Annotated in this window: 51 protein-coding genes (1 of these 51 running past the window's edge); 18 read left to right on the top strand and 33 right to left on the bottom strand. The window is 44.9% G+C overall.

Annotated features, from left to right (window positions below; genetic code table 11):
• Positions 1–1,565 carry the 5' portion of a PTS ascorbate-specific subunit IIBC gene (locus AB6E85_RS16315; RefSeq protein WP_372143241.1) on the bottom strand. Its footprint begins 274 nt before the window's first position, so only the first 1,565 of its 1,839 coding nucleotides appear in the window; the start codon lies at positions 1,563–1,565; its stop codon lies off the left edge, out of view.
• A 339-nt stretch (positions 1,566–1,904) separates the two neighbouring features.
• On the opposite strand from AB6E85_RS16315, the gene ulaR reads away from it, so the two are divergent.
• The 4 genes from ulaR to AB6E85_RS16295 all read left to right on the top strand — a co-directional run bounded on the left by ulaR (position 1,905) and on the right by AB6E85_RS16295 (position 4,825).
• Complete coding sequence (gene ulaR / locus AB6E85_RS16310; RefSeq protein WP_017064005.1) at positions 1,905–2,660, top strand: HTH-type transcriptional regulator UlaR; 756 nt, start codon at positions 1,905–1,907, stop codon at positions 2,658–2,660.
• Between the two features lie 120 nt (positions 2,661–2,780).
• Positions 2,781–3,848 carry an L-ascorbate 6-phosphate lactonase gene (ulaG, locus tag AB6E85_RS16305; RefSeq protein ID WP_048609867.1) on the top strand — a complete coding sequence of 356 codons (1,068 nt, stop codon included), beginning with the start codon at positions 2,781–2,783 and terminating at the stop codon, positions 3,846–3,848.
• Between the two features lie 68 nt (positions 3,849–3,916).
• A complete protein-coding gene (locus tag AB6E85_RS16300) occupies positions 3,917–4,159 on the top strand; it encodes a hypothetical protein (protein WP_017064006.1) in 243 nt (80 codons plus the stop codon).
• A 204-nt stretch (positions 4,160–4,363) separates the two neighbouring features.
• Positions 4,364–4,825, top strand: coding sequence for a hypothetical protein (locus tag AB6E85_RS16295; protein WP_059017617.1), 462 nt, complete (start codon positions 4,364–4,366; stop codon positions 4,823–4,825).
• A gap of 43 nt (positions 4,826–4,868) precedes the next feature.
• Here AB6E85_RS16295 and AB6E85_RS16290 read toward each other — a convergent pair whose 3' ends face one another.
• Positions 4,869–7,100, bottom strand: a complete 2,232-nt coding sequence (locus AB6E85_RS16290; protein WP_372143240.1) for a hypothetical protein — start codon at positions 7,098–7,100, stop codon at positions 4,869–4,871.
• Positions 7,101–7,556: 456 nt separating this feature from the next.
• On the opposite strand from AB6E85_RS16290, the gene AB6E85_RS16285 reads away from it, so the two are divergent.
• The gene (locus AB6E85_RS16285) at positions 7,557–8,456 is read left to right on the top strand and encodes a GyrI-like domain-containing protein (RefSeq protein ID WP_048609870.1); all 900 of its coding nucleotides are present in this window, start codon (positions 7,557–7,559) and stop codon (positions 8,454–8,456) included.
• Between the two features lie 169 nt (positions 8,457–8,625).
• Here the strand turns inward: AB6E85_RS16285 and AB6E85_RS16280 are convergent, their stop codons facing one another.
• The 4 genes from AB6E85_RS16280 to AB6E85_RS16265 all read right to left on the bottom strand — a co-directional run bounded on the left by AB6E85_RS16280 (position 8,626) and on the right by AB6E85_RS16265 (position 10,820).
• Positions 8,626–8,928: a hypothetical protein gene (locus AB6E85_RS16280; protein WP_372143239.1), complete on the bottom strand. Its 303-nt coding sequence runs from the start codon at positions 8,926–8,928 to the stop codon at positions 8,626–8,628.
• A 53-nt stretch (positions 8,929–8,981) separates the two neighbouring features.
• Complete coding sequence (locus AB6E85_RS16275) at positions 8,982–9,320, bottom strand: hypothetical protein (protein ID WP_050632777.1); 339 nt, start codon at positions 9,318–9,320, stop codon at positions 8,982–8,984.
• 198 nt (positions 9,321–9,518) lie between these two features.
• Entirely contained in the window at positions 9,519–10,493 is a 975-nt protein-coding gene (locus AB6E85_RS16270) for a Gfo/Idh/MocA family protein (RefSeq protein WP_372143238.1), read from the bottom strand.
• A gap of 3 nt (positions 10,494–10,496) precedes the next feature.
• A complete protein-coding gene (locus AB6E85_RS16265; RefSeq protein WP_372143237.1) occupies positions 10,497–10,820 on the bottom strand; it encodes a putative quinol monooxygenase in 324 nt (107 codons plus the stop codon).
• 106 nt (positions 10,821–10,926) lie between these two features.
• Here AB6E85_RS16265 and AB6E85_RS16260 point away from each other — a divergent pair, with 106 nt between their 5' ends.
• Positions 10,927–11,784, top strand: coding sequence for a LysR substrate-binding domain-containing protein (locus AB6E85_RS16260; RefSeq protein ID WP_372143236.1), 858 nt, complete (start codon positions 10,927–10,929; stop codon positions 11,782–11,784).
• Between the two features lie 28 nt (positions 11,785–11,812).
• Here the strand turns inward: AB6E85_RS16260 and AB6E85_RS16255 are convergent, their stop codons facing one another.
• The 3 genes from AB6E85_RS16255 to AB6E85_RS16245 all read right to left on the bottom strand — a co-directional run bounded on the left by AB6E85_RS16255 (position 11,813) and on the right by AB6E85_RS16245 (position 14,681).
• Positions 11,813–13,021: a winged helix-turn-helix domain-containing protein gene (locus AB6E85_RS16255; protein WP_372143235.1), complete on the bottom strand. Its 1,209-nt coding sequence runs from the start codon at positions 13,019–13,021 to the stop codon at positions 11,813–11,815.
• Positions 13,022–13,055: 34 nt separating this feature from the next.
• A complete protein-coding gene (locus tag AB6E85_RS16250; RefSeq protein ID WP_372143234.1) occupies positions 13,056–13,703 on the bottom strand; it encodes a DsbA family oxidoreductase in 648 nt (215 codons plus the stop codon).
• A gap of 180 nt (positions 13,704–13,883) precedes the next feature.
• Entirely contained in the window at positions 13,884–14,681 is a 798-nt protein-coding gene (locus tag AB6E85_RS16245; RefSeq protein WP_372143233.1) for a Cof-type HAD-IIB family hydrolase, read from the bottom strand.
• 322 nt (positions 14,682–15,003) lie between these two features.
• Between AB6E85_RS16245 and AB6E85_RS16240 the strand changes: the two genes are divergently transcribed.
• Together AB6E85_RS16240 and arsB are read left to right on the top strand one after the other, a co-directional pair.
• Positions 15,004–15,345, top strand: coding sequence for a helix-turn-helix transcriptional regulator (locus tag AB6E85_RS16240; RefSeq protein WP_048610478.1), 342 nt, complete (start codon positions 15,004–15,006; stop codon positions 15,343–15,345).
• A 109-nt stretch (positions 15,346–15,454) separates the two neighbouring features.
• Positions 15,455–16,510 carry an ACR3 family arsenite efflux transporter gene (gene arsB / locus AB6E85_RS16235; protein ID WP_372143232.1) on the top strand — a complete coding sequence of 352 codons (1,056 nt, stop codon included), beginning with the start codon at positions 15,455–15,457 and terminating at the stop codon, positions 16,508–16,510.
• Between the two features lie 139 nt (positions 16,511–16,649).
• Here arsB and AB6E85_RS16230 read toward each other — a convergent pair whose 3' ends face one another.
• Complete coding sequence (locus tag AB6E85_RS16230) at positions 16,650–17,537, bottom strand: LysR family transcriptional regulator (protein ID WP_372143231.1); 888 nt, start codon at positions 17,535–17,537, stop codon at positions 16,650–16,652.
• Positions 17,538–17,667: 130 nt separating this feature from the next.
• Here AB6E85_RS16230 and AB6E85_RS16225 point away from each other — a divergent pair, with 130 nt between their 5' ends.
• Positions 17,668–18,099, top strand: coding sequence for a PACE efflux transporter (locus tag AB6E85_RS16225; protein ID WP_065679196.1), 432 nt, complete (start codon positions 17,668–17,670; stop codon positions 18,097–18,099).
• A 216-nt stretch (positions 18,100–18,315) separates the two neighbouring features.
• Here the strand turns inward: AB6E85_RS16225 and AB6E85_RS16220 are convergent, their stop codons facing one another.
• The 7 genes from AB6E85_RS16220 to AB6E85_RS16190 form a co-directional block, all read right to left on the bottom strand.
• Entirely contained in the window at positions 18,316–19,188 is an 873-nt protein-coding gene (locus AB6E85_RS16220) for a universal stress protein (RefSeq protein WP_372143230.1), read from the bottom strand.
• A 16-nt stretch (positions 19,189–19,204) separates the two neighbouring features.
• Complete coding sequence (locus tag AB6E85_RS16215) at positions 19,205–21,208, bottom strand: tripartite tricarboxylate transporter permease (RefSeq protein ID WP_059017639.1); 2,004 nt, start codon at positions 21,206–21,208, stop codon at positions 19,205–19,207.
• Between the two features lie 289 nt (positions 21,209–21,497).
• Positions 21,498–22,676 carry a Bug family tripartite tricarboxylate transporter substrate binding protein gene (locus tag AB6E85_RS16210; RefSeq protein WP_372143229.1) on the bottom strand — a complete coding sequence of 393 codons (1,179 nt, stop codon included), beginning with the start codon at positions 22,674–22,676 and terminating at the stop codon, positions 21,498–21,500.
• 302 nt (positions 22,677–22,978) lie between these two features.
• Positions 22,979–24,043 (bottom strand): 4-oxalomesaconate tautomerase, encoded by a 1,065-nt coding sequence (locus AB6E85_RS16205; RefSeq protein WP_372143228.1) that lies wholly within the window; start codon positions 24,041–24,043, stop codon positions 22,979–22,981.
• 241 nt (positions 24,044–24,284) lie between these two features.
• On the bottom strand, positions 24,285–25,424 hold the full coding sequence (locus AB6E85_RS16200; protein WP_372143227.1) for an ABC transporter substrate-binding protein: 1,140 nt from the start codon (positions 25,422–25,424) through the stop codon (positions 24,285–24,287).
• Positions 25,424–26,893: a sensor histidine kinase gene (locus AB6E85_RS16195; RefSeq protein WP_372143226.1), complete on the bottom strand. Its 1,470-nt coding sequence runs from the start codon at positions 26,891–26,893 to the stop codon at positions 25,424–25,426. The genes AB6E85_RS16200 and AB6E85_RS16195 overlap by 1 nt, the downstream gene beginning before the upstream one ends.
• A gap of 15 nt (positions 26,894–26,908) precedes the next feature.
• Positions 26,909–27,577, bottom strand: coding sequence for a response regulator transcription factor (locus AB6E85_RS16190; protein WP_016795398.1), 669 nt, complete (start codon positions 27,575–27,577; stop codon positions 26,909–26,911).
• Between the two features lie 449 nt (positions 27,578–28,026).
• Here AB6E85_RS16190 and AB6E85_RS16185 point away from each other — a divergent pair, with 449 nt between their 5' ends.
• The 5 genes from AB6E85_RS16185 to AB6E85_RS16165 all read left to right on the top strand — a co-directional run bounded on the left by AB6E85_RS16185 (position 28,027) and on the right by AB6E85_RS16165 (position 34,434).
• Positions 28,027–28,881 (top strand): MIP/aquaporin family protein, encoded by an 855-nt coding sequence (locus tag AB6E85_RS16185; protein ID WP_372143225.1) that lies wholly within the window; start codon positions 28,027–28,029, stop codon positions 28,879–28,881.
• A gap of 59 nt (positions 28,882–28,940) precedes the next feature.
• A complete protein-coding gene (gene glpK / locus AB6E85_RS16180; protein ID WP_017064019.1) occupies positions 28,941–30,461 on the top strand; it encodes a glycerol kinase GlpK in 1,521 nt (506 codons plus the stop codon).
• Between the two features lie 292 nt (positions 30,462–30,753).
• Complete coding sequence (locus tag AB6E85_RS16175) at positions 30,754–31,539, top strand: DeoR/GlpR family transcriptional regulator (RefSeq protein WP_017096306.1); 786 nt, start codon at positions 30,754–30,756, stop codon at positions 31,537–31,539.
• A 270-nt stretch (positions 31,540–31,809) separates the two neighbouring features.
• The gene (gene glpD, locus AB6E85_RS16170; RefSeq protein ID WP_050643413.1) at positions 31,810–33,369 is read left to right on the top strand and encodes a glycerol-3-phosphate dehydrogenase; all 1,560 of its coding nucleotides are present in this window, start codon (positions 31,810–31,812) and stop codon (positions 33,367–33,369) included.
• 255 nt (positions 33,370–33,624) lie between these two features.
• The gene (locus AB6E85_RS16165; RefSeq protein ID WP_372143224.1) at positions 33,625–34,434 is read left to right on the top strand and encodes an SDR family NAD(P)-dependent oxidoreductase; all 810 of its coding nucleotides are present in this window, start codon (positions 33,625–33,627) and stop codon (positions 34,432–34,434) included.
• 105 nt (positions 34,435–34,539) lie between these two features.
• Here AB6E85_RS16165 and AB6E85_RS16160 read toward each other — a convergent pair whose 3' ends face one another.
• The 10 genes from AB6E85_RS16160 to AB6E85_RS16115 all read right to left on the bottom strand — a co-directional run bounded on the left by AB6E85_RS16160 (position 34,540) and on the right by AB6E85_RS16115 (position 45,078).
• Positions 34,540–35,436 (bottom strand): LysR family transcriptional regulator, encoded by an 897-nt coding sequence (locus AB6E85_RS16160; protein ID WP_372143223.1) that lies wholly within the window; start codon positions 35,434–35,436, stop codon positions 34,540–34,542.
• A 192-nt stretch (positions 35,437–35,628) separates the two neighbouring features.
• Positions 35,629–35,865 (bottom strand): YdcH family protein, encoded by a 237-nt coding sequence (locus AB6E85_RS16155; protein WP_372143222.1) that lies wholly within the window; start codon positions 35,863–35,865, stop codon positions 35,629–35,631.
• 267 nt (positions 35,866–36,132) lie between these two features.
• A complete protein-coding gene (locus tag AB6E85_RS16150; protein WP_050651043.1) occupies positions 36,133–37,005 on the bottom strand; it encodes a radical SAM protein in 873 nt (290 codons plus the stop codon).
• 197 nt (positions 37,006–37,202) lie between these two features.
• Complete coding sequence (locus tag AB6E85_RS16145; protein ID WP_372143221.1) at positions 37,203–37,589, bottom strand: hypothetical protein; 387 nt, start codon at positions 37,587–37,589, stop codon at positions 37,203–37,205.
• Between the two features lie 263 nt (positions 37,590–37,852).
• Positions 37,853–38,548 carry an aspartate/glutamate racemase family protein gene (locus AB6E85_RS16140; RefSeq protein WP_372143220.1) on the bottom strand — a complete coding sequence of 232 codons (696 nt, stop codon included), beginning with the start codon at positions 38,546–38,548 and terminating at the stop codon, positions 37,853–37,855.
• Between the two features lie 163 nt (positions 38,549–38,711).
• Positions 38,712–39,695, bottom strand: coding sequence for an HAD family hydrolase (locus AB6E85_RS16135; protein ID WP_372143219.1), 984 nt, complete (start codon positions 39,693–39,695; stop codon positions 38,712–38,714).
• A 178-nt stretch (positions 39,696–39,873) separates the two neighbouring features.
• On the bottom strand, positions 39,874–41,139 hold the full coding sequence (locus tag AB6E85_RS16130; RefSeq protein WP_372143218.1) for a RidA family protein: 1,266 nt from the start codon (positions 41,137–41,139) through the stop codon (positions 39,874–39,876).
• 176 nt (positions 41,140–41,315) lie between these two features.
• On the bottom strand, positions 41,316–42,362 hold the full coding sequence (gene argF / locus AB6E85_RS16125) for an ornithine carbamoyltransferase (RefSeq protein WP_372143217.1): 1,047 nt from the start codon (positions 42,360–42,362) through the stop codon (positions 41,316–41,318).
• 171 nt (positions 42,363–42,533) lie between these two features.
• The gene (gene aguA / locus AB6E85_RS16120; RefSeq protein ID WP_061040106.1) at positions 42,534–43,625 is read right to left on the bottom strand and encodes an agmatine deiminase; all 1,092 of its coding nucleotides are present in this window, start codon (positions 43,623–43,625) and stop codon (positions 42,534–42,536) included.
• 16 nt (positions 43,626–43,641) lie between these two features.
• On the bottom strand, positions 43,642–45,078 hold the full coding sequence (locus AB6E85_RS16115; RefSeq protein ID WP_050620376.1) for an APC family permease: 1,437 nt from the start codon (positions 45,076–45,078) through the stop codon (positions 43,642–43,644).
• Between the two features lie 396 nt (positions 45,079–45,474).
• Between AB6E85_RS16115 and arcC the strand changes: the two genes are divergently transcribed.
• The gene (gene arcC / locus AB6E85_RS16110; RefSeq protein WP_122081292.1) at positions 45,475–46,383 is read left to right on the top strand and encodes a carbamate kinase; all 909 of its coding nucleotides are present in this window, start codon (positions 45,475–45,477) and stop codon (positions 46,381–46,383) included.
• 124 nt (positions 46,384–46,507) lie between these two features.
• Entirely contained in the window at positions 46,508–47,134 is a 627-nt protein-coding gene (locus tag AB6E85_RS16105) for a TetR/AcrR family transcriptional regulator (protein WP_050643423.1), read from the top strand.
• 127 nt (positions 47,135–47,261) lie between these two features.
• Here AB6E85_RS16105 and AB6E85_RS16100 read toward each other — a convergent pair whose 3' ends face one another.
• The 6 genes from AB6E85_RS16100 to AB6E85_RS16075 form a co-directional block, all read right to left on the bottom strand.
• Positions 47,262–48,506, bottom strand: coding sequence for an NADH:flavin oxidoreductase/NADH oxidase family protein (locus tag AB6E85_RS16100; RefSeq protein ID WP_193840931.1), 1,245 nt, complete (start codon positions 48,504–48,506; stop codon positions 47,262–47,264).
• Between the two features lie 176 nt (positions 48,507–48,682).
• The gene (locus AB6E85_RS16095; RefSeq protein ID WP_372143216.1) at positions 48,683–50,131 is read right to left on the bottom strand and encodes a DUF1254 domain-containing protein; all 1,449 of its coding nucleotides are present in this window, start codon (positions 50,129–50,131) and stop codon (positions 48,683–48,685) included.
• A gap of 12 nt (positions 50,132–50,143) precedes the next feature.
• A complete protein-coding gene (locus AB6E85_RS16090) occupies positions 50,144–50,821 on the bottom strand; it encodes a hypothetical protein (protein WP_372143215.1) in 678 nt (225 codons plus the stop codon).
• Positions 50,822–50,882: 61 nt separating this feature from the next.
• Complete coding sequence (locus tag AB6E85_RS16085) at positions 50,883–52,421, bottom strand: sulfatase-like hydrolase/transferase (RefSeq protein WP_048669076.1); 1,539 nt, start codon at positions 52,419–52,421, stop codon at positions 50,883–50,885.
• Between the two features lie 185 nt (positions 52,422–52,606).
• Positions 52,607–53,503 (bottom strand): LysR family transcriptional regulator, encoded by an 897-nt coding sequence (locus tag AB6E85_RS16080; protein ID WP_372143214.1) that lies wholly within the window; start codon positions 53,501–53,503, stop codon positions 52,607–52,609.
• A gap of 17 nt (positions 53,504–53,520) precedes the next feature.
• Positions 53,521–54,672, bottom strand: a complete 1,152-nt coding sequence (locus tag AB6E85_RS16075) for an anaerobic sulfatase maturase (RefSeq protein ID WP_050632751.1) — start codon at positions 54,670–54,672, stop codon at positions 53,521–53,523.
• A 242-nt stretch (positions 54,673–54,914) separates the two neighbouring features.
• Between AB6E85_RS16075 and AB6E85_RS16070 the strand changes: the two genes are divergently transcribed.
• The gene (locus AB6E85_RS16070) at positions 54,915–56,315 is read left to right on the top strand and encodes a DUF1254 domain-containing protein (protein WP_050643429.1); all 1,401 of its coding nucleotides are present in this window, start codon (positions 54,915–54,917) and stop codon (positions 56,313–56,315) included.
• Between the two features lie 167 nt (positions 56,316–56,482).
• Positions 56,483–57,595: an OmpP1/FadL family transporter gene (locus tag AB6E85_RS16065; protein WP_372143213.1), complete on the top strand. Its 1,113-nt coding sequence runs from the start codon at positions 56,483–56,485 to the stop codon at positions 57,593–57,595.
• The last annotated feature ends 76 nt before the right edge of the window (positions 57,596–57,671 follow it).

Genomic DNA, 57,671 nt, shown 5'->3' with positions numbered 1-57,671 from the left:
CAGCACACTAAGACGCGAACCGGTTTCTGATCAGCGGCTGGTGAGATTCGATTTTCTGATGTTGTAGAAGCTGCCGTTGTAGAAGCCGATGGTGCATCAGCAGTTGCTGTCGATTGTTGTGGTACCGCAACTTCAACCTCAATACCTTCAGGCGTTACTGCGGTCATTGTTTCAGCAGCAGCTTCTGCGTCTTCTTCAGCTCGTAGTTGCTTAGAAGCGAAGTACATGTAAACACCAGCCAGAGCCAAGATCACAAAGAAGAACATGCTAGAGCTAGAGATACCTTGCATGATTGGCGGGAACACAAGTGCCCAGTCAGCCATACCCATCCAGCCGTTAAACTCAGTACCAGATTGAGCAAAGATATGAATTGCCCAAGCCGAACCAACCACTTCGATGATGCCCATCACGAAACAGATCTTCATCACCGCTTTCCAACCACCAAAGTGGTTAGCAAACACACCAATAGTTGCGTTCGAGAAGAACATTGGGATAAAGCCAGGAATGATCATGATTGGTGCGTCAAACGCTAGCATTGCAAGAACAGCTGTGAATTGACCCACTGCGCCCCACATGAAACCAAATACCATTGCGTTCGGAGAGTAGGCGTAAATAGCCGCACAATCGATTGCTAAAACAGCGTTAGGAATAAGGCGTTGAGAAATACCGTTAAATGCCTCGGACAGTTCCGCAACGAACATGCGAACACCAGTAACGATGACTTGAATGGCAACAGCGAATTTCAAACCAGTTTCAAAAATGTAGATAAACCAGTGCGTTTTACCTGCCATGTCTTGAAGGTTATCAAGACCAAACGAAAGAAGGATGATGCCGAAGAACGCAGTCATTACAAGTGTGGTCGCTGCAATGCTGTCGTGGAAAATGTGTAACCATTTAGGCAGTTTGATGTGGTCAACACTGTCATTCTTGTCGCCAAGTTTCGGTGCAACTTTGGTCGCAACCCATGACGCAAACTGTTGCTGGTGACCAATTGAGAAACCCGCACCGCCAGTCACTTCTTGAGTCGGCTTGAACATGATGTTTGAGGAGATACCCCAGTACAACGCCATCAATATTGCTGAATAAATAATGGTTTCCCACATACCTGCACCAAGCACGAAGTAGAAAACAGCAATGAGGCCAGCTTGCTGGAACATGATATGCCCAGTCAGCATGATGGTTCTGATACCCGTAATACGTCGGAAGGCAACAAGTAGAATGTTTAGCCCAAGAGCCAGTAATACTGCATACCCAACCCAAGAGTAATTGTCGCCCATGGTTTCCATGGTGGACATCATGGAGGTGTACGGGTCAATTACCGATCCCGTTAATCCATGTATTTCACTCATTTTTTCAATAACCGGTTTAAAACCCGCTACCAATGTTCCTGCACCTACCTGCACTATCATGAAACCAACGATGGTTTTAATAGAGCCGGAGATAACAGTTGTTGCGTCACGTTTTAGAAGGATGTAGCCGAGACAAGTAACAAGACCGAGTAGCAACGGTGCTTTGGTCATTACCTGACTGTAAAAAATATAGAAAATATCATATAAGAATTCCATATCTTTACCCCTGATTGATTTTTAATTTTAATGATTTGTAGGATGTGATGATTCTAGTTTTGCTCACGAACTAGACTTTACCAATCAAAAGTAATCATTCAATGCTCACTTGTGATTACTTTGATTTATATCAATTAACCACACCCAGAATGTGCTTAATTGAGCTTTAGATCACATGTAAAAACAATAAATACAATAAAATCAATCACTTATAAAACATTGTGATTAATGTCTGGTTTTTATAGCGATGTGGTTTGACAATCATGATGGTGATTATTAGAATCAAAACAAATCAAAAGTAATCATTAAATTGTCACAACGACAAAAAGAGTGATAAATATGAATGAAGTACAAAGACATAACGGCATCTTGTCGCTGTTAGAAGATATGCAGACAATCAACGTCTCTCATATTATTGATAAATTTAGCGTTTCTCCTGCTACTGCTAGGCGAGATATCGCTAAGTTAGATGAAGTTGGCCGACTTAGAAAAATTCGAAATGGTGCGGAACGAGTAGAAACTCAGAAGAGAAAGTGGTCACCACTGAATATCAACAGCACTGAGTTCTATGAAGAGAAATCAGAGATTGCTCAAGCAGCTGCAGGGCTTTGTCAGGCTGGCGATACAGTCGTGATCAACTGTGGTTCGACGGCTTTCCTACTCGGTCAGCAATTATGTGGCGATGACGTTCAAATCGTAACGAACTACTTTCCACTCGCAAGCTACTTGATCAACGAAGATCATGACGATGTCATCATCATTGGTGGTCAATACAACAAAGCGCAGAACATCTTTCTAAACCCTGCCCCTAATTCATTAGGCGGCTATGCGGGAAACTGGATGTTCACCTCAGGTAAAGGCTTAACCGATGCCGGGCTGTACAAAGCCGACATGTTAACGGCCGTAGCCGAACAACAAATGCTCGAACAGGTCGATAAGCTTGTCGTCGTGGTCGATAGCTCAAAAGTTGGACAACGTACCGGAATGCTCTTTTGCAGCACCAAGCAAATAGACATAGTCATCACCGGTAAAGACGCCAATCCCGAAGTCGTAAAACTGATTGAAGCTCAAGGGACGCAAGTCATCCTAGTTTAAATCGCAGGGCTAACTAGCCCACCAATAATAATAAATTTAGCTCAGTGCCTTAATCCAAATTAAGGCGCTCGGCTCCCTACATCCAAAATTAATCAAATTATTGAAATAAAAGGTATTATCATGAGCAATGTAAACGAAATCACTCGCGAGTCTTGGATCCTAAATACATTCCCTGAGTGGGGCACATGGTTAAATGAAGAGATAGAACAAACGGTTGTTCAACCAGGTACGTTTTCTATGTGGTGGCTTGGCTGTACAGGTATTTGGCTAAAATCAGAAGAGGGTGCAAACCTATCAATGGACTTCTGGTGTGGTACTGGTAAAAAAACACAAGCTGTTCAAAAAATGAAAAACCAGCACCAAATGATGCGTATGGGTGGTGTAGAAGCACTTCAACCAAACCTACGTACTGCAATCTTCCCATTGGACCCTTTCGCTATCAAAGAGATCGATGCAGTGATGGCATCTCACGATCACGGCGACCATATTGATATCAACGTTGCGGCAGCGGTTCTTCAAAACTGTGGCGAGCACGTTAAATTCATCGGACCTAAAGCATGTGTTGATCTATGGATGAAATGGGGTGTACCAGAAGATCGTTGTGTTATCGCGAAAGTTGGCGACGAAATTAAGATCAAAGACGTCAACATCAAGGTTCTTGACGCATTCGACCGTACTGCTCTAGTGACACTTCCTGAAGGAACATCTTCCCTAGACAAAGAAATTCTAGACGGAATGGACGACCGTGCAGTGAACTACCTAGTAGAAACAACAGGTGGTTCAGTTTACCACTCTGGTGATTCTCACTACTCAAACTACTACGCTAAACACGGGAATGACCACAAGATCGACGTTGCACTGCTTTCTTACGGTGAGAACCCACGTGGCGTAACAGACAAAATGACATCTTCAGACATTCTTCGTGCTGCTGAGTCTTTGAACTGTGAAGTAGTTGTTCCGTTCCACCACGACATTTGGGCTAACTTCCAAAATGACCCGCGTGAAATCGAAATGCTGTGGAACATGAAGAAAGAACGTCTTCAATACGGCTTCGCACCTTTCTTCTGGCAAGTTGGTGGTAAATACACATACCCAACAGATAAAGGCCGCATGCACTACCAGCACTTCCGTGGCTTTGCAGACATCTTCACAAATGACCCAGAACTGCCATACCGCGCATTCTTGTAAACATTAAGAAAAGCACTAACTAGGGAGCAATGCGCTCCCTTTTTTTATCATCGAATAAGGATGTTGATATGGTATTACGTGAGTTCAAAAAGCATTTCAGTCGTGGCGACCTGAAAGCAGCAATTGGTGTCGTGTCCCCTGGAGCTAATGGTTATTACTTAATGGTCAAAAGTCATAAGTGGGGAGTAAACAGCTTTCTTGAATCCGACAGAAAAATGCAACCCAGGGTATTCAAGACTCAACAAGCTTTGTTGAACGCCGCTAAAGCAATCGGTTTTTCCTACCACTCGATTGATATCCAACATTTATAATCAAGATGGTTAGATATTGGGTTGATTCGGTTATCGGTGTCGCTTCGAAAAACAACCAGACATTCATAGCCTGAATGCCACAACTCCAAAATCATCTATTTATCTACTCGATAAAAATAATTCTTACAATTAAGCGTTTATATTCATTAATAATATTGGCGGCGGGCGGCATAATAGCCGCGAATCCTTTTAACGAGTTTGGTTATGTTCTACAAGCGTCTTTTGGTATTGGCTTTACCGCTTACTTTTGTGTTTCCCACCCATGCTGAAACGTTTGGTGAGCGAATGGTGCGTATCGAACAAGAGAATGTACTGGCGAAAACCATGAGTGAAGAACAAGTTGAGTTGATACAAAAAGTCGTACAGACCAACCACTGCGCTAAAGTGGCGTTAACTCATCACCAGCGTATTTTGGGGCAATATAAGGTTGAGACGTCTTCTTCGGAGTTATTCGTAAAATGGCGTCAACTCGGTAAGCGGTTAGACGCTCAATACGAGACAGATTACCCCGGCTACCCTAAGCACGCTTTTCAAGAATATCCAGCAGCTTCAAGCAAAGTCGATGGCTACCTTTTTGCTCTAATCGACAATGGTTTAAACGAGCAATCGTGGATCGCCAAAGAGTTTAAGCAGTGTAAAAAGAATAAGCTGATATCCCGAACCTAAGCTCTAGTCTGCTCTGGTTCGAGAGCACTCACTCGCATTGGTTCTAATAAAGTAAGAACAGCCCTTCATAACCGCCAATTTCGATTTCACTCACATAGTCACCAACGTTACCGTTAGCATCAACAGGTTTCATTGGGACATCCAGCGCAATGGTGAGTTTTGCCGCGTCATAAAAGCTCGGATTCTTACCGTGGAAATCCGTGCGATACAACACACGACCATTGCTGAACTCTCTCGCTAACACCATGTCCCCAGAGCCACCAGCAACCACCTGATTTTCAGATTGATACATAAAGTACGTGAACGTCGGTAGAACGTGAGTGATACCATTGGGCAGATCAGCATGCACCATTTCGTTCATCGAGGAATCGCCAACGATGGTGTAGTCAGCGGGCTGAGGTGTCGTTGTCGAAAGCATCAAAGGAATCGGCGCAAAGCCTTGTGGGATTTGAAGACTCGGCTCTCCCAAATCAACGGCCAATAACGAACTTGGTTGGTAGGCGATGGTTTTAGGGACACCACTTTGCCAGAAAGTGTCAGCCGTCGTATTGCCACTTCCATAGACGTAACCATTGTTCCACTGATTGAAATAGCTATATTGAGCATGTCGATTGAGGTGGTAGATCGCTAGGGTCGAGTATTGGTCTTGCTTCCAATTTTCTTCACTATTTCCAAGATACTGAACTCGCCCATAACGCGTTGTCGCCTGAAAAATAACACTTTGTCCATTGTAGGCGAGCGCAGAATTATCCCAGAATTTAGAGATCCCCGAGTAACCACTAAACCCAGTAGACGGAAAAATGTAGTGCTCGCGTAAATATAGAGTTCCCGCCTCGCTAAGATGAGACTGTCCATTTCGACCCAGTAAGTTCGCGGTTCCGATATTCAACCCAATCGACGCATCACTTTCTAAAGCAGATAGATTTTTCAGAAACGCTGAAAATTGTTGTTTATAGAGATCATCCGCTTGATTCGAACCCGCAACTGCTCCTAACTCTTGAACATGCCCGCCAGAATGAACATAGAACTGGTTCGAACCAATAAGTTTATTTGTGTCGTCGTTATACGCACCATTCAAACCTTGGCTTGCCCAGCTTTGCTTGTAGTAGCGATGAATAGCAGATAGATAATCCGCGTTTGCGACGTTCGTTAGCGACCAAGATGAGTTAGCGCTCCACATTCGACCAAATGGCACCACTCTTGATTCCCAACGAAAACGCGCTGTTGCGTTCTTATTGGTTCGATTTCGATACTCGCTTGGCGACAGGTAGTTATCGCCATCTAGGTCTGCAGACACATCAAAGCCGCGGATTTTTCGCCATTGGCTGATAGCATTGCCGTCCGGCGTTGTAGTCAGAGCGTCGGTTAATTTGACGCTTGGAAAACTGTTTTTCAGTTTTACTTCTTTTAAACGCGGCCTGTCGTCGGCGTTCTCACTTTGCCAACGAACTCTCACAACGTATAAGCGCCCACCATCTCTCAAAAAGGTGGAACCAAAATACTGGCCGCCACCATAGCTCGCACCGCTCCCATCATGAGTTGTGGCTCTTACCCAGTTATCCGGAAGGTTCCAGATCACCGATTGGTTTTTGGTCATATTGAGCGTTTTGTCTTTCTTTACATCGAGCCTTTCCCACTGTGATACCCTTCCGTGAGAATCAATAGCCGTTGGGTATTCAATCCAAAATTCGCCGCTGCCAGCAAACTGTGAGAACTTAAAGGTCAGCCGTTCGAACTGCTCAGCATGATAGACATACAAAGCCCCACCCTGTTCGAAATTCTCAAACACATCGGCATCCCACGGAGGCTCTTGATACAGCCAAAAGCCAGCATGGTCTTCACTGGCTGTATAGCCCAAGATCATTGGTTTTCGGTTTAAAAGAGTCTTTTCGCCGTGAGTTTTATCAACCTCGGCAATGACAGTATCTTCAGAAAAGTGCAGGAAATAGTCTTCGAAATTGAGGCCTTCTAACTCAGCTTGGTTACGGAGATCGTTCTCCAACCAACCCGAGTTCATCGCCATGACTTGGTTGTACATATAACCAATTGTCGTGGCCCGCTCATTGTCGGCTTTGTCGGCATAAGCTCCGAACACAATATCACTGTTGGAAATTTCCCAATCAATGACGGCATTCGCAGATAGTGGGGAGCCCGAAAGATCGACACCCGCTTCATGTTGCCCTGGCAGCACAACTGCTGTACCAACAGCAAAAGCGTAGCCAGCGATTAAACATGACGGTATGAGTGCGAGCAGCCCAGAAATGTAGGTTTTCATGAATCAAATTTCCTAATCGATACTGTCATGCCTTAAATCACAAGACGAAAAGTCAGCCAACTTGCGTGTCAATTTAGGAATCAAAATACGAAAAAAGTATCGACTACATGGCTCTATTGTTCAAGTGCTCGTCTGTATTGTTTCATCCATGACAAAGAAAACGAGCAAATGCCGATTCAAAATCAAGACATTAAGGAAAAGATAAATTTTTGTGATTTTAATTTTATTTGGAAACCAAGTATCTCCGGCTAACGAGAAATCAGCTCAGATTTTCTCAAAATGAGAATAATACGGTTTGGAAGATGAGAAGTTATCAGAGCCTAGAACTCAGAATAGGACTTGGATTTGCTGTATCGAATCTCAGTTTGAGCGCCACAATGTTGAAACTCAATTTGGATAGGCTAGTCTCGGTCATCTAAACAAGAACGATGACAACAGAGAGTGGTAAATAAAGCGATGTACGTTGACTATCATAAGCGGCTTGTTCCCGTTATACGCTATTTAGAGAAGCACTTTAACGATCCGCTCAACTTGATCGAAGTCGCGGCATTAGCTAACTTTTCACCCTACCATTTTCATCGTACTTTTAAGGCCGTTCAAGGCGAAACGCTTGCTGATTTTATCAGACGATTGAGACTCGAAGCGGCAGCCAACGATCTCTTCAAAACCAAGCAACCTATTATTAATATTGCACTAGATTACGGCTTCTCATCGTCTCAAAACTTTGCCAAATCCTTCAAGCAACACTTTGGCGTTACGCCTAGCGCATTTCGTGATTGTGAAGACTACCAAGCTTTCGGTGAGTTAACTCGAAATAGCAAGATTGGACACACGTTGCGCAAGAATGGAAACGATGCAGTTACGAGTAATTCATATACTGGCTCCGAACTTTCAACATGGAGTAAGACAATGAAAACGCAACAATTCGAATCATCAAAATTGGCGTATGTGCGAGTAACAGGCCCTTATGGAAAAGGGTATGAAGAGCCTAGCGGCCGTCTTTATCAGTGGGCAGAAATGAAAGGATTATCAGGCAACACCTGCATGTTCATTTACCATGATAACCCAGAAATCACACCGACAGATAAGTGCCGAACAGACATTTGTTTAATGGTTCCAGAGGATGTCGAAGTACCCAGCGGTATCGAGCTAAAGGACTTTCCCGGTGGGCAATATGCGGTGACGAGACAAACGATCACCGAAATCGGCCAATATGCCAAAGCTTGGGATGATTTAATGAGTAACGTCATTGAGTCCGGTATTGAAACAGACGATCGACCTTGTTTTGAGCTTTACCACAGCTACGATCCGCAAACTCAACATTCAGACGTCAGCTTCTGTACCGCAATTAAATAACGACAATCAAAGCCTACCTCGCGTAGGCTTTCTTCTCTTCGGTTCGCTTGCCAACGGCTTTGTTGATTAATTAAGTTTATGGATAGCGACATCTCGTTTCGTAGATTTTTAGTCAATCAATGAGAACAAATACTAGTAGATACCAGTAATGTCATAACCCAAACGGATTTCATCCATCGCTTGAGGCTCGAAGCACTTTCCTAACGCGTGCAGTAAAAAACATCACCGCACATGCGGTATAGAGCTTACCTACCCATAAGCCGATATTGATCAGCTGAGTTTCTTGCTTAATGAGACGTTGATACTCAGTATCAGAGAGGTAAGGATCGTCAAAGGGGACAACGTTAATCCCCCACATAAACCAAACAGACCAAACGACACTTCCTACTAGCAGCCACAGAGTTAGTATCAAAAATTGCTCGAACACACCTAGCAGTGTGTTCTTGTTAAGCGAAATTTGAGCTTTATTCATTTCACGACCTTTTTATCACGACACAGTTGAGGGATTCTAAAGAAGCAAGAGCACTATAGCCTCTTGTTCCACTTCCCTTGATGGTCGCGGTCGCAATTTTCTTGCGTATCGTAGCTGATGTGTTTATCGATACTCTTCAGTTGAATTCCAACTTGATTGAACGCTTGTTGGATAGCCCCAGAGACACTCTGTTGACCTTCGCCATTTAAGAAGTTCGTTCTATCCTGATTGGTATCGAATACACAGACAATTTTCAAACTTTGCGGAAAAGAGGAGAAGTTGACCGAGTGAGTCACCCACAAAAAACCATCGAAGCCTTTCAGCGTGTCTTCACAAACGTCAGTTAACACGTCTCTGATTTGATTTTCGATTTTCTTATCTGATTTACGCATGCGGTAAAGGTCCTATTTAACACCTTAAAAAATAAGGTTTTTTGGTCATTTTCGTACTACCTGATATTGGACACTGCGGCGGTTTCAAATGCAAAGTATTTATTGGGAGAGTCGACTAGAAGATATAGAGGAAACGCCTCATGTTTGATAGCTTACGAGGCAATCAAACATGAGGCGAATATAGAATTTACGACGATGTTAGCTCGCCGCTTGTTCCCAATCAGCCAGTAACTTCATGATCACACGAGAGTCTTGGTGGCTCGCCATTGGCGCAGCAAACTGTGTCTTACCTTGCTCAACCGCTTGGCGGATATTGCGCACTTGATAATGGAAGCCATCGCCTTGCGCTTCAACTTTCACTTCACGTGTCGACGTCTCATAGATCTCTACCGTGAATGTGTTGTCTTCGGTCGGTAGCCATGGATTAGTATCTAGCGTAATGCAGCCTTTACTGCCGAGGATCGTAAAGCCGTGCTTTAAACCGTGGTCTTCAGCAGTATGGATTTGCGCGGTAAAGCGGTCATTGAAACGCATCATCGCCGACGATTCACAGATATTGCCATCTTCGCCTCGTCGACCGATTGCTGATATCTGCACACCATCGAACACACTCTCGCCAAATTGCTGCTGCGCGACAGAGTGAATCAGCGACATTGGGTAGCAGCCAAGGTTGTATAGCGCGCCTTTACTTGCAGGATTCACGAACTGATCAATCGCCGCAACGTAAGAACCTTGAATCGAGCGCACTTCGCCAATCTCACCGGTTGCTAATTCTTGATGAAGCTTGGCGATAAGTGGATGGTTTAGATACATCAAACCTTCTGCAAAGAATACACCCGCTTCTTTCACTGCTTGCAAAGCTTGCTCGGTTTTTTCCATATCAACCGATAACGATTTTTCACACAAGATCGCTTTGCCTTTTTGAGCCGCTTTAATCACATACTCATGATGGACATGGTTTGGTAGAGCAATGTAGATAATGTCGACCGACTCATCTTCAATCAAGGCTTCATAGTTGTTGAAGGTTCGTGTTGGTTGGTATTGGGCAGCAAACTCGTTAAGTGTTTTTTCAGTACGACCAGCAACGGCATACAGCTCGCTTTGAGCATCGCCTTTAATCGCATCCGCCATTACACCTGATATAAAGCTGGTTCCTAGGATTCCCCATTTCATGTCTTAGATCTCCTGCTCTTGTGCTTTGATAGGTCCACGTTGCGTTTCAAATGCTTGTACTAATTCCGTAATATCACGCTCAATAAACGCTTGGGTATGAGGCATCACAAAGTGCTGATTAATCGCTTCACGGTTTGCGTAATGCTCAAGCAAAATCACACGATCGCTTTGGCTTTGATCATAGGTTGCAATTGCTTGTAGGCAGCCTGGCTCGCTTTGCATGTCTAAACAAAACTGTTCGATAGCTTCGATCGCAACAGCTCGTTCTATGTTGGTTTTGATCTTAAGTTCGGCTGTAACAAAGATCGTTTCGTTCATTTGAGGCATTTCACGCTCTTATTTTAGTTAATTATCGGTTTGCCATTAATATAATTAACCCCTAATAATTGATAAACTCACCTTTTGTTTATTGTTTATCAACCAAGAGTGTCCAATGGATAAGTTAACCAGCATGAAAGTCTTCGTCTACGTGGTGGAACAAGGCAGCTTTCGTAGCGCCGCAAACCACTTCAACCTGTCGGCGACCATGATCAGTAAACATGTCCATTCCTTAGAAACCAGTTTGAATTCTCAGCTGATCCACCGCACCACACGTAAGCAATCGTTAACCGATTCAGGACAGCTTTACTATCGTGAGTGTAAGCGAATTCTCGAAGACATCAGCAATGCTGAAAACCTGATTCAAACCTTGGAAAACCAACCACAAGGCACGGTAAAAATTAACTGCCCTGTCACCTACGGAAACAAGGTACTTGCCCCTATCGTAGCCAAATTCCTTGCACAACACCCAACCATTAACGTTGAGTTGATGTTGAATAATGATCTTGTTGACCCTTATTCATCCGACATTGACCTGATTGTGCGAATTGGTGACCTATCCGATTCAAGCTTGGTCGCAAGGTATTTGGGGGATTATGAGATGTGTTATTGCGCCGCACCCGATTACCTTAACCAACATGCTGAGATCAAAGTATTAGAAGACTTGGCGCAGCATCCATCGCTCGGGTTCAGTTACAGCAGCCAAGCCCCTCACGCCACACCGAATAAAGAACGTGTGCGCTTGATGTCGAACAATGGGGATGTGTTGCGATATGCCGCTCTACAGGGCGTAGGCGTGTTCTTGCAACCGACTATCTTGGTCGCAGAAGAGATTAAACGTGGCGCGCTATTGGAAATCCTACCCGGCATGGCGCCGTTACCAAAGCCGATTCACTTGCTCTACAAAACCAAGCAACTGTCCTTGAAGAACCGAACCTTTGTCGAGTTTTTGTTAGCCGCTCTTTCTGAGTAGCTAAGCGCTTTCTAAACAACAAAGACCGCTAGACTGTTTGCCAATGGCTCATCAAGCGTTTACCAAGATCAGAAGGTGTGGCGTTATGGACGATCATCTCTTCACATTGGTTAAACACCATGAAGTGCTTTAGTTCTTCGCATAAAGCGTCAATCAATGACTCATGAGTTTTAACTCTGTCTTCAACAACCAAATTACGAATATTGAGTAAGCGATTCTTTCTATCGACCTTGCAATCCATTCGCGCCACCAACTTACCTTGCCATAGAATCGGCAAACTAAAGTAACCAAACTGGCGCTTGGCCTCAGGAACATAACACTCGAGAAGGTAATCAAAATTGAACAGTGATTGCATTCGCTTACGTTGAATCAACAGGTTATCAAACGGAGACAGTATCTTTAACTTAGTTCGAGAAAGAGGCTGATTCAGAAGCTCAAACGCATCGGGCAACACGTAGTAATCTGAACCTTGAATATCCACTTTCACGACTTGCTTGTCTTCAAGCATCTGTTGGAGTGTCTTCTGTATCAGTGGTTTGGTGTTCTTAAGGAGATAGCTCATTTCCGAGGCAATTCCTACACCGTTCGCTTCTAAATAACGCGTGATCAGATGCTCGATATACTCTTGTTCCGTTGGTTCAGAGGTATCAATGCCACTCGGTAAAACTCGCTCGGTTAGGTCATACACCTTATGAAAGTTCACTCGGCTCGGCACCATTAAGTCACCTTGCATAAACAAAGTCTCTAGCGCCTGTTTGGCAGGTTTACCGCCCCATCCCCCAGGGTTTGGTCTATCCCCTTCAAAGTCTTTCGCCATCAATGGTCCTTCGCTCTCAATACGTTTGAGAACATGCGCCATGAGGGCATCGTCTTTTTTATACCAATGCTTGAGCTTACCGCTCGCAAAGCCATTCTTGCGGTGTAGGCTGAATCGGAAGTCACGCATGGGTAAATACGCGGCGGCATGCGACCAATACTCAAATACCTCTCGACGCTCTAGCAGCTTATCAAGATGGTTCAATTGGTAGCCTTGATTGCGATTCCACAGCGTATGATGGTGGGCTCGCTGAATCACGGAAATGGTATCAATTTGCACATAGCCAAGGTTTTCAATCGCAGACAGCGTGTTCGCCAAAGTGCCTCCATTGCGTTGCTTTTTAGGTGGCAGCTTCTTAGGTGGCAGTTTTTGCGAAAGCAGTACAATCTTTTGCGCTTGAGCGAGTGACAATGATTCCATGTAATTCAGACTCTAATTGATACCAATGATCCGTTTATGATTCCGCAATAATCTCTTGAAGAATCTGCTTGTAGGTTTCTACCGTCTGCGCGCCTGTCACAGCACTCTTACGATTGAACACCACAGTAGGAACCGCAGAGATCCCCATGCGTTGCCATTCAAACTCTTGCGCTTCAATTTGCTTCAAGTTGTCGGTGTTCTTTAGACGCTTCAGTGCCTTCGTTGAGTTTAGCCCAACCGCTTCAAGTTCTTGTGCCATGACTTCAAGGTCAGACAGGTCTTTCTGCTCTGTGAAGTGAGCAGTAAAAAAGCGTAGCTTTAACTCAGTCTGTTTACCGTGCGCTAGTGCAAAATCGAGAAGCACATGGAGATGGCGTGAATTGACCATTCTCATGCTGTCATAGAAATTGAAATCGAAACCAACCGCTTTGCCACGAGCCGCAAGCTGTTCACGTGAACGTTGGCTCTCTTCTACGCTAGAACCGTATTTTCTCATGATATGATCACGCAGGTTTTCGCCCTCTTGCGGCATATCAGGGTTAAGCTCAAACGGCTGCCATTCAAGTTCAATCTGGTCTTCTAAACCAAGTTCCGCAACGGCTTGTTCTAGATTTTTGTAGCCGACCACGCACCAAGGGCACATCACGTCAGAAATAATATCAAGTTGAAGTTTCTTGCTCATAATCATTCCAAATATCGTTGCTAAGGCGTATCCAATGCAAAGTGAATACCCATCTTTCTGATTAGACTACAACAAGCTGAACACTCGTTCAAATTTAACTCGATAAACCAGTAGCCAACAAAAAAGCCAACTCCTATTACCGAGTTGGCTTTGATAAAAATCGGATTGAGCTGAACAACGTTACGCTAGCAGTTTCTCAAGCACTTGGAATACACCTGCATCAACGTTACTTGGCGCGCCAAAACGAGCGATCTCTTTCAGCTTTGGATGTGCATTTTCCATCGCGTAAGAGTGGTAGCTCTCTTTAAGCATTTCCAAGTCATTCAGGTAGTCACCAAAACTCATGGTCTGCTCGTAAGTGAAGCCGAGTGTGTTTTGTAGGTGTTTAATCGCCGCACCTTTTGATGCCTGTGCGTTCATCACATCCAACCAAATTTTCGCACTCACAACCACTTGGTAGTTCTCACCGAATTTGGCATCAATAGTTGGGTTCACTTTCTCTTGTGAACCGTCGAAGTGACAGATAGCCACCTTGATGAAATCGTCTTCTACCGCCAGTAAATCTTCTACTTGCTCACGGCGATGGTAGTACTTAGAGATCTCCGCTAGAGCACGCTGATCTTTGGTTTCAATGTATGCCGATTTCTTACCACATAGCACCACATGCGCGCCTTCAATTGCTCGAGCTTCTTTAATGATCTCTTTGATGGCATCGGTATCAAGTAAGCAGCTGTAAAGCTCTTGGCCTTTGTGCATCACTAATGTGCCATTTTCAGCAACGAACATCATGCGATCTTTAAGTGGAGCAAAGGTTTCCATCAAGCTGTAATACTGACGACCCGATGCCGCAGCAAAAATAATGTCTTGAGCTTCTAAGCGCTCATAAAAATTGAAAAATTCTGGGTCTAACTTTCCGTGTTCATTAAGCAGAGTGCCGTCCATATCAGCAGCGATAAATTTGATGTTCTGTTGGGGCATTTCAGGGCTTACCTATAAGTAAAAATTAAAGTGTAAATTATGATTATTCGTTATCTTGTGTAACGGTTCTACGTTCGATTATATCGCTAGAGTAGCCAGTGAATGCAATGCTTTTCGGCCGATTTCTTTGTTTAATTCTAAGATCTTGTTTATGCGCAATAAGGGGATGAAAACAAATAAGAAAGCGAGTATCAGCTTAATTATAACGACTGATTTAATATGCCAGTTTAAGCCGACTTTTAAATTTCGCGTTGACCAATAAAAGAAATAGGCTTACTATCAATCGTCTTTTAACGATTAGTAGTAAGTGAGCCCACTAAGTATGACTGCAACATGCCAAGCAACAGATAGCTGTTCTCTACCTCTTCCGCCGAGTAATGCTGAAGCAGAAAAAGAGATGGCTGCGTTAGCAAAAGCACTCGCTCATCCAGCGAGAATTCGCATACTTAGTATCTTGTCCGCTTTAGAAAAATCGGGCGGCTGCTTGAACAGTGATCTCGTGAGTGAATTGGGTTTAGCTCAATCAACGGTATCAGAGCACTTAAGAATATTGAAAGCCTCAGGTTTTATTACGGCTGAGTCGATTCCGCCGAAGATGTGTTACCGCATCGACCGCGACAATATTCAACGCTTCGAATCGGTATTTAACAGCATTTTAAAATAGAAGTTCACGCTTGAATGATCGGCTTTAGTGGCCTTTACTTTTAAGCGTGTTTTTTTGCCACAATCAATCGTTTTTCGACGATTTACGATATCAACAAAGAGAGATTATCATGAAACCAAAGTTAGGTTTTCTAGATCGCTACTTAACACTGTGGATCTTCATTGCCATGGGTCTTGGTGTATTGCTTGGCACCCTATTCCCACAGATCGAACAGTGGAACGAATCTATGTCTGTTGGTACCACCAACATTCCGCTTGCGATTGGCCTTATCTTAATGATGTACCCACCTTTGGCTAAGGTTAACTACAACCTGCTCGGCACCGTGGTAAAAGATAAGAAAGCGATCAAACTATCTTTGATCATGAACTGGCTTGTTGGCCCAATTCTGATGTTTGTATTGGCACTGACTTTCTTGGGTGACCACCCAGGTTACATGGTCGGCGTGATTCTGATTGGTCTAGCTCGTTGTGTGGCGATGGTGCTGGTTTGGAACGACATCGGCGGCGGTAACAAAGAGTACGGCGCGGCATTGGTTGCTCTAAACAGTGCATTCCAAGTGGTGAGCTACAGCTTTATGGCGTGGTTTTTCATCAGCGTTCTTCCACCAGTATTTGGTTATGAAGGCATGTTGGTTGATATCTCGATGATCGACATTGCACACAGTGTACTTATCTACCTAGGTATCCCATTCCTAGCGGGCTTCCTAAGCCGTAAGATCCTTGTGTCGATGAAAGGCGAGCAGTGGTACAACGATGTGTTTATTCCACGTATCTCTCCAATCACACTGATTGCCCTATTGGCGACTATCGTTCTGATGTTCAGCCTAAAAGGCGAGATGATTGTTGAACTGCCAATGGACGTATTGTTGATTGCTGTTCCACTGACTATCTACTTCACCGCGATGTTCTTCATCAGTTTCTTCATTGGTAAGAAGATGGGTATTGAATACGACAAGAACGCATCAATTGCATTTACAGCAACAGGTAACAACTTCGAGCTAGCGATTGCCGTGGCTATCTCAGTATTCGGTATTAACTCAGACCAAGCGTTTGCAGGTGTTATCGGTCCACTGATTGAAGTACCAGTATTGATTTACCTAGTGAACGTGGCGCTTAAGATGAAAGACAAGTACTACAACGGTCAGACGGTTAAATCTAGCATCTAGCATCTACATCTACATCTACATCTACATCTACATCTAGAGCTAACAAAAAGCAGCATTACATCAAACAGAAAGGCTCACACGTTAAACGGTGAGCCTTTTCTTTATTCAGTTTGATCCAATTTAAGTTTCGTCCAGTTTTTTACGTTTCGTCTAATAAGCCTTTCAAAGCTTGTTCAAGCCAAAGTAACGCAGGGCCTTTAGAGCGTGTTTTAGACAGAACAAGATCAACGGGCGGCGACCATGTTTTGTGATCAAATGAGACATTAATCTCCACTAAACGCTGTTTATTCAGTTCCTCTTCGACAAGGTGCTTGGGTAAATATGCCCAGCCAATATCGCTGCCGAGCACCATCTCTTTGATAACAATAAAGCTGTTTGACCACCATACCTTTCCGGCAATCAGTGGAAACTGATCCATCACCTTACCTTTGTCTCCCCTCAACATGAGTTGACGATGCGGGAGTAAATCAGAGAGTTTCGCGACACCTGTTTTTGCGAGTGAATGACTTGGATGACACACAGCAATAAACGGTAGGTGGCCGATAAAGCATGGCTCAGAACCGACATCAAAAGCCAAATTGGTAAACATCAATCCAATGTCGGCTCTCTCTTCGATAATCAACGGATTGACCTCTGTCGTGGTACACGCAACCAGTTCGACTTCCGTCGCAGGGAATTGTTTACTGAACTGACTAAGGATCTTAGATAGGTTCGGGACCAATAGTGAATCATCTAATGCAATTTTGATGAGCCCCTCTTCACCGCTACCCATCGCACTAACCGTCACATTCAGATCTTCAACCTGCAGCACGATTGCTTTCACCTGTTTAAATAACTGCTCGCCCGCTTTGGTTAATGAAGGCTTTCGAGTCGAACGATCAAAAAGCTCAACATTAAAATCTATTTCAAGATTACTGATGCCTTGGCTCACCGCCGACTGCACCTTACCCAAATGACGAGCACTGGCAGAAAATGACCCTAATTCAACGGCATACACAAACATTTTCAGTTGTTCAATGTTGTACATTCGGTTTCTCCCAAAACTTACTATCACCATATGTGATACTAACTATCTTTATATTATCACTTAAGTAGATATTATCTAGCCAAGTCATTAGCCCATAGGCGGCTATTTAATCGTAAAGAGAGTTAGAAAAATGTCACATAAAGAACGCATGTTGCACATGGTGCTATTTGAATTGGTTGCTTTGGTTTTGATGGCAGGGCTTGCAACCTATATTACAGGAAACGGCGCAGGTGAAATGGCAGGCTTAGCGCTCGCAATATCATTGATAGCGATGGCATGGAACTACGTTTACAACTATGGCTACGACAAAATTTACGGAACAGACCGAAGCAAAAGAACCACGAAAACACGTATCCTGCACGGATTAGGTTTTGAGCTTGGCTTAATGACAGTGACTCTGCCTGTCTTAATGTGGGTTCTACAACTCGACTTCCTAACCGTACTGATCATGGACATCGGCCTAGTGATTTTCTTCGTACTTTACGCGATTGCGTTCAACTGGGCATACGACTCGGTTCGAGATCAATTGGTAGCGAAAGGAAAAGTGGCAGCTCTGGTTTAGAGCTGCACACATTGAAATAAAAAGGGGCTAACTGGTAATAGGTCATCATAAAAGGAGAATAAATACGATGACCACATAAACATAGACGGACGGGTCACATATCAGCTAGCCCATGAGTTTACTCTAACAATCTAAGCTGTCATGCGCCTGACATGACAGCAGTTAAGTTTCGAAGAATCAGTGAATGATGTAGGGAAACCAATCACTCACGATTTATTAGCTCACCATGAACAGAGGCACGTTGGTTTTGCTCAATAATCTTCTGGTAACGCCACCCAGCATCTGTTGATGCATCTTCTTATGAGCAAGCGCGCCAGCCACTATCAAGTCAGCATGAAACTGCTCTGCATGAGCCAGGATCGCTTGAGGCGTTTTTATTCTGCCCTCTTTAAACGAAATACACTCCACTTCGATGTTATGCAGCCCCAAATAACGCTTTAAATCTTGTTGGTTAGGCTTTTTGTTGAGTGAACGCTCACTGGTTACCACCACGATGTTCTTTGCTTTTCTAAGCAATGGCATAGCTGCTTTCACAGCCCTCGCACCCGGATCATCGCCATTCCAAGCAATCATAATGCATTCCGGATTAAAGCTTTTTTGCTCACGTGGCATCAGCAATATGGGGCGACTGCCATGTTCTATCGCCACGTCAAAACTCACGCTACTTTTGCCATTAAGCGGTTTAGGGATAATGATTAAGTCAGACACCTTGCCGCGCTCAGAGACTACATCCGCTCGATAACCCGTAAGATTATGCCATTGAGCACTCACGTGTTTATTGGCCTCATTCATCACTAGGTTATCACTATCACACAGCGGTACTTCGAGCTTGTCGCACAAGGTAGTGAACTCAAGTTCAGACTGGTTCATGTCTTCTGCAACGTAGTTATTCACTAACTGGTCGATGCGGCTTAACCACTTATTCGGTAACAGTTGACGCTCTTCTGGCATCAACTGCTGTGGGCTAATTTGAGCGTGTAATACATCCAAATGTGCACCAAAGTATTGTGCAATGCTCAGCGCACCTTCTAACCTTTCAGCGGAGTTTGCCGTAGAAGCGAAGGGCATAATAATCGTTCGAATCGTCATAATTACTTTCCTTCTATTATCCAATTGGCCAAGGCAGATTAACGGTTTCTTGTAGCAAGCCAATCGGCAAATCCAATACCATTAGGTGAGTCAAACCCAGTAAGAAACCGGTAGCTGCAACAGTAACCGATGCTGAACGCATCAAGCTCAGCCCTGCTTTACTCATCAGGAATAGACAGAAGAACGCACTGATAGAAATCACATAGCCGACAAAGTAGCAACCAAGGATCAACGCGCCTAGCCAGTACAGGTAGTGCATCATACTGATACTGTTGGTATCAAAGGCGTACCCTTGCTCATATTCGTTATCGAAGTAGACAGCATCGCCTTCTGGTTTGGTCAGCAGTTGGAATAGCACCACAGCGGATAGCACCCACATAATGCTAGCAATGATAATAGTGAACACACCACCTAAGAAGCTCTGTTGGTAGCCGTCATAAATGCCATACATAAACGCGATATTGACCAAAGCAGCGAAGATAACTTGAGGCTTGCGATTACTGATTCTTACTGAAGGTTGAACCGTTTCAGTCGAAGTGTCTTGTGCTTCACTTTGCTTGTTTTTCTTCACGCTTTGACGCCACATGAAGAACAAAGAGAAAATTGTCAGCGCACCAATGATCATCACGCCAGGGCGTAGTAAGAACGCAACACCATCAAACTGCACCGCTTGATACAGGTAAGTTTCCATACCATTAGCAAGTACAAAACCAATCAAGAATGCAGGGCGAGGCCAGTCGAAACGCTTCATCAGCACACCCAGTGTACCTATGCTTAATAGCGTGACTAAGTCGCCAAGGTCGCGTGTTGCTTGGAATGCCGCAAAGCAGATCACCATCACCATGAATGGAGCAAGCAAGGTGTAGCGAACCGTGGTCAGCCTAGCGACCCAAGGTGAAATCAGCATACAAGCGCCAGCACCGAACACGTTCGCTAATGCCAAAGACCACACGATAGTGTAAGTAATATCAAGGTCAGTACTCACCATCGCAGGGCCCGGTTCTAAGCCCACCAATACCATGCCACCGAGGAATACCGCCATGCTGCCAGAACCCGGAATACCAAATAACAGCGTAGGGACTAAACCACCGCCCTCTTTCGCATTATTCGACGATTCAGGGGCAATCACACCACGCACATCGCCTTTACCGAACTCAGGGTCTTTCTTAGTGGTTTGCACCGCATGACCATAAGCGATCCAATCCACGACGCTGCCACCAAGGCCGGGAAGTGCACCGACAATACAGCCGATCACGCTACAGCGCACTGCGAGCCATTTGTTTTCCAAGAAGTCACGAACGCCCGCAGACCAACCCTTGCCAAGTTTACTAGCATTGGCGATTGGCTTATTTTGACGAAGCAGATCAATAATCTCAGGAAGTGCAAAAATACCTAAGCCAACGACAACCAGAGGAATGCCATCCATTAGGTAGAAGTTGTCAAAGGTCATTCGATATTCGCCAGTGGCAGGAGCACTTCCGACACTGCCAAGCAATACGCCCATGCCACACGCCGACAAGCCTTTTACCAAGCTCTTACCTGCTAGCGCACCGACCATGCTCAAACCCAACAAGGTCAACATGAACAACTCACCGGAACCAAAAGCGAGGATCACCGGTCGAGCTATCAACACAAAACCGGTCAGTATTACCGCGCCAAACAGGCCACCGAATAGCGATGACGTAAAAGCAGCCGATAACGCACGCGCCGCCTCGCCTTTTTTCGCCATAGGGAAGCCATCAAGCACGGTTGCTTGCGAGCCACTTGAGCCCGGAATACCCATTAATACCGAGGTAAAAGTGTCAGACGTTGGGATAACCGCAACCAATCCGATAAGCATTGCCAAAGCTGAGATTGGGTCCATGCCATACAGGAATGGAAGCAGTAGTGATAAGCCGGCAATACCGCCAAGCCCCGGAAAGATACCAATCGCGAGACCCAGTAACACACCACCTAACATAAAGGTGATGTGCTGGACACTTAATATGGTTTCCAGTGCAGCAAAGAGTTCGTTAAACATCGTTGAATCCTTTCTATCATGAGACTCACTTTCGCTTCGTTTACCGCCGCTTACCTATCCATGGATGTCAAAAGCCCTACGGTTCAATCCGTATAAGCCACATGCTATTGGAGTTTGGCGCTTGCTTTTTTACGTAGCGATATAAAAATTACGTACGATATTGAAATTACGTAACAATATAAAAGTGAGATGAAAAGGCGTGAGCCACGATCTTGCGCCGCGGTCTCACTGCCAGTTAGTACTGAGCGTTGTTAAAACTCATGTTTTCTTGGGCTTCTGGATAGCCTGTTTAGAAACGGGTGTTGTAGTTTGTGGTCAGCCAGTTTCTGACCCATTCAAGGTTGCTTTCATCAAGCGACAAAGCGGCGTTTAACGCTAACTGTGCTTGTTCGCCAGTCAATTGCGGGTAATCACCCAAAACTTCGACTGCGCGTTTCTGAAAATCGGGTTGAGCGACCAACTCAGAAGCCGATGCGCGCCATGCTGCAACGGTCTCTTCTGGTGTCGACTTAGGCACAAAAATCATCTTTTGAGCAGCAAATCCAGCCATGAAGAATGAGCGCCACACTGCGTAGCCTTGAGTTTCAGCCTCTTCCGGGTGGAACATTTGGTAGACCTCAGCGAAGTGAGGAAGCTCTGGGAAGTTAGGATCACGTTTCAACTTACCGTCTTCACCCAATACGCCGAAGCTAAACAATGGAATCGCTTTACCTTCATTGACTAGCGGCGTCACTTTGTCGATGTAAGATGAGCTAGTTTGAGAATCGATATTCACTTCACCACGCTCAAACGCCAGTCGACCAGCGCCACGCCCTTGCATGCCGAAAATTGCTTGTACCTCCAACCCAAGTAGATCCATGGCTAGCAGTGGTACCAAGTCAATCGAGGTCGCACCTTGGCTCGCGTATTGAAACTTGATTTGGTCTTTCTTATCGAAAAGATCTTGTACGTTCTCGATGCCCGTTTTAGGCGAAACATACACAACACCGCCGGTTGGGGATGCGAGAATCACGCTCCAATCGTTGTAGTCGTAACGAACTCGGCGATCTTGAAGAAGATAGGGATATTGGGTTGATGCCGAGCTTGCAAAGATGTTGAGGCCGTTGTCTTTCGCACGGCGAGCAAATTGGTTAGCGCCTTTTGTTGAGCCGCCACCCGGAATATTTTTCACTACCACTACTGGATTGCCCGGTAATGATTGAGACAAATAAGGTGCATAGAAACGCCCCCATGTATCAGTACCGCCGCCCTCTTTGTAAGGCATCACAAACTCTACACGTTCACCTTTAAACGAAACCTCTTCGGCTTGTGCATGATGAGATAATGCCCCCACGCCAAGTAGCGTGACCAAGAGTGATTGGCAAACTTTTAACTTAGACAATTTTTGAGTCATAAGAAAAGAACCGTTCGAGAATAACGACCCCTTAGTAGATGGTTGTGTATTGCCGGGTAGTTGTACGTTCAGCATCGTGCCTCCTAATATCCATTTACTGCGTATTGCCTGCAGTTGGACTGTTTTTGTGGTTTCTGACAAATTAGTCGCCGAACCTGTCACCCAACTGACACGCTCCATTTTGATAACAAAAGTGTTACAAAGATCGCCCTTTAAGGCACAAAAACAGAGCAGAGTGCGCTGAATTGGTGCAGAAAATTTCTAGGTTTTACGTGGTTTGGGGGAAAGCGTTTAAAGCTAAAAAATATGAAGGTGAGAATAAAAAAATCGCCAGCCCAAAGGCTCGCGACATGAAATAGCTAATAAAGCAGATTAGATTAGAACGTCGGGTAAACCTGACCTTTGAACAGTGGGCGAGCTGTGCGCACCAAAGCCGCTTGGCGAACCGCGGGCTCAACTTCCCCCGGTTCTACTTTGATATTGACTTGAATTTGTCCACTAGGGTGCTCAATCACGACTGTTTCAGAGTTAATGCCTTGGCACACTTCATGGGCGACCGTGCCCGGAATCATGCAAGCCGCCGCCACACAAACCCCTCCGGTAACAGCATGACTTGCATGGCAGTTGTGTGGCACAAAGTATCGAGAGGTGATGTGTCCACCATACGTTGGTGGTGATAACAAGGAGACCTTAGGCACCACACTCCCCGTCACATCGCCCATACCCATTAATCGGCCTGCCGCCAATCGGATAGACTCTATACGTTCCAATAGGGGAGCATTGTCATCGAGCTGTTGCTTGGTTTCATTACCCGTTAAGCCAAGGTCTTGAGCATTAATGTGTACCATAGGCACCGCCGCGTCTAAACACGTCAACTCAACGCCTTCGACCTCATCACGCACCTTACCTGTAGGAAATAGCTTGCCTGTTTTGGAGCCTCCGACATCTAAGAAATTGAGCAAAACAGGAGAGCCAGTTCCAGGAACGCCGTCCACACGCACATCACCGTCATAACGTAAATGACCATTTGGGCTTTCGGCGGAAACTTCGATAATAGTATTGGTGTTGATGTTTCTGACACGCAACATGGTCGATGGACTGCTTAACTTAACCAAATTATTTTCACTGGCGAACGCCACGATTCCAGAGAGAATATTGCCGCATGAGGGGCGAGTATCGACTTCTTTTTCTTCAACGCCAACTTGAGCAAATAAGTACTCTAAGTCGGTACCTTCTTCTGAAGATTTAGAAACAATGGCGACCTTGCTAGTCAACGTTGTTCCGCCACCAATACCATTAATTTGCTGTCCCTCACCAGAGCCCATAATACGCACGAGCAGTTCATCTCTTTCTTGCTCACTTTCAGGCAAATCACTGGCTAGGAAGTATGCACCTTTCGATGTGCCGCCGCGGATCAACATGCAGGAAATATTCTCATTCATGACCGTTTTCAACCTCTTACTCTTGAAGTGAAAGAGCAAATCCATGCTCATTTGTGGACTTCAAGAGTAAAAAACGAAACTGTCATGCAGCTGACTCGGTGACATTTAGCTGGGGTGGACAAGCCAACATTTGGCTCATTCGCTTTAAAGGCAGAATAACAGAAGAGTTAATACCGAGGCTGAAACTGACCATAACTGAACAGACCTGACCTGACCTGACCTGACCTGAACAAAGAGTAAGCTAGTCGTAGCTTTTTAAGGCACTCTCCCATTCCGTTATTACCAACGATTTTTTGCTTTGATCTGAGAAGATCAACAAGCTGACATCTAATGGCAAAGGCTTAAGTTGATTCGCAAACTGTTCACGTAAGACAACCGCGGACTTTGCACTTTTAATATCAGTGCGCACTGGAGGCATGTTGGTGTCCTCTGCCATTAGCTTCTGTCCTGAATAGGAAAACAGATAATCGATAAAGGCTTGAGCTTGTGCTGGCCGTGGGGTGGTTTTGTTGATAAATGCAGTTCGAATAACCACAGGGGTGTAATCATTCGCAGCCACAATCACCACATCTTTGTGCTTTGATTCCCATGAGTTCGCATACGAGCCCATGATGTTGTAGGCAATCGAGATATCACCATTGGTCAGCGCCTTGAGCATCGAGGCAGAGCTATCAAAGGTGCGCGCGTGATGAAGATTAAACAGCTCTAAAAACTGCCCGTAGTTACTCGTTTGTGCCCGTTCAAAGGACCAAAGTAAATAACCGATACCCACATCACGAATATCAAACAGCCCTATCTTCCCCTTCAGCTCATCACTATGTTGACGAATAAAGCTCAGCAACTCGACACGACTTAGCGGGACTTCTTTGCCTTCAAGGAAAGCTTCATTAAACACAATCACAGCAGGTTCATAACTAAAACCAAACAGCTCATTTCGCCATTGGCTCCAGTGCGGAACAATACCCGATTGAGAGCCATAGCCCGGCACATTGATTTGGTAAGGCAGCGCGTAGCCATCATTAACAAGTCGCAATTGTAAATCCATCACCGAACTGATGGTGATGTCAGGTTGGTCCGGCTTTTGGTCTCGAATATGAGCATCTAATACATTGCTGCTCATCGCTTGATATCGCACCGTAATATCTGGATTTCGACGTTGGAAGTCATCGAGCAGTGGCTTCATTTCTGACAAGTAAGCCGCCCCATAGATCACCAGCGCATCTTCGTTTCCATCACCTTGGTGACTATTGTCTTGGTGGACAGAGTTTTGGCGACTAGCGCCTTGATTAGCTTGTGCGGTGGCATTCGTAACAAATAGAGCGCTTGCTAGCAGCACCGCCGAAGTTAGCCCTGTAATCCAAGCCCGTATTAGTTTGATCATTAAACCTCCCACCAATAGGTATGCGGGAACTGAACTTTCACCGTAAGACCGCGATTATCCGTTTCATTTGGGTTTGTATCTTCTAAGCTCAGAATTGCATTGGATTTTTGGGCAACATCTAACGCGATACTCATCCCTAGCCCTGTGCCTTGGCTAATCGCATTCGGGCTGCGATAAAACTTCTCGAACACATGAGGCTTATCTTGCTCATCAATGCCCGGCCCGAAATCGCGAATATACAGCACCGCTTTGCTGCCTTGCTGTACTAATTCTACCTCGATAGTGCTGCCTTTAGGGGAGTACTTGATGGCATTTTCAATGAGATTCGTCAGCATCTGAGTTAAGGCGAAACTGTCGCCTCGAATGTGAAATTTAAGTGATTCTATGTAGCTCAATTCGATGTCTTTATTGAGTGCATTCATCGCCAAGCCACGGCTGGTTTGTTTGACTAACTCATTAAAATCAATATCTGTAGGTTCGATACTTTGGTAACGATGGCGAATCGTCGCGTGGTTCAACAGCTGCTCCACCGTGCGCTCAAGCACTTCACATGCGCCAGTGACTTTATCTAAGTAATCGAGTGTGTGGCTGTCATTGGCTTTGCTTTTGGCCAGTTCGATTTGAGCTTTAATACCAGCGATTGGCGTCTTTAATTGATGCGCTGCTTCGCCGGTAAAATTCTTAAGGTTGGTTAAGTTCTTATCGAGTTGAGACATAAACACATTGATGGTATCGACCAAATGCTCGACCTCTTCCGGCGCATCGAGATTAATAGGGGTTAAGTCGAGATTCGATCGCCTCTCCATCTTATTGTTGATCTCATTGACCGGCTTGAGCACCTTTACAATCAACACAAAGATGACCAATAGTGCACTTAGCATCACCGCAAGCAGTAGCTTAACCGCGTGGTCCGAGAGCTGCTTCTCCCATACTTGCCTCGCTTGTGTGGTTTGCCCGACCAGCACGTAGATATTCTGAGGCCCTTCACGGGTATTCATGATGCGACTAACCAAAGACAAACGCACCCATTCATCTTTGAAGGTTAAGTAAAAATAAGCGGCCTCTGGTTCGAGTTTTATCTGGTATTGCTCAATTTGGTCACGCACCAGTTGGTCATCAAGCAATTCTTTATAACCCGTAATGTAACCAGACTCCGATGAACTCGGAGAACTAACAACCAGATAGAAAACCTTATCTCTTGGGGAATCTGCCAGTGATTTAAAGGCCGCAGTGGGAATGTCGACACTGAATGTTAAGCCATTAAAACGAACCTGCTCTATGATCTGCAGAGCCGCGTTATTCAACTGGCGATCATAAAACATCTGAGTGGTTTGATAGGCGTAGCGCTTTACCGCAACCAAAGTGAGCAAACTAATCAGGCACAACAGACAGGTCGCAGAGAACAATAATTGAAATCTCAGCGATTTTGTTCGAAAACGAAATCGGACAGGTTTGCTCAGTGCCGTCACCTAATACACCTCAGCTCAGTCTTCGACTTTATTGAGCACGTAACCAAGGCCACGCAGGGTTTTGATCTCAACATTGCTATTGGCTAGCGCCTTCCTCAAACGACCAACGTAGGTTTCAATCGCATTAGTGTTGGGTGGGTTATCAAAGTTATATAAGTGGTCGATGATCTCTTCTTTGCTCATCACACGGTTGAGGTGGTTCAGGAAGATTTCTAATAAGCGATATTCACGCTGTTTAAGCTCAATGACCTCGCCCTTCACTTTCACAATGCACCCTGCACTGTCGAACTCAATGTCACCAAACGTCACTGTGTTCTGATCGCTGCCTTGACGACGTCGAACGATCGCGCGACAGCGAGCCTCTAACTCACCAAAATCAAAAGGCTTAGTGAGATAATCATCAGCGCCTAGATCCAAAAGTTGAATTCGGTCAAACACTTCACTGCGCGCGGTAAGAATGAGAACAGGGGTATCAGACGATTGGCGAATACGTTTGATGATCTGCTCACCCGATTTATTGGGCAGGTTTAGATCGAGAATCACTAAATCAAAATCGGTGTGGCTGATCATGGCGAACGCGACTGCCCCATCGTAGGCACAATCAACACCATGACCTAGGTCGATAAAGCGCTGTTCTATTGCTTCACTGATCAAGCGATCATCTTCAACTACCAATATTCGCATCTTATCCCCCGCATAAAGAAGACGATTGTTCTCAAGTATGATGGCAATTTCAATAACAAAAGTAACAATAATAAAACAAAGTACAGTACCACATCACATTTAGAACATTCTGTTCAGTACACAAGGTAAAGTGTGTTAAATATCATCAAGCTACGTCTAATTATCCACCACTCACGAAGTAGCATCACAAATCCAAACATAAACTCCTCGTACCAGTTGTGCATCCGTTTACATACAGGTAGTTTTAGCGACCTCGAAACACATCCATTCGAACAATGACGTTCATGCGAGCGTCTTTTCCGAGCAAAAGTGTTCGGATTAACATTTCAAGTGACTTTAATTAACAATTTCATGCTCAAACGCTCACTTTTTATGTTCGTTTATTTTCGAGTTCGCAAATTTATGCACAATGCACGTGCTAGATAAGCAAAACTAAAAAGGACTCGAACATGACAACAAACAAACACCCTTCTTTATTTGGGCAATGCTTGGCTGAATTTATCGGTACAGGATTACTCATATTCTTCGGCGTTGGCTGTGTGGCTGCACTGGTACTAACCGGTGCAACATTCGGACAATGGGAAATCAGCATCATCTGGGGCTTCGGTGTTGCGATTGCAATTTACTGTACTGCCGGCGTGTCAGGCGCTCACATCAACCCAGCGGTGACGATTGCACTAGCCATGTTCCATGGCTTTGATAAAGCGAAAGTGCTGCCTTACATCATTTCGCAACTGCTTGGCGCATTCTGCTCTGCAGCACTGGTTTACAGCCTGTACAGCAACCTATTCACTGACTACGAAATCGCACACAACTTCGTTCGTAGCAGCCAAGACGCACTATTAACTGCTGGTATCTTCTCGACCTACCCACATGCTTCACTCTCTTTCTTCGGCGCTTTTGCTGTGGAATTCGTGATTACTGCAGTGTTGATGTTTGCAATTTTGGCGTTAGGTGATGAGAACAATGGCGCATCTCGCGGCGCAATGAACCCGCTACTAATCGGTATTCTTATCGCAGTTATCGGTGGTTCTTTAGGTCCACTGACTGGCTTTGCAATGAACCCTGCTCGTGACTTCGGACCAAAACTGTTCGCTTACTTTGCAGGTTGGGATTTCGCACTAACAGGTGCTCGTGATATTCCTTACTTCATCGTACCAATCCTTGCTCCAATTGCGGGTGCATGTTTTGGTGGCTGGTTGTACCCACGTGTTATCGGTGCTTACCTACCTATTGAAGGCCAAGGCTGCACAATTCCAAACCAATGTGAAACAGAACAAGAAGCTGAACAAGCTCAAGCTTAATCACTAAGCGCCCCTACATTTACTAAAATATAAATAACAAAAGAAAAAGGATTCTTACCATGACCGAGCAAAAATACATTGTTGCCCTAGACCAAGGCACCACAAGCTCTCGCGCTGTAATCCTCGACCACGATGCAAACATCGTAAGCTCTTCTCAACGCGAATTTACTCAGATTTATCCTAAAGCCGGTTGGGTTGAACATGATCCAATGGAAATCTGGGCGACTCAAAGCTCTACATTGGTTGAAGCGCTTGCTAAAGCAGGCATCCGCAGCGATGAGCTAGCGGGCATTGGTATCACTAACCAACGTGAAACCACCATTGTTTGGAACAAAGAGACAGGTAAGCCGGTTTATAACGCAATCGTATGGCAATGTCGCCGTACAGCAGACATCTGTGAAGACCTAAAAGCACGTGGCCTAGAAGACTACGTACGTGACAATACAGGCTTAGTCCTTGACCCGTATTTCTCAGGTACCAAAGTAAAATGGATTCTAGACAACGTTGAAGGCGCCCGCGAAGACGCTGAAGCTGGCAAACTACTGTTCGGTACGGTTGATACTTGGTTGGTTTGGAAGATGACTCAAGGACGTGTTCACGTTACGGATTACACTAACGCGTCACGTACTATGTTGTTCAACATCAACGACCTATGCTGGGATCAAAAGCTACTTGATGAAATGGGTATCCCATCATCAATGATGCCAGAAGTGAAGCGTTCTTCTGAGGTTTACGGTCAAACGAACCTTGGTGGTAAAGGCGGTACTCGTATTCCAATCGCAGGTATTGCGGGTGACCAACAAGCTGCACTTTACGGTCAAATGTGTGTAGAAGCAGGCCAAGCTAAGAACACTTACGGCACAGGTTGTTTCCTTCTAATGAACACGGGCCAAGAGAAAGTAACATCAAAGAACGGCCTACTAACAACACTGGCATGTGGTCCTAAAGGCGAACCTGCATACGCACTGGAAGGTGCAGTATTCATGGGCGGCGCATCAATCCAATGGCTACGTGATGAAATGAAACTACTGGCTGGCGCAGAAGACTCTGAGTACTTCGCAACCAAAGTAGATTCTTCAAACGGCGTATACGTGGTTCCTGCATTCACTGGCCTAGGCGCACCATACTGGGATGCTTACGCTCGGGGTACAATTGTTGGCCTGACTCGCGGTGTTAACTCTAACCACATCATCCGTGCAACCTTGGAAGGCATTGCTTACCAAACGCGCGACGTACTAGACGCAATGCAAGCGGACTCTGGCATCAAGCTAGCTAACCTACGTGTTGATGGCGGCGCAGTAGCGAACAACTTCCTAATGCAATTCCAATCAGACGTGCTGGATACTGAAGTTCACCGCCCTGAAGTAACAGAAGTAACGGCTCTTGGTGCCGCTTACCTTGCTGGCCTAGCGGTTGGTTTCTGGGACAGCATTGACGAGCTTCAAGACAAAGCCGTTCTTAACCGCACCTTCATGCCACACCACGACGAAGAGAAACGTAACCGCCGTTACAAAGGCTGGAAGCGTGCAATCAAGTGTGCACAGGTTTGGTCTGAGCTGCACGATGACGACGAAGAGTAATACTGAGTATTCAGCTCATCGTTAATCATTAATCGTTGACCTAGGAACTCGAGCAATCTCATCGATTAGATTGCTCGAACCTCAGCAAACGAAAGTAAAAAGAGCACTATTTTGTGCTCTTTTTTGCGTTTCAGGCTCAAATTCCACGTTTTGACCAGCGTTTTTGCGGTTTAGACATGATTCCTTACCATCATTACTTCTCTCTTTTCATCAATTCGAGCACAATAGCGTGAGTTTATATTTTCGATTTTGACGCGCTAGAGCCCTTTGCGCGCAGGGAGTGGTAAGTTAAGTGAAGCAGATACCAAGACACCAGCAGATTGTAGATCTGGTAAAAACACAAGGATATGTGAGCACCGAAGAGCTCGTTGAAAAGTTCGATGTCAGCCCACAAACCATCAGACGAGACCTCAATGAACTGGCCGATAGCAACAAGATTCGTCGCTATCATGGTGGTGCAACCATTCCTTTAAGCTCGGAAAACACCTCTTATAACACGCGCAAAGCGCTTAACTTCAACGAAAAAGACGTGATCGCCGACGAACTAGTTAAGCACATCCCAGATGGTGCAACCCTGTTCGTTGATATCGGCACCACGCCAGAATCGGTGGCACGTGCGCTCAATAAAAATCACAAACAATTACGAGTTGTCACCAACAACATTAACGTTGCCAGCATCCTTCTGCCGAACCCAGAGATCAAGGTTATCTTGGCCGGTGGCGAAGTACGCAACCGTGATGGCGGTATTGTTGGCGAAGCGACACTCGATTTCGTGAAGCAGTTCCGCCTTGATTTCGGCATCTTAGGTATCAGCGGCATCGACTTTGATGGCTCACTGCTCGATTTTGATTACCACGAAGTTCGTGTGAAACAAGCTATCATCGAAAACAGTCGCAGCATCTTCTTAGCCGTCGACCATACTAAGTTTGGCCGTAACGCGATGGTTAAGCTCGGCAATATCTCTCAAGCCCACATGGTGTTTACTAATAAGCAGCCACCGGAAGAGATTCTCAACATCCTTAAAGATTCGGCAATACCATTAGAAGTGATCGATACCGCTCGTCCTATGAGCGAATAACTAAACATAAGAGCTCAGTGACGCCACTTTCTTAAATGAATCACCATTCTTTATAGAAAAGTTAATAAAGTAAAACTTGCTCGCTGTCACTGTCGCTTCTATGCTCGAATTAGTCTTATTTGAACCTCTGCTTTCATAATCAGAGGTTTTTTTATGCCCAAATCACATAAAACGCGCATAAACGAAAATAATAAATGACCGCAAACGAAAGTTCATATAGGATTTAATTATGTTCTAAAATGCTCGTTCGCTCAGAAAGAGGTCAAAACCATGAGTGCTCAACAAAATAATTCAAACAACAGTACATCTTCCACTTTAGACTTGATCGTGATTGGCGGCGGCATCAACGGTGCAGGCATCGCGGCAGACGCATCAGGTCGTGGTCTAAACGTTGGCTTATACGAAGCAAATGATTTCGCATCTGCAACGTCTTCTGCCAGCTCAAAGCTTATCCACGGTGGCCTACGCTACCTTGAACATTACGAATTTCGTTTGGTTTCGGAAGCACTCGCTGAACGTGAAGTCTTGTTAAGAAAAGCGCCTCATGTTGCTCAACCAATGCGTTTCCGTTTGCCTCATCGACCATTTTTACGCCCAGCTTGGATGATTCGCTGTGGCCTATTCCTTTACGATAACTTGGGTAAGCGCACCACTCTTCCGGGAAGCAAGACAGTCAACCTAGCGAAATCGGGCCTACTGAAACCAGAAATGAAGACGGGCTTCGAATACTCAGATTGCTGGGTGGATGATGCGCGTATGGTGTTGCTCAACGTATTAGCAGCAAAAGAAAACAACGCAGAAGTACGTAACTACTGCCGTGTTGAAAAAGCGCACCGCGAAGGTGGTATTTGGCATGTGACGATCCTTGATGTGATGACAAACCAACGCTTTGAACGCAAAGCAAAAGCGCTTGTTAACGCGGCTGGTCCTTGGGTTAAACAGTTCTTTGATGATGGATTAGAGCAAGCTTCGCCTCGTAATATTCGTCTGATCAAAGGCTCACACATTGTTGTGCCACGCATTCATGACGAACCACAAGCGTACATTCTGCAAAACAAAGACAATCGTATTGTGTTCATGATCCCTTACCTAGATAAGTTCTCGATCATCGGCACGACTGACCTTGAATACAAAGGCGACCCACGTAACGTCGCAATTGATGATGTCGAAGTGGATTACTTGATTGATATTGTTAACCAGCACTTTGTTAAACAGCTTGGCCGTGAAGATGTAGTTTGGACATACAGTGGCGTAAGACCGCTTTGTGACGATGAATCTGATTCTCCACAAGCGATCACTCGTGACTACACGTTGGAATTGGACGCAGAACTGGATCAAGCGCCACTGCTTTCGATCTTCGGCGGCAAGCTAACCACTTACCGTAAGCTAGGCGAAGCAGCACTTAAGAAGTTAGAACCACACCTAACCAACATGGGTGCACCTTGGACAGCCAACAACACGCTTCCAGGCGGTAACTTTAGTTGCAGCAGAGAGCAACTTGCGAAGATGATCCACACTAAATACCCTTGGGCACCTGAAGCGCTATTGCTTCGCTACGTGACTCAATTTGGTACTTACACTTGGAAGCTACTGGAAGGCGCAAATAGCGAAGCAGACCTTGGCATCCAGTTCTCAAGCGAGGCGCATGGCGTTTATCAAGTTGAAATCGATTACTTGATCAATGAAGAGATGGCGATGACTGACGAAGACATCTTGTGGCGCAGAACCAAGCTTGGTCTGTACATGAGCGAATCCGAGCAGCAAGCGGTGACGGATTACCTGAAAGAGAAGCTACAAAGCAAGGTTGTAAGCTTTTCTCAAGTAGGCTAACCCCACCAGCTTAAACATGGTTCAAGAACATACTTAACAACGAAGCTTAGCGTCCCCCGCGCTAAGCTTTTTTATTGTCTGCTATTCCGCTCAGCCTGAGACTTTGTTCACACCTCTATTTTCAACAAAAACTAAATAGTGTTTTATTAATCCGGTTGATTATCAACTTCACAAAAGGTTGCTATTCTTTATCTCAACGAAACAACACATTTAAAAACGCTCACCATGTCAGCGCTTTAATAAGGAATCTATTCCATGCAAAAAGTTATTCTGATCACAGGCTCTACCGATGGTATCGGCTTCGAAACGGCAAAAGTACTTGTTCAACAAGGTCACCACGTTTTATTGCATGGACGTACCCCAAGCAAACTCAAAGACGTAGAGCAGCAACTTGTGGCTATCTCTGCGGAAGCGAAAATTCAAAGTTACGTAGCAGACTTGTCTGTTCTGGCTGATGTGGATGCGTTGGCGGACGAAATAATTGCTGAGCACGATAAGATTGATGTACTGATTAACAACGCAGGTGTGTTCAACACTCCGAACCCGATCACTAAAGACGGTTTAGATGTTCGTTTTGTTGTGAATACTATTTCACCATACCACCTGACTAAACGTCTGCTACCTGTACTCGGTGCATCTAGCCGAGTGGTGAACCTGTCTTCAGCAGCACAAGCAGCAGTGAACATCGAAGCGCTAGAAGGCAAGAAGCCAATGTCTGATGGTGACGCTTACGCACAAAGCAAGCTTGCGATCACTATGTGGACTCGTGAAATGGCAAAAGAGTTAGGCTCTACGGGGCCAATGGTGGTTGCAGTCAACCCAGCTTCGTTACTAGGTAGCAAGATGGTGAAATACGCTTACGGCATTGCAGGCGGCGACCTAAGCATCGGTTCTGATATTCTGGTTCGCGCATCATTGTCTGATGAGTTCGCACAAGCGGGCGGTCAATACTTTGATAACGACAACAACACATTTGCGAACCCGCACCCAGATGCGATATACGGTGATAAGTCGCAGCAAGTTGTCGCTAAAATTGAAGAAATCATCAAGGCGACGCTTTCTTAATCACGACGACTCATGCTGAGTTAATTTGCAAATCTCAATAAAAAAGCCCTGTGTTTCTAATGTATTAAGTTAGAAACACAGGGCTTTTTCGTACAACGTTTGTCTCTACGTTTGCTCCCAATACGGCGGATTACCATAATATTCAGAGAAGTAGTCAATGAAGGCTCTCACCTTTGGTGCCAGTAACCTTGTGCTTGGGTACACCGCCCAAATCGCAGGCTCTGAGGTTAATGGATAATCTTCTAATATCTGAATTAGTTGACCACTTTTCAGTTGCTCATAGGCACACCAATTCGACGTCACCGTGATACCCATACCGCCTGAGGCTGCGTCACGCAGTGCTTCTCCGTTATCTGCCCTGAACGAGCCCGATGCCTTAATCGTCTTAGGCCCGCTTTCAGTATTGAAGGTCCAGTTTTCTAAACCAATTAGGCTAATACACTGATGCTCGTTAAGATCTTGAGGTGTGGCTGGCTTACCGTATTTGATTAAGTAATCAGGCGATGCACACACAATACGCTTGTCTGTCGCAAGTTTTCGGGCAATCAGTGTCGAGTCTTTCAGCTCTGAGATGCGAATTGCGATATCAAAGCCACCTTCAACAACATCCACCATCGAATCTGATAATCTGAGATCGACTTTTAACCCAGGGTAGCGTTCTAAGAATCCAGGTAAAGCAGGCACAAGATGCAAACGCCCAAAAGACGCAGATGCGGTAACTCGCAGCGTTCCGGTTGGAGAGTCACAGCCCACACCAACCGCCGATTTGGCAGCATCGACGCTCGATAACACTTCTTCAGCATGAGGTAAGAATGCTTCCCCCTCTTCGGTTAGAGAGACCTTGCGAGTGGTTCTATGCACCAAGCGAACGCCTAAATTGTCTTCCAGTTTACTGATGTGCGAGCTTGCAACAGCAGGAGACAAACCAAGCTCTTGCCCAGCCATGCTGATGTTATGTGTGGAAGCTAAACGAACAAACAATTTGAGGTGTTCAATATTCATGAGATTACCAATAAAATCTTAAAAATCGTGTACCAGCAACCCTCATTATGCGTCATTCATATAACAATACAACGTATTAACTCAGTTGAATTTTGAAGATCTTATTGAGCCAAAACGAAAAAAACTCCCGAAGGAGTTTTTTGTCTAAGTCTGCAATTCGCCATTTAGCTAATCAGCAAAATTACCCGCTCACTAACCAGTTAAACGCGCATGCAGTACATCTTTCAGTACAGAACGATCATGTTTCAGTTGGTGCATCGAGCCATCATCAATGGGTGAATCTTTCAGCTCAAGCTTACGAATCTCTTTATCAAGGTTGTCGTACGTCTTCATGTCTGCTGCAAAGCCATCGTCAGTTTTAACAAGCTCAGCAATTTTATCTTTCATTTCAGGAAATTCGTGAACAAGAGAATGATTTTCACCTAGCATAGAAACCTCTTAAGTTGAGTAAAGTGATTGGTATTACGCATTCATTATTAACCTTAGCAAGGGAGTCAAATAACAAATGAGATCCAGTACACAGCATAGAATATAGACAATTCAGATTCACAAATTTACAACATCCACCAAGAAAATGGCTTTGCTGATTTTGAATTGTCTCAGTAACGGAAGTAGGTTTATGGCGATTATCCCGCCTCGAAAGCAATACTTCTTTCGATTTTTACTTAGCCTGCAAATATCATTTTTAAGTAAACGCTACCAAGCAAACGTCTGAATAACACTATCTTTAGCCATTGGGTTTGATGCTATCGCACGGTTCACCTTAGCCAAAAATTGCTCTCTTGAATCAAGCAGGAAACCTTTCTGAGTCACGATGTTATTGCCATGGTCGCCCCAATAGAAAGTGTCGATGTTTAGATTCTCAAGCAGATACTTTTCTTCTTCTAGGATCTGAAGCTGCGTCGGCATAACGAACTTGCCATCTTTTACTTCTTGTTCCATCACGGTTCCTGGCTGAATAGCTAACGCCATTGGTGCTATCTGCTCAGGCTTCATAATGTTCAGTAACCTTGTGGTCTCGACGATATGTTCACGTGATCGATCTCGACCACCAAGGCCGAAGATAAACGAAAGTAAGGTTTCAATGCCGGCTTCTTTGGCTAATGCCATGCCTTCGATCGCTTGTTCTGGTGTCATGCGCTTTTTGATGTTGTCGAGTACAACCGCATCCCCCGACTCCAACCCCGCATAAGCCATAGTGAGACCAGCACTTTTAAGCTCTTTAAGTTCGCTTAGGCTTTTGCGACGGAAATCGTTCAATCCACTGTAAAGTGAAACTTTTCTGCTTTCTGGAAAGGTATGACGAAGCTTATCCAAAATCTTAAGGAGATAATCCGTGCGGGCTGCCATCACGTTGCCATCGATAAGAAAAATCGATTCAACATAAGGATAAATCAGGCGAGCTTCTTCGATATCTTTAAACACATCCTCAATATCACGAACCTTGAATCGTTTATCGCTGAACATATTACAGAACGTGCACGTGTTGATGCTGCAACCTAAAGTGGTTTGAATCAGAATGCTCTTCGCCTCTGTCCATGGACGATATACTTTTCCCTCGTAATTCATATTGGTTTCTCCGGTCTGTAAGCACGAGAGCATGCTTGAATAAAACAGAGTTTATCAACACCAGTATTCATTGATAATTCGCAATATAGTCGAATCAGTTTTTAGATTTTAAATAAAATACCCTCACCAAACGGAGAGGGTATCTATGTACTGCTAATGAAGAAAAGCTACAACCTCAATCTAAGAGGATCGAGAAACTACTGTTTAGGTTCATATAAACTTGTAGGGACTTCCGTTTCACAACGCTCAAGATCATAATCTTGCGTCGTGCCACTATTACCTTGGAATCTCATTCTCACGATCATACCTCGATCTACAAACCAACGAAGGTCTTGGCAAGAGTAACGATAGCTCGACTCCAAAATATGCGCTGTTGCCCATCGAGAGTTACCCGGCAATGACGCAACATAATAAATCACACCATTTTCTGTAATCGTCATCCCTTCTATTTCGCTTAGATGCTCAATAGCGGTATCAATTGTTTCTTGATCTGCGGTTGGTTGTAACTCTTCAACCGGGACAGTCAAACAACCAGACAGGGTCATCGCAGACAGACAAGCCAAAAAAATAGATTTCAATTTCATTTTTATTCTCATTCAATTACATAGTCAAAATAACACTAAGCCGAGATTTTATTCATGAGATAAATAAATGTGCACCACCACATGTATTAATTTATAAAAAGCGTGATACAGAGTGCTTATTCACTTAATTTGGGGCTTTCTAAAAGAAGAAAATGACTCGTAACGCACTCTCGGAGAAAAGTCCGCAACCTTTTGAAAATAGGAGATTTTAATTGCGCATCAACCAACTGATGGTGTAACGCACCAGAAAAAAAAGCTTGATGCTAGTCACTCGTCGCCAAACGTACAGCCGCTTCTGCATGAATGGCTGTGGTATCAAACAGGGGAACATCAGTGTGTTGTTGCTGAATCAGCAGGGCGATTTCAGTACAGCCCAGAATAACGGCTTCCGCACCTTGTTGGCCTAGCTTCTCAATGATTTGACGATAGACAGCTCGAGAGGCTTCTTTTACTTCGCCTCGACACAATTCTTGATAGATGATGTTGTGGACTTTTTCTCGATCACTCTCATCAGGAATCACCACATCGATACCGAATTTGTTAGTCAGGCGGCCTTTATAGAAATCTTGTTCCATGGTGAAAGCCGTGCCGAGTAATCCAACTTTCTTTACGCCCTGTTCAAGCAACTTCTGCGCTGTGGTATCAGCGATATGTAAGATAGGAATCGTGATTTTCTCTTCGATCTCAGGAACGACCTTATGCATGGTATTGGTACAGATCAGAATGAAATCAGCCCCGCCCTTCTCTACCGATAAAGCCGCTTCCGATAAAATATCTGCCGTCTCAGCCCAACGACCTTGATGTTGTAGCTTTTCTATCTCATCGAAGTTCACGCTGTACATACAAACCTTTGCAGAATTGAGCCCACCAAGGGTCGCTTTAACACCTTCGTTAATAGATTTGTAATAGCTCACTGTCGACTCCCAACTCATACCACCAAGCAAACCGATCGTTTTCATTTTTCTATTCCTTTAATTTCTGACTATCCGATTAAACCGCCATGCATTGAAAATTTATAGTACGTTCTTGCTTAAAATGAGACAAAGCCTTCGCTATTTCGCAAAAAAGCTCGAATCAAAAATCCGAGCTTTTATGAATCAAAAATCAAGAATCAATTAGGCGTTAGTACACCTCACACCAATCGGATTTCATGTCGATCAGCGTCCAATCCTCTCTGGAATTCGCCTCATCTAGCGCTTTATCCAACTTACCAACATGAGACTTACGATCGTACTTCCACTCGCGCTCAGCATCAGTGTGATGAACAATCATCGCCATTGAGTTGGGTTGGCTCGTTGCCCACTGCATCATCGCTTGGTCACCATCTGAGTTGCCTACTGCTAAAATAGGCTTCTTACCGATAATATGCTGAATGTTAGTGACCTTTCCGGCTTTGTCATCAATGGTCAAAATGGACGAATCCTTAGTAACCGTCGGCTTACCATCGTTGTAGCTGTAATTGTATTTAAGTGCGCTGCCGATGATCTGTTCTGTAGGAATGTTGTAAGCTTGCGGAGCCCACGCTCGCATGAAATCAACACCACCTCCCGACACAATGTAAGTTTTAAAGTCATGCTCTTGTAGGTAAGTCAGCATCTCTTTCATTGGCTGATAAGTCAGGTCTGTGTAGGCTTTATTGAAACGTCCGTCTTTTGCTATCTCTAACCATTTCTCAACGTCTTGCTGGTATTGTTCTACTGTCATACCAGAATGTGTCGCCATGATGATTTTCAATAACCCTTCTTCACCGCTGCCAAGAACGCTCTCGATATCATCTTTAAGCACAAACTTAAAAGGTGCTTCGGTTTTCCATTCAGGGTGATCTGGTGCCATCTCTTTTACACGGTCTAACGCAAAAGCCAGTTGGAAGTAGTAAGGTTTTTCCGACCAAAGCGTACCGTCGTTATCGAACACGGCAATACGATCTTCAATCGCCACGAACGTATCAGACTCAGCTTTGGTGGTTTTCCCAACATAGTCGACGATAGCGGATTTGCTCTCGCTATCTTTCCAAGAAGGCAGCAAGTTAGGATCACAATCTTTAGCAAAAGATGAGAAAGAAAGGCTAGATAAAATCGCAACGGATAAAAGGGTTATTTTCTTCATAGCAACTACCATGTTGTTGAATTAATTGTAGGGTTTAATTCAATTCATCCTAGTTGGTCTACTCTGATTTTCCACTTATGAACACTATAACCGCTGTTTATGTTGCTATTGGTACAGACGTAAAACGAGGGCTGACCTCACGGCCAATCCTCGTTGTTTAAAAAGCTAAATAGGAAGCTTAAAGGCTAGGCGGAGTGCCTTCACAATTGGAAGCGATAGCATCAATTTGCACCAAAGCACCCATAGGAATATTAGACACACCGATAACCGTGCGCGCAGGCAATGGACCGTCAAAGTAGTGCGTGCAAACGTCATTAAGCACATCTAGATCTGCCATGTCTCTTAATTGGATATTCAACTTCACGATGTCATCCATGACATGACCAACGCTCTCAACTACTTCTTTAATGTTATTCAGGCACTGCATCGCCTGCTCTTTTGCGCCATTCGCAACAATCGCTCCAACTCTTGGATCCAACGGTAATTGAGCGGAGATATTGTTGTAGTGTGAAAAGGCCACAGTTTGCGTTGAAAGCGGGCTGATTGGCGCAGCTTTGGTATTGTTCGCATTAATTACAATCCCATGTCGATCTTCAACCGCTTGCGGCGGAGTCCCATCACCGTGTGACACGGTCGCATCCATCTGTACCAACGCTCCCATTGCTAAACCTTCAACCACCGTCACCGAGCGTGCTGGTATGTAGCCGACAGCCCTCGCAATCGCGGAGTCCGGGAAGAAGGTGGTATACACTTCATTGACTGCTGCAAGGTCATCAAGGCTTCTTACATGGATATTCACTTTCACGATGTCATCAAGCGGAACATCTACATTTCCCAGTATCGATTTGATGTTTTTGAGGCATTGAATCGCGTGCTCTTTTGCTCCACCAGCGACGATGCTACCCGATTTCGGATCAATCGGTAACTGGGCTGAAATGTGATTATAGTGAGAGAAAGCCACCGTCTGAGTCGATAAAGAACTGACTGGTGCGTGTTGGGTGTTTCTTGCGATTTTAACTAACTCACAAGCCGCTTGAGGATAAGTACCTTCACCATTCGAGATCACGGCATCCATTTGTAAGTGAGCGCCTTCGAGCGGTAAATCAGCGACAGCGAGTGTCGTGCACGTTGGTACGTAGTGTTGGAAAAAGGACGCATAGATTTCATTAACCGAGTCGATATCCGCAATGTTCTTCAGGTATATATTGACTCTCACAACGTCGTGCATACGGTGTCCAATGCTCTCCACAATCGCTTGAATATTTAACAAACACTGCTTGGTTTGATCTTCCAAAGAGCCTGAGATCAAGCCGCCCGTTTTTGGATCAATCGGTAATTGAGCAGAAAGGTTATTGTAGTGTGAGAATGCCACCGATTGTGTTGAGAAAGGGCTCAGCGGTGCATCTTCAGTGTTTCTTGAAACTTTAATAATATCGGCACTCATGTCGATATATCTCCTATTCGAGTATTGATGTCAGATAGAGCCAATTAGCTGCATGTTTACCGACATTTCAAAATAAAAGGCACAAAAATAGCCGAACCAATGAATCATGATAAATACTGGTTCAGCTTAATTCAGAGCGACACAGTGGAGGTTCTTACGCCCCCACAAATAAACCTCTACAGAGTGCTTAGGAAGCTACTGATTTTTTCTTCGTGATGCTTAACGGTTTCATGCGTTGGGATAACCGCATCTTTATGTGTGAAGTACACTAAAATCGCCATCTGAGCAGTGAGTCGGTTTTCAGCTTCATCGAACGCCACTGAGTATTCACTTTCTAATGCGCCACGAGTCACTTCTTCTTTGTCATTCGCAGGTAGGCAGTGCAGCAACATTGCACCTGGGCGTGCCTTAGCCATTAGCTCTTCGGTGATCACATAGTTAGGCATAAATGCCGCAAGGCGCTCTTCCTTTTCATCCATTTGCGTGACCCAGTAGAAGCTATCGCCGTACACCACATCACAGTCGCTGATGCGTTCTACATCATCAGTAATTTCAATCGTGCCACCAGACTCTTCACAAAAGTTCAGCGCCATATCGATCCACTCTTGCTCCATGTGGTACTTTTTAGGACCAATTTGCTTAAAGCCCATACCGTACTTAGCACAAGTCAGCATCAGCGAACGACACACATCCGTCGCGTCACCCATGAATGCCAAGGTGAGATCAGACAACTTACGTCCATCAGTGATGTGTTCTCTGATCGTGTAGAGATCAGCAAGCATTTGAGTTGGGTGGAAACGCGTATCAAGGCCGTTGATTACTGGCACTGTCGACATTTCAAGTAGGCCATCTAGTGTTTCAGGACTATTGGTACGAGCCATGATGATGTCGCACATACGTGATAACACTCGAGAAGTATCATCAATCGACTCTTTACCACCTAAGTGAATGTCTTTTGGTGATAGGAATAGCGCATGCCCCCCCAGTAATGTTGCTGCCACCTCAAAAGAAACACGTGTACGAGTCGAACCCGCTTCGAAGATCATCCCAACTGACTTGCCTTTGAACAGTGGTGGAATAGCGTTGTCTTTGCGCGCCTGCTTCAGGTGAGTCATCAGCTCCATCATGTTATCCATCTCTTCAACAGAGAAATCTTTCATGGAAACCATGTGCTCTAGGTTTGCTTTGTTTAGTTCAGTTGCGCTAGAAGAAGGTAATTTCATAATAAGTTCCTATTTTTCATAATTTTGTGCGCGGCTCTTTCAAGTTCACTTTCATGGCAATTTGATTTTGAATACCTGCCATCACTTTCAAGAACCGCTACGTTTGGGATTAAATTTTGGTATTAACGACTGTTCTCAGTCTTTAGTTGTTATTAGGTTTTATCGTTGTAACTAAACTCTTGGCACTTGTTGGGTGATGCAGTGGATATTGCCGCCACCTAACAAAATTTCTCGAGCCGGAACGCCGTTCACTTCGTAGCCTGGATAAATGCCTTCCAAGATCCCGATAACATCGTTGTCGTAGCGCTTGTCCAAAAGCGGCAACACAATTTGGTTATTGGTAATCAGATAATTGGCATACGATGCCGCTAAACGCTCGCCCGCTTCTCGCTCCATTCCGTCTGCGATATCGATACCTGCCGCTTCTTCCTCGGTCATGAATAGAGGGCCTGGCATTGGCAGCTTATGTACTTTTATCTGACGGCCTTTGGCATCGGTCTGGCTGGTGATGTAGTCATAGGCTTCTTTGCTGATCTCATATTGAGGGTCATTCTTGTCATCGCACCACGTTAAAACGACTTCACCCGGCTTCACGACGTGAAGGATGTTATCGACGTGACCATTAGTTTCATCGTTGTATAAACCACGAGGTAGCCAAATTACCTTCTCAACGCTGAGGTGTTCGCAAAGTACTTCCGTCAGCTCTTCTTTGCTCATATCTGGGTTTCGGCTTTCGTGTAACAAGCATTCTTCTGTTGTGTAGAGCGTGCCTTCGCCATCAACGTGAATTGAGCCGCCTTCTAGTACGATTGGAGCGCGGTATCGAGAGTCACGAATGGTTTCACACATCTTTTGAGCGACTTGGTTGTCGCGGTTCCACGGTGAATACAATCCATCCACAAACCCGCCCCATGCATTGAATTCCCAATCCACTCCTCGGCGTTCACCGCTGTCATCAACAACATAAGTCGCACCGATGTCGCGCATCCAAGAGTCATCAGTCGAGATTTCCAATACTCGAATATCCTCTGGTAAACGAGATACTGCGTTATCGTATTGGTCTGAACTCGCGAGCATGGTGACTGGTGTCGTATGGCTGATCTTGGTAGCAACGTCTGCAAACACCGCTTGTGCTGGTTTTGCACCATTGCGCCAGTTGTCAGTACGCTCTGGCCAAGCCATCCAAATTTCGCTGTGTGGCTCGTGTTCTCCTGGCATTCTGAAGCCATCATGTTTTGGAGTAGTCTCAATCAGTTTTTTCATCGTTATGTCCCCTAAATTATGCTTGAGCTTCTTTTTTATCTTGCGTGTCGGCTGTGTCGTTATCGTCCGAGCCTTGCTGCTTCTTACGCTTTAGAGCGCCTAGTAGAATCCACTCACCAGCGAGGATGGTGGCAATCACGCCAATCAAAACAGGTCCTGTGTATCCCCAATCAGCAACGGTGAGATCAAGAGCCTCGGGGAAGATAAATAAAATCACGGCTTGAAGGATGACGAAGAAACAAACAATGGACATCACCCACTGAGCCGCCATGCCACCAGGTACTTTGAATGGGCGTTCACGTTTACCATCAACCACTCGAAGCTTTAGGTATGCAGGGAACATGAACAGATAAGGCAGTAAGAAAATGCAGCTAGAGAAGGCAAATATCGACCAGAACAGATCATCATTACCTTGGGCAAACAGCGCGTAAGACAGGATGACGACCGTTGATACAGTACCTGTGATGTTGTTTGCACCAACTGGAGAACCTTTCTCTGATACTTTCGCGACAGGCGCTGGAAGTTCACCTTCTTGAGCGGCTTCAGCTGCTGCTCGGCTCGCACCCATTGTCCAGCTCACCATGTTGCCGATAAGCGTTAGCAGAGCGAAAGTACCGAAGATGTACACCATGGCTGTACCAAACACGCCAGCACCGAAGAGTGTTTTGAATGTATCGATAAGACCAGACACTAAGCCAATGCTTTCAACAGGAAGCGCCATCAAGATGCCTACCGTACCGAAGATGTATAAGAAAGCGGTGATACCGATAGAAAGGAAGACGGCCTTAGGCATGTCGCGAACATCTTTCATTTCTTTAGTCATGGTCGCAACCAGTTCAAAACCCATTAGGTTGAACACAATCGCTGGCAAGAAAGAGACCGCTGAATCCAATGAAGGCATCATAGCTGGCAACGTAAATTCGTTGGCAACGCCGTTTTTCATTGCATAGATAAAGCCGCCCACACCCAATGTGCTGATCACGACAATTTTCAATATTGCACCAATATTAGTGACCCAAACACCGATGTCGGCAGACACATTACAGATCCAAACCGTTAACCACGTCAGTAATATACAGATGGCGATTTGTCCCCATAAAGACAGACCTGGCATAAAGAGTTCGGCAAACATCCCTGCAAACATGATGTATACCGCAGGCATCCACAAACCAACGTTAATCCAGTAAAACCACGTTGTTCTCACTGCCCATTTAAAATTGAAAGCTTGTTTTACCCAATCGTATATCCCACCTTCACCAGGGTAGGTGGTACTCAATTCCGAAGTAATTAAGCCATATGGAATGACAAAGAAGACCAGCATTAACACCCACCAACCAATGGCACTGACACCAATACTGGCTGACGCGGTTAATGTGTCGACCACCAAAACTGCACATAGTGTAAAGAGTGCAATTCCCGTAACCCCCATTTTTCCTTGCGTTTCGTTACTCATCTCTTAGCTCCTTAATCTCTAATTCGGGATTAATTAAACGGCAAAGCGATGAAGTGAACTGGGATGAAAATTGAATATCGGTTTTACACAAACGAGTTCGGAGCAAAAACAAAATAAACCCAACAAATATTAGATTTATAATGCTAAAAGTCGGAATATTTGATTTTGGTCAATAACCATTCGATTAATAAATACATTTTCTATTTCAAAACCAAGATCACATATCTAGTTAATCTAGAGATAATTAAGGCTTTCTGTGACATATAGGCGACTAAAAACATCAAATATTAAGCACAAATCGAATTGTGATTTTTATCCCCACGACTCCGATAATATTTAAATACAATTCAAACCAACTTATTTGCCAAGAGCAAAATATTATTTGGAGAATTAAACATGTCGAAGCCTATTATTGTTGTTGCTGTCGGTGGGAACGCTTTACTACAACGTGGTGAAGTGATGAGTTGTGAAAACCAAAAAAAGAGCATCGCGCAAACCGCCAGCTCTTTGGCTGAACTCAGTAAAGACTACCGTTTAGTGGTTGTGCACGGAAATGGCCCTCAAGTAGGGCTACTGTCATTACAGAACAATGCTTACAAAGATTGTCCTCCTTACCCATTTGATGTCCTTGGAGCTGAGACTCAGGGAATGATTGGATACCTTATTCAACAAGGGTTGAACGCTGCGATTCAAGACCGCTTTACTACGACAATTCTGACTCGCATTGTGATTGACGAGAACGACCCTGCGATCGCCGACCCAACCAAGTTTATTGGCCCTGTCTATACAGAAAAACAAGCTAAACAACTCGCAGAAGCCAACCAATGGATTGTGAAACCTGACGGCGCACACTGGCGTCGTGTGGTTCCATCTCCTTCGCCAAAAGAAGTGCTAGAGATAAAAGCCATCAAAGACTTGTTAGAGAAAGAGCACCTAATTATTTGTGGCGGTGGTGGCGGTGCTCCAGTCGTCGAAAAAGATGGCGCTTATGTGGGTTTCGAAGCAGTAATCGACAAAGACATGACTGCTGCTCTTATCGCAGAAGAAATCGGCGCAGAACATTTACTGATCCTCACTGACGGCTCTCATGTTTGTTTAGATTGGGGAACTCCAAAGGAAGAGAAGCTTGAAAACGTATCTGTCGCACAAATGAAGAAATACACTTTCCCAGCCGGTTCTATGGGGCCGAAGGTAGACGCATGCTGTCTTTTTGTTGAAAAAACAAAACAACACGGACACATTGGTGATCTATCTAGCGCACTAGAGATCATAGAAGGTAAAACGGGGACACATATTAACGCCTAACATTGGGTTATAATTTTTTATATAAATAAAGGGTAATAAAGTCTAAGTTTTGATATTTCAATTGGAACTTTTCTTGAAAACCCTTTATGTTTTTTGTGTTCCAAATAACAGTGAGGATCATTAGATGCGCAAAGTAACCACCGAAGAAAAGTTAATTCGAATTCATGATGCTGTTGTGCAACTAATGGAACGCCGCGAAGCTACTGATATTTCAATGTATGATGTTGCTAAAGAGTGTGGAATGGCAACATCCACGGTTTATCATCACTACCCAAATATAGAGAACTTATTCCATAATCTATTAGATGACGTTTTTATTGATTTCGACTCTCTGTTAGGTAAATGTATAGATGCCGAGCATGTTAATCATTGGACTGACATCAACCGCATGATTGAAACAGCGTATGTTAATTATTACAACGATCACCCTATTGCCAAAAAGCTTATATTAGGTCGTCATACGTTCACGGAGTTAGGTCATGCAGACACCGAGAATGACTTAATCCTTGGTAAAGAAGTAGAAACGATTTATCGACAGTTTTTTGATGTTCCTCAGTTACCACAATCCATCAATGTCTTCGCTATCTCACTGCAAGTCGCAGATAAAATATACTCGTTATCTTATCGCCAACATGGTTGCATCACACCAGAACTTGCCAATGAAGCTATCCGACTGACTGAGTCTTACCTTCAGCTGTATATTCCTCATATCTGTCAAAGAACAGAACCCAACATGCTGCATACGCATTAAGTGAAGCTGTAATCCCGATAACGTCTTGCCTTTCTATTTTCGCTTGATGACCTGACTAAACTCGCTGACCAAACAAAAAAGCAGAACTTCAATTTCTCAAAGTTCTGCTTCAACAATCCATTACTTCTTACGCTCTGCGCTTCTTGAAAGCGTGCCAGCCAGCGCTGAGAATTGTTTTTACCACCACACTTAATGCGCTTAGTTTAGGGTCGGCGTTCTTGCCAGAGGCAATGCGCCACATCTGATGTTCATACCAAACCAGCCCGACCATCGCCATCTTGTCTAAAGCGGGTTTTCCTGTGGTTGGCACCGTTAGTGGCATGCCGTGGCTAGGGTCTTCAATTAACTTGTTAGGGAAATCAGGATCAACCGCCATTGTGCGCGCAATACCAATAAAATCGGTCGCCGAGGTGTTTAATGCTTCATTCATTGCTTGCGCGGTTCGGAAACCACCCGTGACCACCAGCGGTGTGCTGACGAGTTTTCTCGCCTTCACCATGTAATCCATAAAATACGCTTCACGCTTTACCGTGCTGGCCTTGATTGGTTCAGTTTTGCTTTTCGACCCCATCATTGATGGGCTTTCATAGGTGCCGCCGGAGATCTCAATCAAGTCGATACCGTTATCACTCAATGTTTGTACAACCTGCATCGACTCTTCTTCAGTGAAGCCACCTTTCATGAAGTCGGCGCTGTTGAGCTTAATCCCGACAGGGAAATCGTCACCGACCTCTTTTCGAATCGCGCGATAAACCTCAAGTACAAAACGAAGTCTGTTTTCGAGAGAGCCACCCCATTTGTCTTGGCGTTGATTATGTCTCGAAGACAAAAACTGACTGACAAGGTAACCATGAGCACCGTGAATCTGCACACCGGTAAAACCCGCTTGTTTTGATAGCTTTGCACTCAGCGCAAATTTATCAATGATTGCGATGATTTCCGTCTCGGTCAGAGCTCGTGGCGTATTGAAGCCTTTCTCTAATCCGCGCTCTAAAGAGATAGCTGAAGGGGCAACCGGGCTATCGCATAAGAACTTAGGAATTTGCTTACCAGGGTGATTCAGTTGCATCCATATCTGCGAACCATTCTGTGTTCCTGCACTCGCCCACTCACGAAATACGGTTAAGTCACTGTGCTCATCCAACACAACGTTTTTAGGTTCACCAAGCGAGCCTCTATCGACCATCACGTTACCCGTTATGGATAGACCAATTCCTCCTTGAGCCCAACGCTGATAGAGCGTGACTAAACCTTGCTTAGGGTTATGGTGTTTATCACCTAGCTGTTCACTCATTGCCGATTTGAACAGGCGATTTTTGATCACTTGGCCATTAGGAAGAGAAAAAGGGTCGTTGAGGCAGATTGGATTCATGCGCGTGGTTACTTTCTTGGGTTTATATATTGAGTCCAGTATGCCCTATTTTATCCGACAGTTCTGAGCATTTAACGCCTATTTCGAAGCAAATTTTGTTCAATAAAAAATGCCAGCGGCATGGCAACTGGCATTAATCGATAATAAACAAAATCTTAATCAGGCAATCTAAGTCATCACTTTATCGTGGATTTTTTGACCTTAGTAAATGGTGTCGATTTCCATTTATCTGTTCTTACCTCTTCACCGGGCGTGTACATACGTAACACTGAATACCATTGATGATCGGGGATAGGTAAGAAGTTAGGATCATCTTCATGCCCTTTTACATCGCTACTCATGTAAATGGTGTAGCTACCATCAGCATTAGGCGTTAGCGTTCTGTCTCCACGGGAATGACGGTTTAAGTCATTTTTCTCCATCAATCGGGTTTCACCACTGTAGGCCGTGTATGACCAAAAACCACCTTCTTCTAGCGGTGGCGCATCGAAGGTCACGGTGTAATCGTATTTTCCGCCATCGAGCGCTGCACCTTCACTATCAAAGAAGTCACCGCTATACATAGTGTGCTTTGCAGGCAACCCCCATTGGCCCATTAAGGTGCCGTAGGCGTGTTGAAAGCTTGGAACCTTGGTCATTTCATCGCGAGTGCCTAACACGTCACGTGAATCATCAAAGCCCGCATTAATGATTCGTTCCAGTCCGTCTTTTTGACCGGACTCGATCATACTAAGCTGCTCTGCCGTAAATGGATGATTGGCTTTGCCTAATTCAACATCTCCTAAGCCAATGTACTCAAACAGTTCAAGCAGCTTTTGGTCATGTGCCTTCATCGTTCCTTCAGACAGAATGAAATTGGTTCGCTCGACCCAATTAGAGTCTTCAGGATCTGGATACTCGCGCTCAATAGGAACTGGCCCTTTCTGACCTAAGTATTCCGACAACGTCCTAACATTCCATTGATCCATTAACTTTTGAGCAGTTGCAGAATCGTCACCGCCAAGGTCCATGATTCGACCCATCATTTTGACCAGCGGGTGCTCGACATAGATGACTTGATCGACACTCGCAGGCACTTCACCTTTCCACCCTTCAACTGCATACATGAAACTGCCGCCTTTTGTGCCTCGTTGTGGAGAGCCAAAAGCCGAGTCAGTAAAGTGCTGCATATTCATGGTATGGAACAGCCAGTATCGATTGTCATCATGGTCTGGAATCGTAACGATGACAGGCTCTGCTGCTAGGTCCATCCAACCCATCAAATGTAACGTGTCATTGTTAATCGTCGGGTGCGCAGTGTAAGTGTCGTCAGCAAGTATTCGAATATTTTGGAATCGATTCAAAGGGTAGTCTTGCTCAACGACGGTTTTGTAAAAGTATTTGTAGGCTTCATCTATCGAGTACGCGTACTCATAGGCAAGTTGTGCCAATAGCTGATTATCCTTTTTGAGCGACGCTAAACTCGCCATCTCAATGGGTAGAGTTTCCGTCTTGATCCCCATTACTGTTTTTGTGGCCACAGATGCGCTCGTCGCGTCCACGGATTGGCTCGCGAGTACCGGAGACGGAAGTGCAACCATGAAAGCACAAGTCAGTGCTGCCGCAAGTATGTTTTTTTTCATCATTTAATGTCCTAACTAAAAACGAGTACGGAAGGTGATCCAAGTGTTGTTGTCAGTATCACCACTAAAAATGATGATGTTGTCACTATCGACCTTGTAGCCCAGCTGCATTTCAGCAGAGAAATCTCGAGTGTTCTCACCATCCAATCCGTAGGTGTATTGGGGGGCGAGTAGAAGATAAAATTGGTCAGCAAAATCGTACTTTAGATAGTTGATACTGCTGATGATTTGCGTGTCCTCAAACTTATTATTCTCCTCCCACATTTGTCCGTACGTTATGGCGCTATAGAGTTTAAATTTGTCGCTTAACTTGAATGCTTGCATCACACCAATAGAGGCGTAGTTCGATGTTAGATCGTCGTTGGAGAAGTCGTGTCCAGCATCAACAAATAAGCCGGTGCCCGTTTTCTTATTGGGTGTGAAGAATCGTGCTCGATAGTTTTCAAAGTTGTTTTTGCCTTCCAACTTACCCAACACACCCCAATCGCCACGATTCACGCCAAACTGGAAGGTAGCGCCAAGCCCTTTATTGCCCGCAATAATTTCACCTCCCGTATAAACAGCCATTGGATCAGCCATGTCACTGGCAGGTTCTTCTTGAGCGGAAACACAAAATGCAAAGGGGATAAGCGCAAAGATAGAGAGTGTAAAAGTGGACAAGGTGCCCGTGAGCAGACGTAACGGTTTCTTCATATTATTGTCCGATAGTAAGGTGCGCTTGTTACAGCACACCTTGTATTAGTCGTATTTGGCGTTAGTCAGCAACCACTGATTTGTCTGCCATACCAATACCACCGGCTTTCTGTCTTGGTGGAAACGCTTTGAGTGACTTCTGATATTCCGCCGCTGATTTTTGCAGCTTTGGTAATACCCAAGACTTCTCTTTCATCCATAAGAACCAACCACGAGTATCAGGGCTACGCTCGTAAGGATCAGCCTTGATGTTGATGAGCATTCCTAGTGGCCACTCTTCAGGAGGCGCAATCCACTCCGTTTTGGTTTTTAGATGCACTTTCCAATCATCCACTCGGAATGCATTCAAATCTTGCTCGTTGTAGAAGAAGAACTCATGACGTTGACTCGGTTCGCCTTTGGTCAACATATCCAACTGGTTATAACCATCCAAGTGAACTTGGTAACGCTCGCCATTTAACTCTTTTCCATCTAGCAGCTCTTGCTTAATGTCGCCTTCACCCACTGCAGCCATAATGGTTGGCACCCAGTCTTCAGAAGTCATGAAGCCATCGGTGTATTCACCTTGAGGGATTTTATCTGGCCAGCTGACCAGCATTGGCACACGGAAACCGCCATCCCATGTCGTGCCTTTTTGCCCTCTGAATGAGGCAGAGCCGGAATCAGGCCAGTGATCTAGGTTTACGCCATTGTCAGATGTGAAGAGAATGATGGTGTTGTCGATTTCGCCCAAATCTTCAAGCTTATCGAGCAGCACACCGATCTGGTCATCCAGTTCGATCAAGCCATCGTAGTAAGTGTTGATTTGACTCGCGCCTTGGTACTCCGGACGCACATGTGTTTTTTGGTGCATACGAGTCGGGTTGTACCACATGAAGTAAGGCTGTTCGTCTTTCTCTGCTTCATGTCTATCAAGCCAATTCGTAGCAAACTCCAAAAATTCGCCATCAACGGTTTGCATGCGTTTAGCGCCTAAAGGACCTTTATCTTCAATCGTTTGCTTTCCAACCACACCAAATCTTGGGTCTTCTTGCATGTCCACACTCTCGGTAGCAACAGTGTGAAGAACATTGCGAGGGCGACCTCTGAAGTTAGGGTCTGTTGGGAATTCAGGCTGTTCAGGCATCTCCATAACATTAAGGTGGTAAAGGAAACCGAAGAATTCATCAAAGCCGTGCACCGTTGGCAGGTGACTATTGTTATCGCCTAGGTGACTTTTACCGACATGCACGGTCGCATAGCCTTTGTCTTTCAACATTTCGGCTAGGGTTGGATCTTCTTTTTGAAGGCCAAGTGAAGAACCCGGCTGACCGACAGACGTTAAGCCTGTTCGGAATGGATATTGACCCGTGATAAAGGCAGATCGCCCCGCAGTAGAGCTGCCTTGTGCGTAGTAGTCGCTGACCATCATGCCGCGTTCGGCAATTCGATCAATGTTCGGCGTATCCACCGCGCCTAAACCGCGGTGGTAGGCAGACAGATCCGTAGGGCTCACATCATCGAGCATGATGGCAACCACATTGGGTTGGCTCGCTGCATGTACGTTGACACTCGCCAATACCGAAAGCGCCAGAGCGGATTTAACAAAAGACTTATACATTTATAACCCTCATTCACTATGAGTAAATCGCTGAAGTCACAACGAAAATTGTGCATGTCTCAGCGAACCGTTGTTGAGGTAAATGCTATAAGAAAGACGCCAAAAATGGCTTGATAGCCACTATTACGATTATTAATAGTGGCCGTTAGAAAGGGGAGTTATTTAAAAGGAATAGTAGCGTGACACTAGGATTGAATAATCGACGTAATTTCATTTTGAAGCCAATCCGTGAACGGGTTATTGCGGTTTGCTTGATGGGTAAACAGTGCCAATTCTCGACGATAGGTGTCTTTCAACAGTTCCGGCGGTAAGTCGATACAACGATAACAGTGATCAAGCAAATAGCGGCATTTCGACGATGTTATATAGATGAAGTCGCTGTCCTTAACGACTTCTAGCATCAAATTCATATTGTTACTTCTGAGCCCGATGTGTTTATCTAAGTCATATTTTTTGATCAACATTTCCGTCTTGGACGGCTGAATGTAACCAGGGATCATATTGATACAGAGTGGGTATTTCAGAATGTCCTCAAGGGAATTGCCTTTAATTGGGTGGTCAGCTCTTAGCACCAACATGAACTTATCAAAACCAACTGGGCGTTCAGTCAGGGTTTTATTGACGTCCATAGGAAGATAGCTCACTCCCCAACACATTCGGTTGGTCTCTAGAGACTGCACACCATTATCTAACCAAGGCGAGCATTGGAACGTCACTTGCGGCGCTTCTTTGGTCAGCTTTTTGATTAGTGGCACACCCACTGGGATCAACAGCGGGGAAGGCAGCATGATTTGAATCTCCCCTCTTAAATCTTCCAAGCCCCACTCATCATTGGGTATGTAAAGGTTATCTAGTTGCTCTAATAGCAGAGGCAAGGTTTCGATAAGCTTCAAGCATTTTGGAGTGGGTTCAAGCCTTGCTTTATCTCGAACAAACAACTCATCATCAAATTGTTCTCTGAGCTTACGAAGCATGACACTGATCGTCGGCTGACTTACGTTCAAGGCTTTGGCTGCACTCACCGTTTGACGAGTTTCATTAAGCACCAAAATGAGCCGCAGTAAGTTTAGGTCTTTGGTCATGCCCTACTCCAAATGATTTAAAAAAGTGGAAAGTACGCTGGCGAATACCCTTTTTTCATCGCTTCTACCATAGGCAATAATTTGGGTAATGCGTGACGAAAAAACATCTCATACCCTTGGCATAAATGATTCATCGGACTGCCATCTTCGGTTGTTGCTATTCTGTTTTTAGGACAACCACCTTGGCAGAGTTCAACAAAATCGCAACGTCGGCAAGTGCTGTTTAGCTCTTCATATTTGTTGGTGCCAAACGCGATTTGTTCTGGTGAGCTCGCCATGGTTGCAAGCTTATCACTGTTCATGGTGCCCAATTGATGATCTTGATACCCATAATGGTCACAACTGTAAACATTGCCGTCATGCTCAACCATTAATTGCTGTCCACAAGTCGCGCTGTGATGACACATTTGGCTTTGGTAACCCATCAACACCATTAAACAGTTTTCAAAAAACTGGATATACACTTTACCGACATCATTGGCGCTCCATGCATCAAACAAGTCGCAAAGAAATTGCCCCCATTGCTCGCCCGTTAACGACCAATCATGCCCTGTTCGCCTGTCCAACTCATGATCGATACAAGGCTGAAACTGCATGTAACCACTGCCATTTTCAACCAAAAACTGATAGATCGTTTTACCGTGTTTGTAGGTTTTATTGTTCACGACCGTTAACGTATTAAAATCAACATTGTGCTTCTTTAGATAAGACATCCCACGCATTGTGCGTTCAAAAGACGACTCGCCATTTTTGTCGATCCGAGCGATGTCATTCAAGATATTGGGCCCGTCGATACTGATGCCCATCATGAAATTGTGTTTAGCAAAGAAACTCGCCCAACGATCGTTAATCATGGTTCCATTGGTCTGCATCGTATTCACGACGAGCTTGGTAGTCGCTTTGCTTGCCTGCGTTTTCATCGCAGCTTCATAGAAATCGAGCCCTCTTAACATAGGCTCGCCACCATGCCAGATAAAGTCCACTTGCTGATCTTTCATTGGCTGCGCGTCGATATGAGCACCGACAATTTGCTCCATCATGTCCAAAGACATTGAAGACCTCTTATCAACATCTTGTCTATTGAGATAATAGCAGTAGCTACAATCCAGATTACATTGAGCCCCTTCTGCTTTAATGAATAAGCTAAAAGGATAAGTAGATGTATTCATATCGATTCCCGTACTTTTTTGCCAACATATCAACCGAAAATCAATCAAACAATAGCGCCTCAAGCACACTACCTGCACACGTCGTAGAGTCGCATCACCACCCTAAATCAATGTTAATTAAAACAAGTACTTGAAGGGTAAAAAGATACTATTAACATCCTTAATATCGGCTATTACACTCCTTAATCTCACTTGCTCATATGATAAATGCCGAATTCTGTTCCTACGATCTAAGGTGTTCCATGAGAAAGCTCCTCTATAAGAAAAGTGTACTGACCAGTTTAGTGTGTTCTTTGTCCAGTATTATCGCGATGCCATCCCTTGCCCAACAATCTATTAATCCTGAAGAAGAGCTCGCTTACAATCTCGGTGTTCAAGCATTTATCTATGGTACAGGCCCATTAACCGTGGCAGCGGTTAGGCAAACGACCACATCTGTTGATGCGCCGATGGACAACGCCATGGCACCATTGAATGAGATGGGTAAAACACGCGTTCTATCCGGTCCTCAGGATAGAATTGTACCGACCGTCAACAACGATACGCTCTACTCACAAGCTCACTACGATCTGGATTTATCGGGTCCAATGGTGATTGATATTCCTCGCACCGATAACCGTTATTACATTGTTCAGCTATTGGATGCTTACTCAGATTCGATTGAAGATCTGCACGTGAAGAATGTTGGCGACCAAGGTTCAAAAGTGCTTTTGGTCAACAAAGGATGGGCTGGCGAAGTGCCAGAGGGGATTGATCGTGTCGTAGAGTCTCGCACTCCTATGGTTTGGTTAATTCAACGAACGGGCGTATTTGGCGAGCAAGATCTCAATGACGCATTGGTTACTCACGATAAATTCCTCAGCTACCCACTTGATCAGCTTGGCGCAGAGCATGACATCGTAGAACTTAAAGCTTCGACAGGTCGCATCCCACCCATGGCGAGGCCTGAAGGGTTAGAGTGGTATTCGCTAATTGACCGTGAACTACGTAAAAACCCGATTCCAGAAGATGCTGCCATTGTTGATCAATTCCAACAAATTGGTATTGGAGGATCGACCCCCTTTAACCCGGAAGCGCTAACCTCAGCACAGAAAAAAGGGCTAATGCGCGCGATTGAGTCTTCACAACAGATCATTCAATACGCAGGTCGAAGCATCGGTGATGTCAATAATGGCTGGTCGATGATGTACGAGGGTGGCCGCTACGGAAATGATTACCTGAGCCGAGCGAGCATCAATATGCGTGCGGCTGGTTTGAATGTGCCAGAGCGAGCACTCTACCCAAATCGATACACAGACTCGAATGGTGAGCAGCTGTCGGGAGACAATCAATATCGAATGACCATGCCTGCCGATGCACCCGCTGACGCCTTTTGGTCTTTGACCATGTACGACGCTAAAAACCTGTTCATGGTTGAGAACTTCATTCAACGTTACTCCATCTCAACCAATCGTAAAGATGAGCTGAAATACGCAGAAGACGGCACCTTGCCAATATGCATTCAATACGTAAAACCGTCCGACCCGACGTGTAACTGGCTACCCGCACCTCAAGATGACTTCTATCTTCACATGCGCCTGTATGAGCCAACTCAAGCCGTTCTCGACAATGAATACCCACTGCCACAAGTTGAAAAGCTCTAGCCTCAATTAAGTTAATTACTTCGATTAATCCAACTAAGGCAATTAAGTCGATCAAGTCAATTGCCACGGCGTTCTTAATGTTCGCTCGTGGCAATTCGTTTTATCCCTAAATACATGACTCAAACTGCTAGCAACATAACTCATACACTGAAAATAAGGTTCTATTCTTGAAAACACCTTTCATCACACTGTCTCTGTTAGTAACAGGGATAGTCAGCTCTCTTGCTCACGCGGGAGGGTTAAATCTATCTCAAATTGCGACCACTAAAAGCGTCAGCACGGCAGGCACAGGGAACGTAACCGCGAACGATGCATCCGCCGTGATCACCAATGCTGCGGGGTTATCAGCCATTGAAGAAAGCGCTTGGATTCTCGGCGTTCAATACCTTGATGTTGAAACCACTTTTGTTCGTGACGATAACTCGGCTTCGACCACAGGAAACAGCACCGATATTCTCCCTCACCTGTCTTACGCATCAAGGTTAAATGACCAATGGGTCGTCGGCGCAGCATTGCACGCAGCAGGCGGTACTGGCGTCGAATACTCACACGGCGTTGGCGCACACCCCGCTTTATTGATCAAAGAAAACAGCATTTCGGCACTCAACTTAACGTCCTCATTGTCATATCAGGTCAATGAACAACTGTCTATTGGTGGTTCTTTAATATTGCAGCACGCAGCGCTTGAGACTCAAGCTTTGAACGGTCGCGAACTTCAAGGAGATAGCCTTGATCTAGGGTTCGGCCTGAGTCTCAATCACCACATCAGTGACAACACACAATTGGGTGTCAGTTATCAGGGCCAATTTGATCACGACCTTTCCCTAGATAACGCCAACGTTTTTGGAATTAGCTCTGAACTGACGTGGGTTCGAAGCTTAAACTTAGGGTTGAAACATTCATTAAATGAAGACTTAAACCTTCTACTCAGCTCCAACATGGAGACATGGCAAGATTATGATGACAAATACTCAACCACCTACTCTCTTGGGATTGGTGTGGAATATGCATATGAGGATTGGTTGCTGTACAGCGGGCTGAGCGGTGACACGAGCCCTGTAAGTAGTCAAAACAGAGATGTGTTACTCCCGCTCGATAAACAGTGGCGTATCGGATTCGGTGCTGAGAAGAAGATATCCAATGACTTACATCTTGGGTTGAGCTACCAATACCAAGATTTAGGCCATGGTGAAATTAATGCTGACTCAGGACTATTTCAGCCTTCTGGCAGCTATTCGACCAACAGAGTTCACTTCATCACTTTGTCTCTTCGCCATTAAAGCGAACTCTTAAGCGTTCCATTCTAGCTTCTAGCTTCTAGCTTCTAGCTTCTAGCTTCTAGCTTCTAGCTTCTAG

The sequence above is a fragment of the Vibrio sp. 10N.247.311.51 genome (genome assembly GCF_041467855.1).
Classification (GTDB): Bacteria; Pseudomonadota; Gammaproteobacteria; order Enterobacterales; family Vibrionaceae; genus Vibrio; species Vibrio coralliirubri.
This window is presented reverse-complemented; position numbering and strand designations above follow the sequence as displayed.

Coding starts and splice junctions, on each gene's coding strand:
- AB6E85_RS16250 (WP_372143234.1), bottom strand. CDS start 13,703: ATGAGCAAGAAACTTCAACTTGATATTATTTCTGACGTGATGTGCCCT.
- AB6E85_RS16220 (WP_372143230.1), bottom strand. CDS start 19,188: ATGACGATTCGAACGATTATTATGCCCTTCGCTTCTACGGCAAACTCC.
- AB6E85_RS16080 (WP_372143214.1), bottom strand. CDS start 53,503: ATGACCAAAGACCTAAACTTACTGCGGCTCATTTTGGTGCTTAATGAA.
- AB6E85_RS16085 (WP_048669076.1), bottom strand. CDS start 52,421: ATGTATAAGTCTTTTGTTAAATCCGCTCTGGCGCTTTCGGTATTGGCG.
- ulaG (WP_048609867.1), top strand. CDS start 2,781: ATGAGCAATGTAAACGAAATCACTCGCGAGTCTTGGATCCTAAATACA.
- glpK (WP_017064019.1), top strand. CDS start 28,941: ATGACCGAGCAAAAATACATTGTTGCCCTAGACCAAGGCACCACAAGC.
- AB6E85_RS16225 (WP_065679196.1), top strand. CDS start 17,668: ATGTCACATAAAGAACGCATGTTGCACATGGTGCTATTTGAATTGGTT.
- AB6E85_RS16230 (WP_372143231.1), bottom strand. CDS start 17,537: ATGTACAACATTGAACAACTGAAAATGTTTGTGTATGCCGTTGAATTA.
- AB6E85_RS16155 (WP_372143222.1), bottom strand. CDS start 35,865: ATGCTAGGTGAAAATCATTCTCTTGTTCACGAATTTCCTGAAATGAAA.
- AB6E85_RS16275 (WP_050632777.1), bottom strand. CDS start 9,320: ATGCGTAAATCAGATAAGAAAATCGAAAATCAAATCAGAGACGTGTTA.
- AB6E85_RS16090 (WP_372143215.1), bottom strand. CDS start 50,821: ATGAAGAAACCGTTACGTCTGCTCACGGGCACCTTGTCCACTTTTACA.
- AB6E85_RS16100 (WP_193840931.1), bottom strand. CDS start 48,506: ATGAATCCAATCTGCCTCAACGACCCTTTTTCTCTTCCTAATGGCCAA.
- AB6E85_RS16130 (WP_372143218.1), bottom strand. CDS start 41,139: ATGAGTGCCGATATTATTAAAGTTTCAAGAAACACTGAAGATGCACCG.
- AB6E85_RS16240 (WP_048610478.1), top strand. CDS start 15,004: ATGACTGCAACATGCCAAGCAACAGATAGCTGTTCTCTACCTCTTCCG.
- AB6E85_RS16245 (WP_372143233.1), bottom strand. CDS start 14,681: ATGCCCCAACAGAACATCAAATTTATCGCTGCTGATATGGACGGCACT.
- arsB (WP_372143232.1), top strand. CDS start 15,455: ATGAAACCAAAGTTAGGTTTTCTAGATCGCTACTTAACACTGTGGATC.
- AB6E85_RS16265 (WP_372143237.1), bottom strand. CDS start 10,820: ATGCCTCAAATGAACGAAACGATCTTTGTTACAGCCGAACTTAAGATC.
- AB6E85_RS16140 (WP_372143220.1), bottom strand. CDS start 38,548: ATGAAAACGATCGGTTTGCTTGGTGGTATGAGTTGGGAGTCGACAGTG.
- AB6E85_RS16280 (WP_372143239.1), bottom strand. CDS start 8,928: ATGAATAAAGCTCAAATTTCGCTTAACAAGAACACACTGCTAGGTGTG.
- arcC (WP_122081292.1), top strand. CDS start 45,475: ATGTCGAAGCCTATTATTGTTGTTGCTGTCGGTGGGAACGCTTTACTA.
- AB6E85_RS16070 (WP_050643429.1), top strand. CDS start 54,915: ATGAGAAAGCTCCTCTATAAGAAAAGTGTACTGACCAGTTTAGTGTGT.
- AB6E85_RS16200 (WP_372143227.1), bottom strand. CDS start 25,424: ATGATCAAACTAATACGGGCTTGGATTACAGGGCTAACTTCGGCGGTG.
- AB6E85_RS16095 (WP_372143216.1), bottom strand. CDS start 50,131: ATGATGAAAAAAAACATACTTGCGGCAGCACTGACTTGTGCTTTCATG.
- AB6E85_RS16300 (WP_017064006.1), top strand. CDS start 3,917: ATGGTATTACGTGAGTTCAAAAAGCATTTCAGTCGTGGCGACCTGAAA.
- AB6E85_RS16285 (WP_048609870.1), top strand. CDS start 7,557: ATGTACGTTGACTATCATAAGCGGCTTGTTCCCGTTATACGCTATTTA.
- AB6E85_RS16160 (WP_372143223.1), bottom strand. CDS start 35,436: ATGAATATTGAACACCTCAAATTGTTTGTTCGTTTAGCTTCCACACAT.
- AB6E85_RS16135 (WP_372143219.1), bottom strand. CDS start 39,695: ATGAAGAAAATAACCCTTTTATCCGTTGCGATTTTATCTAGCCTTTCT.
- AB6E85_RS16270 (WP_372143238.1), bottom strand. CDS start 10,493: ATGAAATGGGGAATCCTAGGAACCAGCTTTATATCAGGTGTAATGGCG.
- AB6E85_RS16290 (WP_372143240.1), bottom strand. CDS start 7,100: ATGAAAACCTACATTTCTGGGCTGCTCGCACTCATACCGTCATGTTTA.
- glpD (WP_050643413.1), top strand. CDS start 31,810: ATGAGTGCTCAACAAAATAATTCAAACAACAGTACATCTTCCACTTTA.
- AB6E85_RS16150 (WP_050651043.1), bottom strand. CDS start 37,005: ATGAATTACGAGGGAAAAGTATATCGTCCATGGACAGAGGCGAAGAGC.
- AB6E85_RS16105 (WP_050643423.1), top strand. CDS start 46,508: ATGCGCAAAGTAACCACCGAAGAAAAGTTAATTCGAATTCATGATGCT.
- AB6E85_RS16295 (WP_059017617.1), top strand. CDS start 4,364: ATGTTCTACAAGCGTCTTTTGGTATTGGCTTTACCGCTTACTTTTGTG.
- AB6E85_RS16115 (WP_050620376.1), bottom strand. CDS start 45,078: ATGAGTAACGAAACGCAAGGAAAAATGGGGGTTACGGGAATTGCACTC.
- AB6E85_RS16210 (WP_372143229.1), bottom strand. CDS start 22,676: ATGCTGAACGTACAACTACCCGGCAATACACAACCATCTACTAAGGGG.
- AB6E85_RS16145 (WP_372143221.1), bottom strand. CDS start 37,589: ATGAAATTGAAATCTATTTTTTTGGCTTGTCTGTCTGCGATGACCCTG.
- ulaR (WP_017064005.1), top strand. CDS start 1,905: ATGAATGAAGTACAAAGACATAACGGCATCTTGTCGCTGTTAGAAGAT.
- aguA (WP_061040106.1), bottom strand. CDS start 43,625: ATGAAAAAACTGATTGAGACTACTCCAAAACATGATGGCTTCAGAATG.
- AB6E85_RS16255 (WP_372143235.1), bottom strand. CDS start 13,021: ATGGAATCATTGTCACTCGCTCAAGCGCAAAAGATTGTACTGCTTTCG.
- AB6E85_RS16260 (WP_372143236.1), top strand. CDS start 10,927: ATGGATAAGTTAACCAGCATGAAAGTCTTCGTCTACGTGGTGGAACAA.
- AB6E85_RS16215 (WP_059017639.1), bottom strand. CDS start 21,208: ATGTTTAACGAACTCTTTGCTGCACTGGAAACCATATTAAGTGTCCAG.
- AB6E85_RS16185 (WP_372143225.1), top strand. CDS start 28,027: ATGACAACAAACAAACACCCTTCTTTATTTGGGCAATGCTTGGCTGAA.
- AB6E85_RS16165 (WP_372143224.1), top strand. CDS start 33,625: ATGCAAAAAGTTATTCTGATCACAGGCTCTACCGATGGTATCGGCTTC.
- AB6E85_RS16190 (WP_016795398.1), bottom strand. CDS start 27,577: ATGCGAATATTGGTAGTTGAAGATGATCGCTTGATCAGTGAAGCAATA.
- argF (WP_372143217.1), bottom strand. CDS start 42,362: ATGAAATTACCTTCTTCTAGCGCAACTGAACTAAACAAAGCAAACCTA.
- AB6E85_RS16075 (WP_050632751.1), bottom strand. CDS start 54,672: ATGAATACATCTACTTATCCTTTTAGCTTATTCATTAAAGCAGAAGGG.
- AB6E85_RS16205 (WP_372143228.1), bottom strand. CDS start 24,043: ATGAATGAGAATATTTCCTGCATGTTGATCCGCGGCGGCACATCGAAA.